Genomic DNA, 57,671 nt, shown 5'->3' on the forward strand with positions numbered 1-57,671 from the left:
CTGCTCGATACCTCGCACATGACCATTGACGAGCAGGTAGACTTTGTTCTGGACAAGGTAACCACCCGTATACTGGACCAGAAGTACGCGATGCAACAAGAGAGCTAAGAGAAAGATGAACGTAACCATAGATAAGAACTCGGGCTATTGCTTTGGCGTGGAATTCGCCATCCAGATGGCCGAGGATGAAATGGAGACATGTGAGGAGCTGTATTGCCTCGGTGATATTGTGCACAACAGCATGGAAGTGAAGCGCCTGTACAGCAAAGGCCTCCGCATCATCGACCGGGAGCAGCTTAAGAACCTTCACGACTGCAAAGTATTGATCCGGGCGCACGGCGAGCCGCCGGAAACCTATAAGATAGCGCTGGAGAATAACATCGAGCTGATCGATGCATCCTGCCCGGTGGTGCTGAAACTGCAGAACCGCGTAAAGCATGCGTTTGATTCCGGTAAGAACCAGAATGCCCAGATTGTTATTTACGGCCAGGTAGGGCACGCCGAGGTAATCGGCATTGCCGGCCAGACCGGTGATGAGGCCATCATCGTGACCACGGAAGAAGACCTGGATAAGATCGACTTCAAGCGCCCGGTTACCCTGTTCAGCCAGACAACCAAAAGCACTAAGGGCTTTTACCATATCAAGGCCCTGATCGAGGAGCGCCTGAAGCAAGCCAGCCAGGACAGCACCGCTCCCGCTTTCGATGCCAACGACAGCATCTGCCGCCAGGTATCGAACCGGGAGCCGCAACTGGCAAAATTTGCTACCGAGCACGATGTGATTGTGTTTGTGAGCGGCAAAAAGAGCTCGAACGGCAAGGCACTTTACAGCGTTTGCAAACAGCATAACCCCAACAGCTACTTTGTAGAGAACGAGGAGGAACTGGAAAGGGAGTGGTTTGACGGTGCTGCCAGCGTAGGCATTTGCGGGGCTACTTCTACACCCATGTGGCTGATGCAGCAAGTAGCTGATGCCATCAACAAACTTTGCCCTGAGGAAGTATAAGTGCTTAATCCTAAAGTATAGCACAATTTTACTACATTTAGGCTTTGCTTCGGCAAAGCCTTTTTTGTGAACCATCAACCATGAGACGCATTTTCCGCTATTTCCTGAACGGGCTCCTGATCATCGCCCCTTTCACCATCACCGTCTGGATTGTGGTGGCTATAATCGATTGGCTGGATACGATGTTCGATCTGGGCATACCGGGCCTGGGCATTCTGCTCATGGTAATACTGCTCACGCTGGTTGGCTTTATCAGTTCGTCGTTTTTTGTTAAGCCGTTCATTATCATTACCGAGCGCATCTTTCATAAAGTGCCGCTCATCGGCATTGTTTATTCCAGTATCAAAGACCTTTTCGATGCCTTTGTAGGGGATAACCAGAAGTTCAACAAGCCGGTAATGGTGAAGATGACGGAAGACTCGGAGAACTATAAATTTGGTTTTGTGACGCAGGAGACGCTTACAAGTATAAATGTGGAAGACCGGGTGGCGGTGTACTTTCCGCACTCCTACAATTTTTCCGGCGAACTGTTTATTGTGCCCCGAAAAAATGTCGTGTACCTGGAAATGCCAAGCAGCGACGTGATGAAATTCATCGTTTCAGGAGGCGTCTCGAAACTGTAGAAAGTTAAAAAGTTAGAAAGTTAAAAAGTTAGAAAAGTTAGAAAAGTGGTTTTATACTTTATACTCTACACTTTTATACTTCATCAGACTTCTTCTAACGCGTATACTCCATAACTCTCTAGCTCCTAAACTCTCTAACCCTTTAACACTCTAACTTTCTAACTCCCAAATCTTTCTTGCCATACATAGTATACCATACCTCCAAGCTGTACTACCGGGTGATCGGTCACGGGAGGAGGCCGCTGCTGGCTTTTCATGGGTATGGGCAGAGCAGTTCCTACTACCTTCCGATGGAGCAGGCGCTGGGCGAGGACTACACTATTTTTGCCTTTGATCTTTTCTTCCATGGCAGAAGCCAACTAAGCAAGAGCCACCTGCCGCTCACCAAGGAGTTGTTGCAGGGAATGATCCGGCACTTCCTGGAAAAGGAAGGTATAGAGCGCTTCTCCCTGATGGGCTTTAGCATGGGAGGGAAGTTTGCCCTGTCGCTGGTAGAAGGGATGCCGGAGCGTATAAACGAACTGTTTCTGATCGCGCCGGATGGCATACGCACCAGCTTCTGGTACAACATTGCCACCTACCCGGGTTGGCTGCAGCAGCTCTTCAAGCGCACTGTGCTCAAGCCGGAACCCTTTTTCAGGTTGCTCAAGGTGCTCGGCAAGTATAACATGGTGCACAAAAGTTTGCTGCGCTTTGCCCATTTCCAGATGGACAGCACAGCCAAGCGCCTGCGCGTGTACCGCAGCTGGGTAGGTTTCCGGCAACTTAACTTCGATATCCGGAACATTGTCCGGCTCCTGAACAAATACCACGTGCCGGTTACCATGTTCCTGGGAGAGTATGACGAGATCATATCCCCCAAAAGGGTAAGCGTATTTGTAAAGGCGCTGGAACGGGGAGAACTGGTCCTGCTCAAGTCAGGGCACTCGTTCCTGTTGCAGCAGGTAGCCGAGTTGCTGCACCGAAAGAAACACAGCAGGTAACACAGAAGGCACAACCGCAGCTGGGTAGTAGCAGTATATTAGCATGGTTTTGTAAGTCCTGTTGCTTACCTGCCTCTGCGGCCAATCCGGTCTGCCGTACCATGCATTTATACTTTAAGCAAACCATGAAAAAAACACTGCACTCTTTTTTAAGCATCTTCGCCGTTGCTGCGCTCTGCATGAGCTGTTCTTCCGAAAACTCCACCAAAGAAGTCACCAAAACCGGCCCTACTGAAACGGAGCAGGCCAAAACAGATGAGACGGAAGACACCACCCAGACGGACGCTAACCTGCAAAAGATAAAACTGCCCGAAGGCTTCAGGATAAATTACTATGCCCAGGGGGTGGACAATGCCCGCTCGATGGCACTAAGCCCGTCGGGAGTGCTGTATGTGGGTACCCGCGAAGAAGACAAAGTATACGCTGTAGTGGACAGCAACAAAGACGGCAAAGCCGATGAGGTCGTGGTGGTCGCAACCGGACTCGAATCACCAAACGGTGTGGCCCTGAAAGACGGCGACCTGTATGTGGCCGAGATCAGCCGCATTATCCGCTTCCGCGATATCGACAATACGTTCCGCAAGCAACCCAAGCCGGAAGTAATAAACGACAAGTTCCCGACCGATAAACACCACGGCTGGAAGTATATTGCCTTTGGTCCGGATGGTAAACTATACGTGCCGGTGGGAGCTCCCTGCAACATCTGTAAAGAAGAGAACCCAATCTATGCCTCCATTACCCGCATGAATGCCGATGGCTCTGGCCTGGAAGTATACGCCGAGGGTGTGCGCAATACCGTAGGCTTTACCTGGCACCCGGATACAAAGGAGCTGTGGTTTACCGACAACGGCCGCGACATGTTGGGCGATAACATGCCGCCCTGCGAACTCAACCGTGCTCCCAAGAAAGGGCAGCACTTTGGTTACCCGTACTGCCACGGCGGCACCATCGCCGATCCGGAATTTGGCAAGCAGCGCAAGTGCAGCGAGTTTACGGCGCCTGCACAAAACCTGGGGCCGCACGTGGCTCCGCTTGGAGTTAAATTCTATACGGGCAATATGTTCCCGGCAAAGTATAAAAACCAGGTATTCATAGCAGAACACGGCTCCTGGAACCGCTCCAAAAAGAACGGCTACAGAGTGATGATGGTAACAGTAGATGGCAACAACGCCACTTCGTACGAGCCATTTGCCGAAGGCTGGCTGCAGGGCGAAGAAGACTGGGGCCGCCCGGTAGATGTGATCGTGATGCCGGATGGTTCTATGCTGGTGTCGGATGATAAGAACGATGCCATTTACCGCATCAGCTACGGCAGTTAATTACGAATTATGAATGAGGCCTTACTTTGGGTAAGTGCAGGGTAGAAGCAAAGTATAAGATAGTTCCCCTCCCCGGAGGGGCTGGGGTGGGTTATTACCCGCACTTGCGAAAGGAACTTCGCTAAAGTATACCTGAGCTTCTTTGCCTGCATCCTAAATTCGTCATTCGTAATTCATAATTCGTAATTGATTTCACTATCTTGCCTCCGATGATAAAGAAAGCCGAAAAGAAGCCAAAAGCCGAGAAAAAGGTGATAGGGCGTCGTGAGATGGTGTCTTTCCCCGAACTGAACATCGAGGAGATCGAGGCCAAGATCGATACGGGGGCCTATACGTCGGCCATTCACTGCTCCGATATTCACGAAGAAACAAAACCGGACGGGTCCAAAGTAATTGCCCTGGACCTGCTGGACCCTTCGCATCCGCAGTACAACCATAAAAAGCTGGAGTTTTCGGAGTATGACCTGCGCGAGATCAAAAACTCGTTTGGCGACGTGCAGGAACGCTATGTCATTAGAACAAAGATTCAGCTCTTCGATGAAATCATTGAGGCCGAGTTCTCGTTATCCGACCGCAGCGACATGAAATACCCGGTGCTCATCGGCCGGAAGCTGCTGCAGCGACGGTTTGTCGTAGACGTTGCCCGCAAAAACGTTTCGCTCAAGTATAAGAACAAGCAAAAAAAGAATAGCTGAATTTATGAAAATAGCCATCCTCTCCCGCAACCCCAAGCTGTACTCTACCCGACGCTTGGTGGAGGCAGCACAACAGCGGGGGCACCAGGCCATCGTACTCGACCACCTGCGCTGTGACCTGATCATAGAGCAGGGGGACCCGCACATCCTATACAAAGGCGAGCGCCTGACCGATATTGATGCCATCATTCCCAGGATCGGGGCTTCGGTAACATTTTACGGTACGGCCGTGGTGCGCCAGTTCGAGATGATGAAAGTAAAAAGCGCTGTCGATTCGCAAGCAATTGTACGCTCCCGCGACAAGCTGCGCAGCCTTCAGATCCTTTCCCGAGCCGGACTGGGCATGCCTAAGACTGCGTTTACCAACTACTCTAAAAACACATCCGAACTGGTGGCAGAGGTAGGCGGCGCCCCTCTGGTGATCAAGCTGCTGGAAGGTACGCAAGGCTTAGGGGTGGTGCTGGCAGAGACGAAGAAAGCAGCTGAATCGGTGATTGAGGCATTCCATAACCTAAAAGCCCGAATCATTGTGCAGGAGTTTATAAAGGAAGCTGGCGGCGCCGACATACGGGCCTTTATCGTGAACGGCGAAGTGGTAGGTGCCATGAAACGACAGGGCAAGGAAGGCGAGTTCAGGTCTAACCTGCACCGTGGCGGCAAGGCAACGCTCATCCGGCTTACGCGCCAGGAAAAAGCGGCCGCGCTGCTGGCTGCAAAATCGATGGGCTTAGGCATAGCAGGTGTGGACATGCTGCAATCTAAACGAGGCCCGCTGATCCTGGAAGTAAATTCCTCGCCTGGTCTTGAAGGGATAGAAAAAGCCACGCAGAAAGATATTGCAGGCAAAATTATAGAGTACGTAGAGACGTTGGCTAAGAAAAAGTCGAAGAAAAAGGGAGTAACCGAGTAGCATGCCTGAAACAATCGTTATCAACGGCAAGTCCATTGACCGTGGTGAAAAAGTACTGACCAAGCTGGTGGTCTCTAAATTACCCAGCGGTACTGTTATCGAAATACCTGTTTATGTTTTCCGCTCTGTGCACGATGGGCCCGTGGTGTTGCTGCTGGCCGGTATGCACGGCGACGAGGTGAACGGCACTGAGATCATCCGGCGTATGATCACGCGCAAGATGCTCTATCCGCTGAAAGGGACCATCATTGCCGTGCCGATCCTGAACATTTATGGCTTTCTGAACTTCTCGCGCCAGGTGCCCGATGGCAAGGATGTGAACCGTAGCTTCCCGGGCAACCGCGATGGCTCCCTTGCCAGCCGTGTGGCGCATCGGTTTATGAAGGAGGTAATGCCCTACATCGATTACGGAGTAGATTTCCATACCGGCGGAGCGAGCCGTACCAACTATCCGCAGATCAGGTGCGTGATGGCAAACAAAAAGAATGAGGAACTTGCCAGAGCTTTTAGTGCTCCTTTTATACTTAACGCCTCTTACCGGCAGGGTTCTTTGCGCAAGGAGGCTTCCAAATCAGGCAAATCCATACTTGTGTTCGAAACCGGCGAGTCGCTGCGCTTTGATGACCGGGGCATTAAGGAAGGTATAGACGGAACCTGCCGCCTGTTGCACCACCTGGGCATGATGGCCAGTGCGCCTGCGCCGCAGGAAGAAACAAAAGTGTGCATGAAAGACATCTGGCTACGGGCCAAGAACGCAGGCCTTTTCCGGAGCACGATCAAGATAGGCGACTACGTAAAAAAGAACCAGAACATCGGAAGTATAACCGACCCCTACGGCGAAATGGAAGTACGCCTGAATGCACCCGCAAACGGTTACGTGGTAGGCCTGAACAACATGCCGGTGGTAAACCAGGGTGATGCCTTGCTGCACATCGCCTTTTAGTGTATTTCTGATTGTCTTTTTAGATAAAGACTGTGCTGGCCTATACTTCAGCGATCATTCTGTTTATCGTTATAGATACGCAGCGATTCAAGAAAACATAAGTATAAAAAAGAAAGGCCCTGCTATACTTTAGCAGGGCCTTTCTCTTTTATACTTGCTGATCAGCAATCAGCCATTCTTTTAGCTACTAGAACACGTAACGTACGTGCAGGGCAGTATCCCAGAAGCCACCACCACGCGGGATGTTCAGGTATGGCTTGATATCAGCACCGATGGTGAACGGGATATCGCCGATGAAGTACTCCAGGCCCAGAACACCGTCGATACCTACGCCTACTACATTGTCATCGTAGTATTCGTCGTAGTGCTTGTGGTGACGCACGTAGTAGTAGCGACCCTCGTAGAAGCCAATGTGGCCACCCAAACCATAGTACCACTGCAAACCTTTAGCATTGAAGGCTGGTGCATGTTTTTCATACAGCACGGTAAGTACTGCGCCTCTGTAACGGAAGCTGGAGCTGAGGATACCCTCGATAGCGGCATCACCTTTGATGAAGTGCTTCACGGTAAGACCTGCTGCAGCGCCACCTCTGGCACCAATACCTGTGGAGTAATTTTGTGCCTGAGTAGTAGAAGCAAGAGCTACCACCAGTGCCAGCGCGAAGAATACGCGAAAAAGTGTTTTCATGTGTTTTGAAACGTTAAACAAAGCATCAACCAAAGCAATCTCCTGCCGTGGCGGCTGCAAATTTAAAACTTCTGGCGAAGTAAAAAACGTTTAAGGTTTCTGTTGCACTAATTTTTATACGATTGCAGGTAAGCCGTTTTCTTGGTGCGACGACCAATCAGTTTAAAAAAAGATATAAAATGTTGTTCATCAATGCTTAAGGCCTTGGCAAAAGGGTCTGGTTCCTTTTCCTGCTCTGCATCCCGAATATACTCCTGCCGGATCAGGTCTGCCTCATCCAGGTAAGTGGCTTCTTGAATTTGTACCAATCCGGTTTTCTCCCAGAGCCTTTTCCACCAGTCAATGGAGTGGATGAAGTACCAGTAGCTTTGATAGTCCTTCTGCAAAAAGTCAGGCACCTGGCTCAGGGTTTCGATCTCTTTTGTGAAGCAAACATCCACAATGGCGATGCAGCCGCCGGGCTTGATGAAGCGGGCAATGTAGGGCAGATACTTTTCGTCGGTACCAAAGTAGGTATAGGAATCCACCACAATCACGACATCAAAATACTCGTCGGCAAAGGGCAGGGAGCGGGCGCTTGCCTCCAGGGGAATTACCTTGTCTTCGCAGCCGGCCTCCTGTATGCGTTCGTAATTTTCGCTGGCAGCAATGGCTTCGTCTACAGCCCATACCGTTACATCAAATTCTTTTGCCAGGAAAATAGAGCTGATAGCTTTGCCGCAGCCCAGGTCGAGCACGCGCATGCCCGGCTTCAGGTGCAGCGATTTGGTGAGGCTCTCGAGGTTGAAGAGCACATTTTCGCCCATGGAGTGCTTGCGCACCCAATCCGGGTCGTATTGCGAGGCTTTCGGGAAAACGTGTTTCAGGCTGCTTGGGCGCATACGTATAGATGACGGTGCGTAGCAGCTTACGCAGGACAGGTGCTATAGTTGGTGACCTAGCGCTTCTATTTCGTCGGAAGGGTAGATGTGTACGCCTTTCTGGTCCTGGGATGCTGCGTACAACATGGCTTTGGCTACTGTTTCGGCCTGGATGGGTCTGTACTTGCGCAGGGGGCCTATCATCAGGCCACTGAGCGGGCGCATGATCTTGCTGGCCAGTTCTTCGCCGGTACGGTGCTCTTCGCGTTCGCCCAGCAGCAGCGAGGGCCGGAAAATATGCACTGCTTCAAACCCCTGTTTTTGCACATCCGCTTCCATTTCGCCCTTCACCCGGTTGTAAAAGATCATCGACTTGGCATCAGCCCCCATCGCGGACACTACCAGGAACTGAGATGCCTGCCTGGCTGCCGTTACCTGTGCCAGTGTGGTAACATAGGTATGATCTACTTTGTAGAAGGCTTCCTCTGAGCCGGCCTTTTTAATGGTAGTGCCCAGGCAGCAGTATACATCATCGGCGGCCAGCTCCGACGCATACTTTTTCAGGTTGTCAAAATCCACGATCTTCTGGTCCAGCTTGGGGTGTATCAGGGGCACCTCGCGGCGGCCGATCGATATTACCTGGCTGTACCGATTGCTTTGCAAGAGCAGTTGCAGGCAGTGGCTGCCTACCAATCCGCTTGCGCCGGCTATCAGTGCATTTCTGGTTTTTTGCATGTGCGATGGTTTACGCTGAAAGTACGCGTTTAATCGCTATATAGTCTATGAAATATAATAATTTAACTGAAAAATTGTTGTTTTGTGGCGTCTGTATCGTTCTAGAGAAGTTGTCGAAGTAGCTTGGCCGTATCTCGTTGGTTTTGTCCTGCAACGCATTTTTCCATACTACCCGCAACTCGCTGCCCGGTGCAAAACGCCACGCGTACACTAAGTCGATGTTAAAGGTGTTGTAGTTGATGTCCAGGTTCGCTAATGTTTCATCCCGCTGGCTTACCAATGTTTCCAGGCTGCCATCCTGCAGCAGGTTGTACAGCTTGTCGTAGGCTGCCCTTGACCAGTAGTGGCGCATGTTCAGGGTGATGCCGGCATTCTCGCTGAAGATGTAAGACCCGGATAGTGTCGTGGTAAGAGTCGTTACAAGCCTGTCCCCGAAATAGGTTTTGTCAGGGCTAACCGGGTAGTAGCGATCAGGCCTCACATAGCCAATATTATTTTCCTCTATCTTAAAGTCATTGCTGTTGATAAGCATCAGCTTGTCGTTTACGCGCAGGCGCGGGCTGAAGCCCCACCACATACTCGTCTGGTTATACTTGCTAGAGCGCCAGAGGCCGGTGGACGCATCCAGGGCAAGGCGCTTGCGGTAGTCGGAAGAAATATTCAGGTTGCCATCAAAAGCTGGCGGCCGCAGATATACCTTCGGAAATGAACGGGCCTCAAAGTAGTCGTGGGAGTCTTCCGGACGTACGGCCCAGTTCATCCAGACACTTGTGAAATTGCGGAGGCGCACACTGGAGCTACCACCGAAAGTATAGCTGATGAATTTACGGGGCGCGTACAGCATGCTGTGGTTTACGCTCAGGCGGTTGCTCCAGCTCAGGAACTTCCAGACAGGCTGGTAGAAGTTATAGTTTACCTGCGCCGAAGATGTCATCTCGTTGTTGTTCTGCAGGTAGCCCAGGTCGTTGATATCGTAGGTATCGGACTCGGTGTTGTGGCTGAGGCTGTAGAGCAAATTGCCGCTGACCTTGGCCAGTGTAACTTTGTACTGATGCCCTAGGGTAAGCTGTTCCGGTTTCCCGTCCCGGTTGGTGTCTTTGCCGTACAGCTGGCTCAGGTTGCCGCCTCCGCTCAGGGCAAAGGTGTTGCTCCTGTCGGCAAAGCGTACTTGCAGGCCCGACACGTTGGCATCGTAAAAGTTTTTGCTGCGCGATACATTCGTGTTGGTAAACGTGATGAAGGAATTGTGCGGCAGCGTCTGGTCCAGCACAAACACGTTGTAATTGGTAGCAGGGTCTGTCAGGATTTTGCGTGTAGCGCCTGTAGAGTCTTCGGCTACTGCAAACATGTTGCGTGTAACCGCATTAAAGATGCCGATCCCGAGTCCTTTCAGCGTCCTGCCCGATACCTTGGCTGCATTCACCAACGCACTGGTGGCAGGGTTTTCCAGCAGCTTTTCGTTGTTGCTATTGGCTGAGGCGACTGCACTTAAGTACAGGAGCGGTGTGCTGCCAATGCGGCGTGAGTAGAAAAGACCTGCTTTGTTGAATAGCTCGGTGCCTTCGGTAAAGAACTGGCGGTTCTCATCGAATTTTACTTCGAAGGGCGACAGGTTCAGTACCTGGTTATCAGATTGTGTCTGGCCAAAGTCAGGAACAAGGGTCATGTCCAGGGTGAAGGCATCGTTGATGCCATACTTCACATCCATGCCACCGTTAAAAGCGTGGCTGTAATTGCTCCGGCCCTCGAGGTTATGCGGGTAGTGGTTGATGTAGCCCGACACATACGGCATAAACTGCAGCCGCACCGGCGATTCGATTCCCTTGAAGCCTGCCAGCTGCCCGGCCTGGTTCATAAAACCTTCCACGGCATTGTCTACGTGGTTCCAGTACGACTTTTCCCGCGTACGGCGTATGACACGCATAAAGTTAACGCCCCAGGCCTGTACGTCACTCTTCGGAAAACGCACAGCCGCATACGGGATGCGCATTTCCACGGTCCAGCCCTGCTCGTGGCGCTTCACCTTGCTGGACCAAACGGCATCCCAGTTCTTGTCTTCCCTCCCCTGCGATAATTTGATGTCGGTCTGTACGCCGGCTGCCGAAACCAGGAAAGCGAAGGCATTCTGTTTGTCGTTGTAGGTATCCAGGTATACGCCGAACAGATCTGCGTTTGTCTCGCCGGAGTCGCGCTGGCCCAGTTGCGTCAGTACAGAATCGGGAGCCGTGTCGTGGAGCTGGGCTCCAATGTAGATAGCCTGGTTATCGTAAAGCACATATACCTCGGTTTGCTGCGCAGAGGGTTTGCCGTTGTGTGGGTCGAAGCGAACAAAATTGGTGGCGGCTGGCGCACGGCTCCATACTTCCGGCTCCAGGTGGCCATCGAGCACAGGTACTGCCTGCGTGCGGACGGCCTCGGTTACTTTAGCTGGATTGGGTTTTGCAAAAGCTGTGGTGAAGTATAAACTACAGAATAGAGGTAACGCTAAATATTTGAAAAACATGCCACTGGCCGGTCTGGTTAGAGCCCGGTATTTAGAGGTGAGTAAAAGTGTTTCGTTAGGTTATCAGGTGTAAAGTATGATCAAAGGAAGTATAGCTTAACTGGCTATACTTCGTCTTCCGGTGTGTTGAGCAGAATATGATCTTCTGCGATCTGGATCTTGCCGGCCTTGTACAGGGTACCGATCGCACGCTTGAAGTTCTTTTTGCTCATGCCCATTACGCGGTAGATCTCGTCAGGGCTGCTGCTGTCGGAAAGGGGCAGGTAACCTTTTGCCTGCTCAAGCACGCGTAGTACTTTGTCGGCCGCTTCGCCCATTTCATTCACGCCGCCTCCGGACCGGTGCAGGGTTACGTCTATTTTGTTGTCCGGCCTGATCATTTTGATAAATCCTTTCAACTTATCGCCGAGGCGTACTTCCCGGAACACCTCGTTCTTGTAGAGGATGCCCATGTAACGGTTGTCGATGATGACCTTGATGCCAATCTCGGTAAAGCCGGCTACCATCAAATCTACTTCCTGGCCTTCGGTCAGTTCGATGTTTTCGTTGTGCAGGTACTTGCCCAACTTAGACGTCGCGACAATGCGGTCGGTGGTTTCGTCGAGGTAGATGTAAACGCAGTAGATATGGCCGGGGCGCATTTTGTCTTTCTGGTTGTGCAGCGGCACAAACAGGTCCTTTTCCAGCCCCCAATCCAGGAAGGCACCAAACGGGGCGCTGTCTGTGCAGGTGAGGCATGCAAATTCCCGTACCGTTGCATAAGGCTTAAGGTTGGTGGCAATTACGCGGTCTTCGGAATCGCGGTACACGAACACGCGTACAAAATCACCTACGCGGGCACCTTCGGGTACATACTTTGCCGGCAGCAGAATGTCGCCGTCTTCAGAGGTAAGGTATACGCCAAAATCTACTTCCCGCGCTATTTCCAGTTCGTTGTAATTGCCAAGATCTACCATGCTGTTCTTTCTGATTATGCTGCTTTACAAATCTATGAAAATAAAAGCCGAAGTGCAGAACAAACTACGCTAATCTGTATTTTAGGATAGTTTCTTACAACAAACAAAAGGCAGACCCGCTTGGGTCTGCCTTCTATTATTAAAGTATAGTATAACGACTCCTACTTCTTCGCTTTAGCCTTCGGCTTGCTGGCTGCCTTAGCTTTAGACTGGCCATTCGAAGCTGCATCTTCTGATTCCATGATGTCGTCCGGCGTGGCGATCAGGCCGATCGAAAGACCGTCTTCTCCCAGGAAGTGTTCGATGTGGTGGCAACGGTCTTCGGTCTTGATCAGGATGCCTTCCAGCAAAGCTTTGGTGGCAAAATCTTCGTGCTGGAACGCCAGCTTGATCGACTTGCGCAATTCCACGGCTATCGTTTTTTCATCTTCCTGATCTTTTTGCAGCATCTCCCGGATACGGAATACACCTTCTTCTTCGTGCTCGATGTACGACAACTGCAACTGTTTGGCCGGGTGGCAGGTAGGGCAGTAACCCATCACGGTCAGGCGCTCGGCAATGGCATCGTACTGTTCGTGTACCTGGGTGTAGTGCTCTTCAAAGAACAGGTGCAGGTCGCGGAACTGCGGGCCTTCCACCATCCAGTGGTGCTTGTGGTACTGGTTGAACAGCACGATAAAAGACGACAGGTGGCGGTCCAGTTCGCGGGCCATTGTAGTTGCTGTATCTTTAGACAAACCGACCGGGTTGCCTTCATATTCTGATTTTTCTCTTAGCTTTTCCATAGTATATGTTTGGGTGAAACCAGTACACTATAACTGATAACTACAGAAAAGGATACAGGAAATTTAGCGGAACTCGGCTACGCCCGGGCGTGTGAAGCGGAAGTCGGGGAAGTCGTAGTAAGGCCTGGAAGATTCGTAGAACCTGAAGTCGTTGATATTACCATTGGCCGGTACTTTAGGGTAGTAGCTAAATAAAATCTGTATCGTGCTGAAGTATAAATATTCATTACGGAAGCGGAAGCCGATGCCATAAGCCCGGAAAGGCGTTTCTTTGAAAGGAGAGCTCTGGTTGCCGGTTGAAAGCCAGGCCACATCAGCAAACAGTACGGTAGCCAGTCGGAAACCTAATAGCGAGAGCGGCGTGTAGAGGTTTGCTTCGTAGTTGAAAACTATGCGCCGGGTGCCCCGTGCAAAGTCGGATCGAAAGCCGCGCAGACCCAGTTCGTTGTTGATCGAGAGGAGCTCTTCCGGGTTACGGTTGATGCCGAAAGTGCCGCGCCCCTGCAGGAAGTGGCGCAGCTTCCAGTTGCCGCGCTCAAATAACTTGCTAAAGTATAACGACTCCACCGTAAGCACGCCCTGCTCCCAGACATCGTCGCGGAGGAAGGAGCCATAGGCCACCCGGTTGTAGAGGTAACCAAAGGTGGGCGTATGCCGGGCAAACGAAACCTCGCCCCCGATATACTTCCTGTCAACAACATCACCTTTCTCGTAGCCTCCTGTAAAAGATACAAAAGTACCTGCAGGCACGTCCTCGGTACGTCCGAAACCAAAGAGGTAGCGGTCTTTGTAGTAGCGGCGCACACTATAGCCTACACTTCCCAGCATCAGCAGGTTGTTCTGAAAGTTATCGGTAGGCGTAACGGTGTAGTCGGTATTGATAAAACGAAGGCCAAGTATTACGCGGCCTCTGGGTTCGTAGCCCAGGTTATAGCTTTTGAATTTTAAGGAGCGCCCCAGCCAGGCATCCTGGCGGGTGTAGCGCAGGTTGCCATAGGTTAGAACGGTATCGTTTGGCTGGTTAGGCAACAGGATGCGCTCCTGTATCTGGCTCAAGCCTGCAGCCCCGGCATACTTGGTGTTGGTGGCGAAGAAATCTCGCTGCAGGTAAAAGCTCTTCTCTTTGTAAAAATTCTGATCAAAGTAATTAGCCCGGGCAGAGATATAGGAGTTGCTGATATTCTCGATGGCATAGTAGCCATAGGTTTCCCAGGAACGGGGACGGTTGAGGCCAAAGCGGTAGCTGCCCCGCACCTGGTGGCCTAATCCGCCAAAATTCAATTCTCCTAACGAGATGCGGCCGGAGCCGGACGAGGGAGTATAAGAGCCGGAGCCTCCAAGGCTGAAGACGTCTTTGGTAAGAATGAATATATCCACGCTGTCTTCGGTGGTGGTGCGCTCGTCCACAAAGATGCGGGCATCCAATATATAACTGGTTTGGCGCAGCAAACGCTCCGATTCTACCAGGGCCAGCGGCTCCAGCGGCCTGTTTGTCCGGAAGAGCAGCTTGTTCCGGATCACGCTGCGTTTGGTTTTAGCATGCAAGGTGTTGCCAGCTCGCTCCAGAAAAGTGCGGGGCACCCGGGAGGTATCGTTGATGGAGTATCCGAAGGCATCAAGCGTCCGAATCTCGATACTACGCACTATTTTATAGTTGTGCCGCTCGTATTCACGCTGGATCAGTTCGGCATCGAGTCCCTTCACTTCCTCATCCACACGATCAAACACCACCACCGATTTTACCACCTTCCCTAAAATGGTTTTGCGCTCCGACAGCTGGCGCAGGCTTTTCAGTACCCGCTCATTAAAGTCCAGGGTGGTGTCGATGGGAGCTACTACTTTAGTCGTATCCTGCTTGGGTATTTCCTGTGCATGGCAAACACCAGCCAGCAGCATGCTGAACAGCAAGATCAGCAGGAGGCGGTAGTACGTGGCGTGCAGGGAAAACATGTCTGTTCGTCGGTAATAAGGGAGGCAGCAGTATGAACTTATAAATATAACGGTTTAAGGACTCAGATGTAACACGGGCCTGTTACAAAAACCAACCAAAGGCTGCAGGAGCCCTTACGGCATGTTTGTTGAGAAGTTTTTGCTAATTATGTTAGTATGTGATGAGTTGTTGATAACGTTGTGTAAAAGTTTTGCTAAAAATACTGGCTTTATTATGTTGCAGTGAGTAATTTTAAATCGCAAATCAATCTTGGAAGTAAGTAATGGACAGCAGAATAACGGAAAAACTAAGCATATTAGCAGATGCTGCAAAGTATGATGTATCCTGCTCTTCCAGTGGAGGCAAACGGAAGAACGAGAACAAGGGGTTAGGAAATGCCGAAGGAATGGGGATTTGCCACAGCTATACCGAAGACGGGCGATGCGTATCCCTGCTCAAGATATTGCTTACCAATTTCTGTATTTACGATTGCGCTTATTGTGTTACCCGCAAAAGTAACGACATCAAGCGCACTGCCTTTACGGTGCAGGAAGTAGTGGATCTGACGATTAATTTTTACCGCCGCAATTACATCGAAGGTTTGTTTCTGAGCTCGGGCATTTTCAAGAACTCCGACTATACCATGGAGCGCCTGGTGCGGATCGCAAAGAAGCTGCGCCAGGAACATAAGTTTAACGGGTACATCCACCTGAAAACCATACCCGGTGCCAGTGAGGAGCTTATACAGGAAGCCGGCCTGTATGCCGATCGACTGAGTGTGAACATTGAGCTGCCATCGGAGCAGAGCCTGCAGCAACTGGCCCCGGAAAAGAACTATACCGAGATCCTGCAGCCAATGGGCGCCATTAGCAATCAGCTTATACTTGCCAAAGAGGAGCAGAAGCTGTTTAAATCGGCTCCTGCGTTTGCACCGGCCGGACAAAGTACGCAGCTGATCGTGGGAGCATCTGCCGAAAAAGATTACCAGATTCTGCAGCTTTCGAACCAGCTCTACAAAGGCTACAGCCTGAAGCGCGTGTACTACTCCGGCTACGTACCAGTGAGTGCTGACAACAGGCTGCCGATTATAACAGAGCCGCCCATTATCCGGGAAAACCGCATTTACCAGGCCGACTGGCTGATGCGCTTCTATGGTTTTAAGTATAACGAGATAGCAGACGAGCAGCATCCGGACCTGGACCTGGAGATTGACCCGAAACTTTCGTGGGCGCTGCGCAACAGGCACTTTTTCCCGGTAGAGATCAATACAGCCGATTATGAAATGATCCTGCGGGTGCCGGGCATTGGGGTAAAGTCAGCGAAGAAAATCGTGTCGGCAAGAAAGTTTGCACCGCTCCAGTTCGACCATTTGCGCCAGATGGGCGTGGTGCTGAAACGGGCAAAGTATTTTATCACGTGCCAGACCAAAAGCCTGCAGCGGCAGGACTATGATTCTGAGTTGCTGCGCCGCAAAATTCTCTTCGGGGAAGGCTCGGTTCGGAGTGCACTGCTGACGCAGCAGTTAGACCTGTTCCGGCAGGCAGGTTAAAGTATAGCCAAAGTATAGTTTAGTGTTTTTGTCATGGCCACGGCTAAGAAAGAAATATCCAGAACAAGAAAAGATAACAGCGATAACCCAACCCAACCAGTAAGTAAAAAGATGAGAAAGAACACAAAAGTTGCCCGCGTTTCCTGCTACTGCAAGCTCAACATGCTGGTGCCGCACCTGCAGAACCTTTCTTCCAGAATGCAGCCGGAGCACAAGCACGAGAAGGCAAGAACCGGCTTCAGCGCCAAATCTTAACACAGGGCAACGGCATGTACCTGTATACGTACGACGGGTCTTTTGAGGGACTGCTGACAGTCGTGTTCGAAGCGTTTGAGCGCAAAGCCTGGCCCACTGCCATAGAGCAGGAGCACCAGGCACAGCCCCTGCTGATCGGCGAAACGATTGCCGTAACAACAGATGAGCAGAAGGCCGGCAGGGTATGGCGGGGCTTGCAACAGCGACTTTCGGAAGAGGCTACACAATCTTTGTTTCATACTTACCTGTGGGAACACACTGGGTTTGAAATGCTCTTTTTTGAGTACGTGCGCCTGGTGTTTGTAAGTGCAGGTAATGTAGAAGGCAACTATACAGCCAGTTGTGTATTGCAGGTGCAGCAGATCAGCAAGCAGGTGCATCGCGAAAAGCACAGGATGGAAGCCTTTGTTCGCTTCCAGAAAACAGCAGACGGGTTGTTTTATGCCACCGTGTCGCCGGATTTCAACGTGCTGCCGCTTATTATCCGTCACTTCGAAAAACGCTACGCCGACCAGCGCTGGGCCATCTACGACACAAAACGCCACTACGGCGCTTTGTATGACCTGAATGCTACTTCGTTGGTTAGCCTGGAAGCCAGTGCTCTTCCTCCTAAGCAACAGGGTATACTTGCACCGGATACGTTGGACGAAGAAGAAAAACGCTATCAGCAGCTTTGGCAGGTATACTTTGATCACGTAAATATTCCGGAGCGTAAGAACCCGAAACTGCACCTGCGTCACATCCCAAAACGTTACTGGAAATACCTTTCCGAGAAGCAACCACGCTTTCTTTCGAATTAAAAGACTCAAAAATTTAAGAAATTAATAGCCTCATTCTCAATGGTAACATAGCCTGAAGTGCTTCAGGTTTGCTCCAAATTTGCACCTGCAGATAACCAGTAACAGAATGTATACGTATACTACGATATATATTTTTTAATTTAAAAGTGCAGCAGGCGCTGCTAATGCTGTTATAAAAGCAGGCTACTTGCTGCAGCAAACATGCAAATCGTACTATGAACAGTCGAGTCCGAAAAAAACTTATTCAAGTCGCTCGGGGAAGAGCGCACCTGATGACCCTCCAAAATCTTATAGTTGAAGCCGAACTGGGATTGAACCTGGATAATGCCTACGAAAAGACAAGGCTCAATGATGTGATCAACGAAATTTCAGAAGAAGAGCATGCTGCCGGAAGACCCTTATTGAGTGCTCTGGTACGCGTAAAAGGCATAAAGAACCAGGGCGATAGCTTTTTCAGACTATGCGAACGCCTCGGTTACGGCGAATGGAAAAACCTGAAAAGAGACCCGGAATTCCTGGAAAGACAGCGCGAAGCCTGCCGCGAATTCTGGCAAGAAGATAATAATTTTTCATCCTACCTGTAAACAACGGACGGAGAGGCGGCTTACCTGCACTCCCTGAGCCTGCTTCTCCGTCATCACTTTGTCTGCTCGCAGCCTGTGTCAAAAGTGCATACTTATAACTCTAAGAATGGTTGAGAGCAGTCCTTGTTTCAGGCTATCTCGGCTAGGCCATCTCATTCAAAGAATATTTCCCTGCAAAAAGTGTTGTAGCTTCCTCCCGCCTGTAACTGCTTCTTATTCTTAGTATGTATTCTACATCAGCCTCCTTGTCCGCAGCAGGCATTTTATTTTTAACCACTGCATCCTTTCGTTTTTCCTTTACTCAGGCTTTCTAATGATCTCCCTGCTACAACAGAGATAAGAATACTTGTGCTATCCGGATACAGCTGCAATTCAGAATATCATAACACCGGAAGTAGGTAGTTTAAACTCTGAGACACACCTGTAGGAAAATTGCATAAAATCCGAGCGCTTTCACAGCTATGCTTCAGAAGGAGTAAACTCATAATTTGTGCTTAAACGAGAAAATAGCAGCATCTGCCAGCAATGTAAGTAAAAATTTTAGCAAAAAAATTAAGCCAATTTCTAATCTGCTATTGCTTATATAGTTATATACTGTTTAATTTATATTCCTGTTCGGGTCTTTTCTGCATCAATCTCATTTGTGTCGATTTTTCATCAGGCAGGCACTTAAGTCGCTTCCATTTTATACTATACTAATTTTTAGCCTATGAGATTGCGAACTTCTACTCAATTTCTTCTAATTTTATTCTTCTTTTGCTGTAGTGCCGGTCTTGCCTCTGCCCAGAATCTTCCTGCCAAGTTTGGTAAGGTGGAGGAGTCGGAACTGACCATGCATGCCTACGATAAAGATACCAGCGCTGCCGCTGTTGTGCTGTCTGATTACGGCTACTCCTATTTTACCTACCATGATGGATTTAAAGTAAATTTCGAGCGCCATACCCGCATCAAGATCCTGAAAAAGTCCGGTTATGACTGGGCAAACGTTACGATCCCATTTTACCAGAAAAACGGAGACAAAGAGCGCATCAGCAACATCAAGGGCTTTACCTACAACCTGGAAGGCGGTAAAATGGTAAAGCATAAACTCGAAAGCAGCAGCCAGCACGACGAACAGCGCTCGGAAAACTGGTACTCAAAAAAGTTTACCATGCCCAACGTAAAGGAGGGGTCGGTGATAGAGTACTCTTATACTATATCATCAGACTTTTTATACAACCTGCGGGAGTGGGAATTCCAGACAACTATACCGGTGGTTTGGAGCGAGTATAAAGCCTACATACCAGAATACTTTGAATATAAGCAGCAACAGCAGGGGTACCTTCCTTTCGATGTAGCTACAGTAGAGAAAGGGAAAGAGCGGTATCTGGTAACATGGTCGTCAGAAATAACGCCTGGTATAAACGGAGGCCGCACTTCCGGTGGATCAAGTCAGATTGAAGCAAACAGCGAAACATTCCGCTGGGTTGTTAAGGAGGCGCCAGCCCTTCGCCCGGAAGTATACATCACGACCCTGAGCGATTACCAGTCAAAAATCGAGTTTGAGTTGCAGCGGGTGCGCTACCCAAATAAGCTGCCGCAGGTAATGACAGGTAACTGGGACGACATCAACAGAGACCTGTTGCAGGCGGAGCGTTTTGGTGCACAGCTAAACCGAAAGGGTTTCTTTAAGAATGAAGTAGCGGCAATAAAAGCCAAGCATACCAGTCCCGAGCAACAAATGGCGGCTCTGCACGAGCTGGTGAAAAACACGGTAAAATGGAATGGGAAGTATGACATTTACACCAACGGTTCACTGTCCAAAGCATTTGAATCGCGCACCGGCAGTGCTGCCGAGGTCAACCTGCTGCTAACCTCTATGCTGCAGGAGGCAGGTTTAACGGCTGCGCCGGTGCTGGTAAGTACCCGCGAGCATGGCCGCCCGCCGTTGTGGTCGCCTATGCTGCAGAAGTTCAACTATGTGCTGGCCCATGTTACCGTAGGTGATAAGGAGTACCTGCTGGATGCCACCGATCCGCTGCTGCCGGCTGGTATGTTGCCGGTACGCTGCCTGAACGGGCAAGGCCGCCTGATTGCAAAGGAAAACCACCGTTGGGTAGATCTGAAGCCAAGTGCCATGTATACAAAGCTGTTTAGCGGCGAGCTGAACATCAATGAAAAAGGGGAAATGACCGGCAGAGCCTTTGAGTCCAATGGAGGTTATATTGGCCTGCAGCTGCGCAATGCAATTAAGGAAGACGGCTTGCAAAAGTATGCCGAAAAGATCAGCAAAGAGATCGGTAACCTGAAGTATACCAAGCCGGAATTTGTTAATGTGGACAACCTGGCAAAACCGGTCGATATCAAGTATACCCTTACCTCCGATGGCAACGGGCAGGCAAATGATGTTATCTATCTGAACCCGATGATGGGACAGGGAAAGAAAGAGAACCCTTTTAAACTCGAGAAGCGTGCTTACCCGGTAGATCTGGGAGCACCGATCGATGAGACCTTTGTCTGCCGCCTTACCATACCTGCCGGCTACGAGATGGAAGAAGCGCCTAAGAGTGCTATCATTGCTTTGCCGGATAACGGCGGTCGTTTTACCTATATGGTCGAAAAGGAAGGCAATACCATCCAGATTATGAGCAAGGTAAATGTTTCAAAGCCGGTTTTCTACGCTCCCGAGTACGAGAGCCTGAAAGAGTTTTACAACCAGATTGTGGCAAAACATGCCGAACAGATCGTGTTAAAGAAGGTAGCCAACTAAGGTGTTGCCCAATAATTTCCTTTAGATTTTACTAGCAGCAAGTAGCCGGACCGAAGCCCGGTTACTTGCTGCTTTAAATGCCTGGAATTTTATACCGCACGGCCGCCTACGCCAGGGCTGTGCTCCAGTTAAATCATCTTTTATACTTTAATATGTTAAAGCCTTCTCTATGAAAGCTAATTTTTACTTTTCTATTTTAGCCACCCTCCTCATCACGGCCTGGTATAGCCAACCTGCTGCCGGGCAATCCATACCTGTTAAATTTGGTAAGGTAGAGGAGTCGGAGCTGGCAATGCGCACGTACGAAAAAGATACCAGCGCTGCCGCTGTTGTTCTGCTCGATTTCGGGTATTCCCAATTTATATTCGGGCATGAAGTAAAGTTGGAAACCCTGCGCCGGACGCGTATCAAAATTTTAAAGAAGTCTGGCTACGACTGGGCGAATGTGGTCATTCCGTTTTACAACAACACAACTGAAAAAGAGAGAGTCAGTGGGATAAAGGGCTATACTTACAACCTGGTAGATGGTAAAATAATCAAAGACAAACTGGAGCCTGCAGCTGTGTTTGAAGAAAGGCAGACAGAGCAAAAGTCTGTGAAGAAGTTTACCCTGCCAAATGTAAAGGAAGGCTCTGTTATCGAGTTTGAGTACACGGTAAGCTCGGACTTTATTTATACTCTGCGCGATTGGGAGTTTCAGACAACCATACCAACGGTGTGGAGCGAGTTCCGGGCAAAAATACCGCAGTACTTCGACTACAAGTTCCTGCAGCATGGTTACCACCCGCTACACACACCTCAGGACAAGTACGACCCTACCTTATCCGGCTATCGCTGGATCATGAAAGATCTCCCGGCTCTGCGCGAGGAAAAGTACATCACTACCCTAACAGACTATCAGTCCAGGCTTGAGTTTGAGCTCGAAAACCTGCATGTACCGGGAGAGACTTCCAAAAAAATGACAGGTGAGTGGGATGACGTGATCTATGATTTGCTGCAATCAGAGCGATTTGGTAGCCAGCTTAACCGCAAAGGTTTCTTTAAGAATGAGGTTGCTGCAATCGTAGCGCAGCATAAAGCACCCGAACAGCAGATGCAAACCATATACGATCTGGTTAAAAAGAGCATGAAGTGGAACGGGAAGTATGGCATTTATACCACAGGTTCTTTAAGAAAGGCATTTGAGAACCGAACAGGTAATGTAGCGGAGGTAAACCTGCTGCTAACGGCCATGTTGCAGGAGGCTGGGCTGGATGCAGCACCTGTGCTCGTAAGTACCCGCGACTATGGCAAAGTTTTCAAAGGAACGCCGCTGCTGAGCAAGTTCAACTACATCATTGCATACCTCAAAATCGGTAATAAAGAGTACCTGCTGGATGCCACCGATCCGCTTTTGCCAGCCGGCATGCTGCCGGTTCGTAGTCTGAATGGCGAAGGCCGCGTGGTAAAGCAGAAAGATGATCGTTGGGTGGCCCTGAAGCCGGAAGGAACGTACCTGAAATTCTATAACGGAGACGTAACTATAAACGCGCAGGGCGAGATCAAAGGGAAAGCTACCGAATCAAGGAGTGGCTACAGTGCCCTTTTGATGCGCAAAACCATTCAGGAGGAAGGCGAGGATAAGTATACGGAACAAATGAACCGTGAGAACGGAGATTTCAAGATCAGCAAGCCTGCTATCGTTAACCTGCATGACCCTACCAAAAAACTGGACCTGAGCTACGAATTAACGGCCAATGGAAACGGACAGGCCAACAGTATCATCTACCTTAATCCCATGATGGGACAGGGTGAAAAAGAAAATCCATTCAAGTTAAACGAGCGCGCTTACCCGGTTGATTTTGCCGTGCCGATCGATGAAACCTACATCTGTCGTTTTACCATACCTGCCGATTACGAACTGGAAGAGTCGCCGAAGAGTACGCGGATTGCACTCCCTAACAACGGAGGTACTTTTACCTACATGGTAGAAAAACAAGGCAATACCATCCAGGTGCTTAGCAAGATCATCATTGCAAAACCAATCTACTACGCTCAGGAATACCCGCATCTGAAAGAGTTTTACGCGCAGGTAGTGGCCAAGCATGCCGAGCAATTGGTTCTTAAGAAAAAGCAGGCAAATTAACACTGAAGTGGTAGCCAACATCACCCAAGCTTATACTTTAAGTACACGCATTTTAAATATGAAACGCAAATTATATACGTTGCTCCTGCTAACCTTTGGCCTGCTGGCTGTTCAGGCAGAAGCGCAGCATAAGATAGACCTGGTAAAAGGAGCCAATGCCATTGTCAAGTTAGAGGAAACTGTTTTTACTGTTAATTCTGCTGGCAGCGGCACCACCCGTATCAAGACTATTATCACCATCCTGAATGAGAGCGGAAAAGAACATGCCAGGCTGCAGGTGGCTCACGACAGGCTCAACAAGGTAGACTATATCAAAGGTACCAGTTACGACCTGGCCGGGAAGAAGATCAAAAGTCTCAAAAGCAGCGAGATCAAGGATGTTAGTGCCGGAGCAGGCGATAATGAAATTCTTGACACCCGCGTAAAGTATGCCGATATGGCTCATACGGTATATCCTTACACAGTAGAGTACGAATACCAGACCACCTCCAGCAACATGATGTTCTACCCGGTTTGGGTGCCGCTGGCCAGTAGCAAGCTGTCCGTTGAAAAAGCTACTTTCCAGGTACTGATGCCAAAAGGAATGAAGCTGCGATATCGTGAAACCAACCTGCAGGAGAAAGTAAAGCAGAGTGCTACGGCTACGCACGATGTGTATAGCTGGGAGGTGCAGAACCTGACGCCACTGGACACAGAACCTTACGGCCCGTTTATGGCTGAGGTAATCCCGATGGTGCGCACCGCGCCTGCTGATTTTGAGGTGGAAGGCTATAGGGGAAGTATGGAAAGCTGGCAAAAGTATGGCCACTTTATCAACCAGCTGAACGCTGGCCGCGATGTGCTTCCGGAGGCTACAAAACAAAAGCTACAGGCTTTAACAGCCGATACTAAAGACCCGCTGGCAAAAATCGACAAGGTGTATAATTACCTGCAGTCCAATACACGCTATGTTTCGATACAACTGGGGCTTGGTGGATGGCAGCCTCTGGAGGCAGGCTTTGTTGCCTCAAAGGGCTACGGCGATTGTAAAGCACTGACCAACTATACACAGGCCATGCTGAAAGAAGTTGGTGTCCCGTCGTTCCAAGCTTTGATCCGGGGAGGTGAGAACGAGCCGGCTATCATGACCGATTTTCCGAGCAGCCAGTTTAACCACGTAGTGCTGTGCGTACCACTGCAACAGGATACGCTGTGGCTGGAGTGCACGAGCCAGAATGAATCGGCAGGCTTCTCGGGCAGCTTTACCGGTAGCCGCAAAGCACTGCTCATCACCCCGGAAGGAGGGAAGCTGGTGAATACACCATCCTACACAGCCGCAGACAATACCGAGCACCGTACTGTAAAAGTGAAGCTTGATGAAAACGGCAACGGTACAGCCAACGTCATCTCGCGCTATACCGGCGAAGAGCACGAGACCTACCGCGATCTGATACACCATTACGCTGCCGAAGAACAGCGCAAGTGGCTTTACTCGAATATCAAAGTACCTGCATTTGAAGTAAAGAAATTCGCTTTTGATCTGAAAAAAGGTCGCCAGCCTGAGGTGACCGAGAAGTTGGAGCTTAGCCTGCGCCAGTGCGCGACGCTAAGTGGCAAACGCATGTTCCTGACACCAAACCTGATGAACAAGTGGACCACCGTACCCAACACCGTAGAGAAGCGCAAGTGGGAGGTGGTACGTAACTCTGCCTACACCAACGTGGATACGGTCGTTTACGAAATGCCTGTCGGCTATACTCTTGAATTTAAACCAAACGATACAGAGTATAAAACAGCATTTGGTACCTATAAAGCGACTACTAAAGTAGACGGGCAGCAGGTTACCTACATCCGTTCGCTGCAAATGAACAAAGGTCGCTTTAGCCCCGATACTTACGCTAAAATGATAGAGTTTATGAACAATATGCTCAAGGCAGATGCCCAGCAGGTCGTGTTTGTAAAGAACATACCATAGGAGTCTGGAGCGATGCTTTTAACTGCAGCCCACTACGAGATTTAAAAAAATTTTCGGTGGGCTGCGTCTTTTTCAGAGGCTCCCCGTCATCAGGGTATCATCAACAGAAAAACACCTAAAAAAGACATAGCCATGAAACGATTTCACGTAAACGTAAGAGTAAAGAACCTGCAGGAGTCGGTAAATTTTTACACGGCGCTTTTCGCCGCGGAGCCAACTGTACTGAAACCGGATTATGCCAAATGGATGCTGGAAGATCCGCGCATAAACTTTGCGATATCGCTGCACCCGGAAAATGCGGGCATCGAGCACTTAGGCATACAGGTAGAGAGCGAAGAAGAGCTGGGTGAAGTATACAAGCGCCTGCAAAATGCCAAAGGGGCGATCAGGGAAGAAGGCAAATGCACCTGCTGCTATGCCAAATCCGAAAAGTCCTGGATCACAGACCCGCAGGGTGTTGATTGGGAAACCTTCTATACGTATGGTGAGGCAACCGTGTACGGAGAAGGAAAGAATGCCCGCCAACCAGAAAAAGAAACAGTAGCAGCCCATTAGTACAAAATAAAACGAAGTCTGCACCAGCCACGAACATTTTTTGTCTGTGGCTGGTGCAGGCTATTTATAATTTTTACCTTTCTTTTGGATATGCAAACCGCTACGGATATAACAACAGAATTAGCTCCAATGCTGCCTGAACATTATAGTCAGGTGAAAGAAATCTATCAATTAGGCATTGCTACCGGTAACGCTACCCTGGAGACCAAAGCACCGGAATGGGACGAATGGGACGCCAAGCACCTGCAGAGTTGCCGCCTTGTTGCCCTTGTGGATGGCCGTGTAGCCGGATGGGCAGCACTTACGCCGGTGTCGGGCAGGTGCGTATACAGCGGTGTAGCAGAAGACAGTGTCTACGTACACCCGGACTATAAAGCCAGAGGCATTGGCAAGCTGTTGTTGAGCAAACTGGTGGCGCTGTCTGAAGAGCAGGGTATCTGGACGATACAGGCGGGCATACTTGCAGAGAACCAGGCAAGTATAAACCTGCATACGCAATGTGGTTTTAAAGTAGTAGGCGTACGCGAGCGGCTGGGGCAACTGCATGGGCAATGGCGCAACGTATGCCTGATGGAACGCCGAAGTACAGTTGTAGGAGTATAAGCACACCGGAACATGGAAGCAGCAAAAATCAGTAAGGATCAGAATGAAAATACCTGCAACTCCTGCAGCCCTTGCGAGAGCGTGGGCCCGGTATTTCTTGAGTACGAGGACCGGTTGAAAGCCTTTATCGGGAAACGGGTAAAGGATCAAATGCAAATGGAGGAAATATCGCAGCAGATCTTCCTGAAGATTTACAAAAGCTGTGAGCAGCTGCCTAAAGTGCGTAACCTTAATGCCTGGCTATACGAGATCACGCGCAATGCCGTGTATGATTTTTTTCGCGAAAACAGCCGGCTCGTGGAGCTCTCCGGTAAGGAAGAAGGCACGTACGAAATGACACAGGATTTTGCAGATGACCTGGAAGCACTTGTGCGGCCCATGATCAAAATGCTGCCTCCTGAATATGCCGAGCCTTTGCTCATGAGTGAGTTGGAAGGAATCAGCCAGAAAGAGGTGGCAGAGAAACTGGGCATTTCTTACTCCGGGGCCAAATCCAGGATACAGCGCGGGCGCGAGAAGCTGAAACAACTGTTTATGGAATGCTGCCACCTGGAACTGGACCGCAACGGACAGGTGCTGAGCGCCAGGGTAAGATCAGATTGCAAACCGCTGCAAAACTTACAGGCAGAACAGCAGGGAATCTGATAATCAAAATCAGTTGCTTATCTGAGATGTTAGTAATAAATGGCTGGCTTAACTCCGGAGTACTTCTCTTCCTAAAATCTTTTATAGCTTGATGGGAAATCTATATTTATAGCTGAAGCTTATACAAGCAGCCAGCAAGCCTTTGCTTCGTAGCTCCTGCTGTTCCTCAGTCTTACTTACCTATACTTTCATTGTCTGCTTTGGTGCGCTCACGGCCGCGGGGCCTCGCCTTTGCGCATCGCGCTGTCTATTGAAGCTGCTCCTCGCTTACGCTGCGGGCTGCCCTTACGGGCACCGCAACAATAGAAGGCGCTCAACGCAAAGGCTGGAAACAACACTGCTTTGTGAGCTGCTATGCCACTGGAACCGAGTCGCCCTTTGAAGGGGAGATGACCAACAGCAGCTATGAAACTGATACTTGCAGCGTAAGTAAGTTCAAGCTCCCCTCCTTAGACAAGAAGGGGCTAGGGGTGGTTGGAGAACAGCAACTATGAAAGTATAATCTCAACTTTACCATAGCCCAAATCCCCTCTTGAGAGGGGCAGGGGTGTGTTCATACTTTTCCCACACCAATTCCCCGCTGTTCAAGCTGCCAGGAGAAGCAGTAAACTTAAATTCCCTCCCCTAAAAACAGAGGAGGGAATTTATACCTGGATAATCAACATGTCTGTTTCAGCTCTTTCTGCCCTACAGGATATCCATGGGTTGGTCCTGCGGATTTTTCAGGCGGGCCCAGCGTGGAATCAGTTGTTTGAATTCCTGTATTATTGTCTGGCTGCGGTCTTTGGCGTACCAGCCGTGCAGTTGCTCCACGAATTGCTGGTAAGGCACCTGCTGTGCTTTCAAATCCATAAAAAGTCTTTGTGCTGGTTCCGGGCGCGGGCCCCAGGTTCCTAACTCTTTCAGCGTAACAGCATCCAGTGCAATCAGTTTCGGGATAGAGCGCCCGCCATTGGTCAGGTAGGCATCCATCACTTCCGGGTTTTCGTCACGCAGCAACAGTTTAACATCAACCAGCGGTGAGGCTTCCGCAATTTTTACCAGCGCCGGCACGCATTGGGCGGCATCACCACACCAGGCTTCCGTCAGGATCACCCAAATCATCTTGTTCTGAACGCTGAGCATAAGCTGCACCAGTTCGTCATCCAGTACAGTGGTTTTTTCTACACGGCGCATGCGTTGCGCATTCATGCGGGTGTAGGCTACCATATCGTCGGAGTGGTTGGTGCCGGTGGTCTTGTGTTCGGCAAGCAACACATCGATCAGCTCCCGGTACTGCGTATAAGTTAATGCTTTGGCCAGGTGCTGGTGTGTTATAACGGTATCTGTCATAAATGTAAAGTTGTTAGAGCCCATCAGGCATCGAAAGTATAGAGGAGGCAGGTTCTTTCAAAATCTTCCTGCTCAATCTTTGTTATACAAACTCAATGGGCTGGTTGTTTAAAAACTGCAGCAATCTCTGTTGCTTTGCGCAATTGGGTAAATGGTTTGCAGGTTTTGTCAACCGGTAAAGTACACTTGCCCCGATCTTTGCAGCATACTTAATCTGAAACAACATGACAATACAACAGGCTAATTACCTTGTACTTGGTGCAACCGGCAGCATTGGCTATGCTTTTGCCATGGAGCTGCTGAAAAGAGGGGAACGCGTAACCGTACTGGTGCGCGACGGCAGCAAGGCAGCTAAACTTTTCGGCCAGGCGCCTAACCTGCTGGTGGCCGAAGGCGATGCACAGGACCTGGAATTGATGAAGCGCCTGGGCAGGCAGGCAACGCATATTTTTCACGGGATCAACTACCCTTACAATAAATGGGAAGGCAACATGGAGCGTGTTACGCAGAACGTGATTGTGGCAGCCTCGCAAAATCATGCTACCATACTTTTCCCGGGCAACGTGTACAACTACGGTAACATTAAAACGGAGATAACCGAAGACACGCCGATGGAGCCGGGCACAAAAAAAGGAGCCATACGGGTAATGCTGGAGCAGATGCTGCAACAAGCTGCTGCGGAAGGCAAATGCCGCGTGCTTGTACTGCGTTTGCCCGATTTCTGGGGACCCAATGTGCTGAACGAAGGGATTGCTCCCATCTTTAGGGCAGCCCTTAAAGGAGAGGCCATGCCCTGGCTTGTCCGCAACGATATCCCGCACCAGCTGGTGTATACGCCTGATGCCGCCCGTGTATTTTACGAACTGGTACAGCTACAGCCGCAAGAGCCTTATGCCCTGTACAACTATGGAGGGGAGGTGATGCCAAGTATAAAAGCATGGCAGGCGCAACTGGCAAGTATAGCTGGCAACAAACCGAGGCACAGGCTCTACAGCAAAACCTTCATTAGTATTATGGGCCTGTTTATACCCGTGCTGCGCGAACTGAAAGAAATGCTCTACCTCTTCGAAAATACCATCCTGCTCAACGACGACAAACTGCATCGTGTGCTTCCGCAGTTCACCGAAACCCCAATGCAGCAGGCCATGCAAGAAACACTTGCCTGGTTCAGGAAAAATTAATTGTTGATTGCTAATCGTTTTTCACCAACAACCTATACTTCAGCAGCCTTTCCGCTTGCCGGTGAAAACACGCAGCAAGGGCGGAATAAGTTAGAAGGTTAAAAAGTTAGAGAGTTGAAGGTAACGCCCTACAGGTAGCGACCTTTCCAGATCGTGGATAAAATAGCACCCAGCACTCAGCAATCAACAATTTAGCTATCCAACAATTCAACAATCAATGTCCAACCTCATAGGCTTTTTCGCCGGCCGGAACAGGTATGGAGAGGAAGTTCTGGCGGGGCGGGAGCGGGCAGGTGGCATAGGTGACAAAGGCGCAAGGCGGGTTGTAGGCCTTGTTGAAGTCAAGTATAACTTTGCCGTCTGCACCAGGTTTGTCGGCGTAGAGGTAGCGGCCGGCACCGTAAGTGTCGATGCCGTTAGTTTTATCAGCGAAGATGATGAACAGCTTGTCGCCTTCTTCCAGGGCATCTAAGCGGTGCTGCTTGCCCTCTACGGTAAATACCAATGTGCCCGGCGAGTTCTCCTGCGAGGTTTGCCCGACAATGTTGGTGATAGAGATCTGCTTTGGCGTAGGGTGCGGCTCCAGGGTTGCCTCCACTTTCCAGTCCAGCGTTGCCTGGTAGCGGTCTATACCTTTGAAGTGGGTGAGTGCTTCGTTCTGTGAATCGCGGAGGCGGATGCCATACTTGTCGCCGCGCCTGATGGCAAACCAGGTAAGCGTGCCATGGGTCAGTTGAGGTACGGTGTCCTGATCTGAAGTATAGAGTGTGGCCTGCTGCACCGGTTGATCGTTCAGTTTCACTTCCACGCCATCTGCTATAGTGGTGCTCACGATGCCGTTCTTCAGAGTGATGATGCCTGCCTGTGCCGGTATCTTACCTTCCGGAAAAACGATATCGTTCTCTTTGCTGCTACCAAAGGTGTTTTCGCCTTCCTCCAGCCAGAAGAGTCCGGCCAGCGTCAGCCAGCCATCCGCTGCTTTCAGGCTCGCTTCACGCTCCTGCTGCCACTGATCTATTTCAGCTACATAAGTCGCTTCATTGGCTGCAGCAGTCTCCGGTTTGCGTTCCGGTTCAGAGCAGGCAGTTGCTAGAAGCACGGCGGCTGCCATAAAAGTATAAATGGTTTTTATTCCGGACCGGATGAGCGATTTTGTGCCTGGTATGATCATGGGGTTAAGTTACAATAAATAAGCAATTCTCACTCAGCCCTGGGGACTGCCTGTTGAAGTATAGGTTATTCTTGGCCTGTCACTTTAATCAGGCAATTGCTATACTTTGCCTGTAGTGCTGCGGCGGCAGGCCTGTCCATTTCTTAAAGGAGCGGGAGAAAGCGCTTGGCTCCGAGAAGCCCAGCAGGTAGGCCACATCCGATACGGTATGCCGGCCGCTTTGCAGGTGGCGCAATGCCAGTTCTTTCCGCACCTCATCCAGCAACGCCTGGTAGCTGGTGTTTTCTTCGTGCAGCCGCGCCTGCAACGACCGCACACTTACCGCCAGGCTCCGGGCGACCGTGGTTATACTTGGCTCTTCGCCTTTCAGCAGCCTGGCCAGTTCGCGCTGCACTTTCTCGGCCATGCTTTTAGGCTCGCGCAGGCGCTGCAGGTACTCGTTGGCGTACTGCTCAAACAACAGGTTCAGCTCCGGGTTTGGGCTTACCACTGGCAGTTGCAGGTATTCTGTATCAAACACAAAACCACTCACAGCTGCTCCAAATACCAGTTCTGCACCCGCAAAAATACGCTGATGCTCGGTTATACTTTCTGGCTGCGTGTAAGCAAACAAAGCTTGCCGGAAAGGCAGCTTTTGCCCGACCAGCGCCTCAAAGGCATTTTTGTAGATCACCATTTCGGAGTCGATGGCGTGGCGCGGATCGGTAAGGGCAGGGCTAACGACCTGCAGCACCACATGCGCCTCCTGCTGCTGCACCTGCAGGCTGGTGCGGATGCCTTCGCACACAATGTCCTGGTACTTGCACAGCTTCCGCAGCGATTCGTGCAGGGTAAGGGCGTTCATCATCACATAAGCGATCAGGCCTGCTGAAGTCGGGTTAACCGCTTCGCTAACGTGCAGGGCCACGTCCGGGTCTCCGGTAACTTGCACGGCCGTTTGCCACAAAGCCACCATCTGCGCGATGGTGATGCGGGCATTCACATCCTGCAGTTGCTCCGGTTTTATACCTGCCGCCCGGGCTATACTTTCGGCATCATGCCCCTTCAGTCGCAGCACATGCAGCACCAGGTTTACAGAAGAGGCGCTGAGGGTATGTTCTTCGTGGTTCACAGCTAGTATACTTACAACTGCTAAGGTAGGCATTAGCCGGCAGAGGTGCAGCGAAGGTAGACGGAAAATAAATTTGCGACTTTATACTTGTATTTTTTGTGAATATTTAGATATTTGTCTAAATACCTAAGCAAGTCCGTGAACAAGGTTTTCAGAGCACTAAACGACCAGACGAGGAGGGAGATACTAAAGCTGCTGAAGGAGAAAGATTTGTCGGCAGGGGAGATCGCGGAGGCGTTCCAGATCTCGAAGCCCAGCATCTCGCACCACCTCGACATCCTTAGCCAAGCCGACCTGGTGACGTCGGAGAAGAAGGGGCAGTTCGTGATCTACTCGCTCAACACCACCGTGCTCGACGATATTCTGGAATGGATCATCACACTTAAAACATAAAACCATGAAAACGACCAGCCTTACCCGCGAAATCATACTTTGGTTCATCATCCTGGTGCCGCTCGCCTACCTCGCCCTTTCCTGGAACGAGCTGCCCGAGCGGGTGCCGGTGCACTTTAATGTGCAAGGCGAAGCCGACGGTTGGGCAGGCAAAACCTCACTCATCGGCATTGTTTTCCTGACGACAGTGGTCATGAACCTGCTGCTGCTGCTCATCCCGAAGATTGACCCGAAGCGAAAGCTGGCGTACATGGGCAGCAAGTATGACCAGTTGCGGTTTATCCTGGTGGGTTTTATGGCGGCCCTGGCGATGTTCGTCATCTACAACGCCGTGCACGAAGATACTTTCCAGATCAACATCCTGTTTCTGCTGCTGGGGGCAATGTTTGTAGGGCTGGGTAATTATTTCCAGGCGATCAAACCCAATTACTTTATCGGCATCCGCACCCCCTGGACGCTGGAGAGCGAGCACGTGTGGCGCAAGACGCACCGCCTGGGCGGCAGGTTGTGGATGATTGGCGGTTTGCTGATGATGGTGCTGGCCTTGCTTCCTTTTGATCAGTTCCGGCAAGTGCTGTTCCTGGTAATTGTAGGCGTGCTAGTGTTGATACCTGTTATTTACTCTTTCCTGGAGTCGCGGAAGGAGCAGCGGATGGAAGGGCAGGTATAGCCTGGAAGTGGCTACAGTGAACTGTGGACTTTGACAGAAAAGTGTACGTTTATTACTGTTAGCCGGTAGTTATATTTAAGTTTAAGTATGAAAAATGGTAATATAAGTCAATTAACCTTAAATAGTTTAATAGCTGTTGTAGTAGCTTTTTTATTGTTTATGCTGGCAAAGGAAGTTAAATGGCTACCTTTCTATGAACATAGACCTGATAAATGGCATTTATTTGTCCTACTCGTAGCTACTTTAGCCTTATTACTCATATTATCAGTAATTAACTTAATTATAACCTACAGGAATAAACAGCTTCTTGACTTGTTACTTCCCTTTGCCTGTGCAGGCATACCTCTATTTCTACTGTTGGGCAATATAAATGATGAAACGATTATAGGGGCAACAATCTTACTTTTTAGCTTTTTTGTAATGGAGGGTTGTTTGATTTTTAAAAGGTTAGGGATTAGAAAACATAAAGTATAACCACACCTATACGGTAGCAACGCCACAGCAAAGCCTAGACTACTAACACAAAGAAACCATCAAGCCTATGAGAAGTCTTATCCTGAAGAATCTGCAAGGGAAAAAGATTCTGCTGCTTTTTGTGGTGACGATGTCTGTTTACCTGGTCATGATCTTTATCACGATCCCCTGGTTAGTTACTTATTCGAAAGGGCTGAGCACCCTAGATATGCTCCCAACCGGGTATGATCACAAGTATGCTTTGTCACTTTTTCAGGCTTTAGGTGAGGAGGGAAGAGATTATTACCTGAGTCGGCAGCTTCCGCTTGACTTCTTCTACCCCGGCCTTTTTGCCGTTACGTACGCTTTGCTGTTTGCCTACCTGTTAAGAAAGCTGGACAAGCAAGATTCGAAATGGTTCGTTATCGCCTACTTACCCATTTTGTCTGGCGTTGCGGATTATCTGGAAAACATCGGGATCATCAACATGCTTCTGACTTTCCCCGATATCAGTGCTACTGTTATAGAACTGACGAATTATTGCTCGATAGTGAAAAGTTTTAGTACCTCGATCTACTTTGTTGCCCTTCTGGTATTGCTGGGAATCTTTGGCTATTCTAAACTGACGCGGAGAGCTACGCAAAACCCAAGAGTGCCTGGAACGGAACCAAAGTTGAGAGTATAAGCAGCACCTACGGGGCGACACATAAAGTGTCCTTCTCTTAGGTAAGTACCTGGCTGTGCAAAGTATAAAATCCAAGCTCAGCTTGTTAAATTTCTGGTATCGTCTGCATCTTTGTGCACGAACACCGCATATACTCTCAGCAATGGAAACCATACTTAGAACAGACTCTACCCACCCGGGTTTTCGAGCACTCGTAACGTTGCTCGACAAAGACCTGCAGATCAGAGACGGCGAGGACCATTCCTTCTACGCCCAGTTCAACAAGATCGACAAGATCAAGCATGTTGTAGTTGCCTACAAAGACGATGTGCCGGTGGGCTGTGGTGCCATCCGGGAGTATCAAACAGGTGTTACTGAAGTAAAGCGTATGTTTGTAAAGCCTGAGTTCCGGGGGCAGGGCATTGCCAGGCAGGTGTTAACAGAGCTCGAGAAGTGGGCACGCGAACTCAACTACACCGCCTGTATACTGGAGACAGGCAAGAAACAACCTGAAGCCATCCGCCTCTATCAGAAAGCCGGTTACACCATCATCCCTAACTATGGCCAGTACAAGCACGTGGATAACAGCGTGTGCATGCAGAAAGACCTTAATTAAGAAGACCTCGAGCAAAAAATCTAAAATTAACTTTCAGCTTCTTCCCAACACCTCTATACTCTCTGACAGTACAGACAACACGATAAGGGCTCAGGTACGAAGTCCTCGTTGAGTTATACTATTTGATGAAGTATCAGCCTAATCACAGCTGCACTTTAATTGCCTCATCCTGGCGATTGCCATACTATTGGATAAATCGTAGTATAAATAGGTCTTGTGGTTGTATTTCGTTCTAAATCAAAGTATAAATAGCTATGAAGTATCCGGTCATAATAAGTGCTGTGGTGTTGGCAGCTTCCCTTTCGGTACAGGCACAACATCAAAAAGACAGTACGCACAGGCAAACAGAGAAGCATGCGAGTCAAACAACTGCTGCTAATTTCAAGGTGCCCGTTTCTATGAAAAAAGAGCATGAAGAGCTGCATCGTAACCTGGAGAAGTATACTAAGTTGCCCGGCAAAACTGGTGCTGCTGCCAAAGCCGTTGCAAAAGTGCTGCACCCACACTTTGTTAAAGAAGAGAAGTATGCGCTGCCACCACTCGGGTTACTTCCGGACCTGGCAAAAGGCAAAACCACTACGCAGATGAAAGAGGCCATTGCCATGTCAGACAAACTGAAAAAGGAACTTCAGCAAATGCTTAAAGAGCATCAGCAGATCGTGGCATCGTTGGAAGCATTGAACAAAGCTGCCAAAGAAGAAAAACACCCGGAAGTTGTCCGATTCACAGAAGCCTTAAAGCTGCATGCACAGACAGAAGAAGAAGTGTTCTACCCAACAGCTATTTTGATTGGTGAATACCTGAAAATGAAGTTGTAGTTGGGTTATGTTTAAGGGTTGGTTTAGCAATGCCTTTAATTTTGATTCAGCAGGAATTTGAATTTGGCAAATGATATCGCTACTGAGTAGTATAAAATATTATGGAGCAATTGAAAATCAACTATTCGTACTTGATAAAGCTATTATGTGTTAGGGGCCAACTCAGAAAAGGTTTATGTTTTCTGATAGGGATATTAGTAGTTTCCTGCCAACCGGTAAAGCAAGTAAATGACAATGTTATTACGTCAACACCCGAGACTCTTCCAACAGGTCCACGAAAAGAGCAAGGTAATCCGGTGCATTTAACACCGGTTCCTCTGAATGCGACACCTACCGAAATTCAAGCGTTGCTGGATCGCAATCATAATGTATACTTTAAGTCTGGGACCTACAATATTGGGACATTACGTATCAACGAATGGCAACACGGCCTGATTTGGGGGGCAGGACGATTGACAACGACCTTAAAGGGCAACATAATCATCAGCGGCAGCCGCAATATTACTGTTGGTAACTTCAATGTCATCAATGACAAAACAGCAAAAGGTGACGCTGTTATTGATGTGATTGGTGAGACCAATGGGAAGTTAACACTTCTGAATACTTTGGTTTCCGCTAACAAAGATGGTATTGCTATCCGCCTGAAGGCCCCTGGGCAGTATATAATTCAAGGGTGTAATCCTAAAGCAAGTGATATTGGGATTAGCATTGAGAATCCTAAAGCAATTGTAAATGTATTTGGAGGCAACCTCCAGTACAACCGAATCCACATACAGCAAGTATCGGGGCACCTTGATGCAAGAGCCTTCGGAATGCAGGTATGTAAAGGTGAGGCAGACATTATTCTGCATTCTCCATCACCTTCTGGTTATCATTTGATCGAAGGCGTGCGCAGTGAAGGCAGCAACGGTACAAACGTTAATGAGGTATTGCTGAAGGTTCCGTTAACAACAGCTGCTGTAAATGTTGTGTTGCGGGCAAATGCGCTAGGGAGTATGCTTCATTTTGCGGACTATAATGCCAGCGGGACCCTAATATTGTTGGAGAATGTAAACTATCCTGGTGAGGAGGATAAAAGTTCTGTTGGTGTAAGAACTGGTAGCAGAGGGTCTGCACGGGTGTTGAGTTTTGGGAATAAGTATGGTTTATGCTATGATGAAGCTCCCGGACCATTTGTGATAAGTTCTACAACGAAAGTCCAGTCTATGGGAGATCTGTGGATGTTACCCAACACAAAGGACTATAAGAAACCGTTTAACGAACCTATAACTAAAGAGGCTATGTTGAAAGCGGGTAAAGTTGTGCCGCCTAAGCTCTCTTTTTTAACAACAGCTGATTCTGTAGCTGTACAGATACCTAGTCTCCCTTTATATAAAGTGGCTACCGGTCCTCGTATTGCCAATTTGTCCGAACTAATGCTAAACGTGAAGGATTTTGGTGCTATACCAAACGATGGCAGAGATGATTATGCAGCCATTCAAAAAGCTTTCAAGACAGTGGTGATAGATGGAAGATTCTGGGAACCTATCTATTTCCCAGCCGGCAAGTATGAATTAAGCAAACCCTTATTTTTAGACCATCTGGCAGGTGGTGGCTTTTGGGGTGATGGCGCTGATAAGACAGTTCTGATCAGTACCACAGGCAATGGTGTCATAAAATCTGATGGCGCAGGTTACTCCACTTTCGTGGACATGGGTTTTGAAAATAAGGCTGGCGCAGAAACTAAAACTGCTGATTTTGATTGGATCAACGTTGTATCCACGGATAAGGCGCGGAAAAAAAGCGGTGCTGCTTTGCAGGCAAATATGTTCTACCGCTGTCGGTTTGAGAATGGGGGCTTTGGTATGTCCGTCGGTACACACAGAATGGGTGACGGTTTTATGATTATTGATTGTATTTTCAGAAACAATAGAACGCTTAATGGAGAGGGTGCTGCTTATTGCTCTGAAAACTTCAATGTACACACTAATCCCTTAGTACATTGTACTTTTGAGAATGTGGATCACGCTGTTTTAGCAAGAAAAGGTAGCTTTAACTTTTATGGTAACCGTTTAACTAACATCCAGACAGCTGCACTAAGATTTAACACCATTGTAGGAAACGGTTTTGCCATTGTCAATAATGAAATGGATGCGTCGCCTGCTCCCTTCGTAGCAACGGGCCACAGTTCAGCAAAAGCTCATCTTCTTATCGACCGGGTTAATGTGAAACCGGCAGCCACAACGCGCAGTGCTTCTAAATACAGGCTTGGCGGTTCTGTTATGTTCCTAAATTCCTCCTTCCCTAATCGTACTATAGCGAACGGTGGTGGTATTGGTGATAATTCATTAATAATATACAAAACCATTGCTGCTGATGCTTCGACAAACGGAAGAGCACACGGTTATTTTATAAGCGTGAAGAGGAAAAATAATAAAGAATAATTTAACTACTGGGTTCGCTTTTGTCTAGGCACCATGCATGTATTATCCTATAATATGTACAGATAATATCTGCCCTTAACAAAGTGTAATATCTTATTGACCTGTTAAGTTTCTTGTATTGGCTGCATATTTGTGCACTATCAGTGCATGTACTTAGAATTAGGGAGACCATATTTAGGACTGATTCAACTATAAAAAAACGAGCGCTGTTAGACAGGGACCTTCAGATCAGAGATGGCAAAGGTCACTCCTGCTATGCCCAGTACAACAAGATCGACAAGATGAACAAGATTAACCACGTTGTAGTTGATTACAAAGGATGGCGTTCCGGTTGGTTGTGGCGCCAGTAGAGAGTATATTGCAGGCGTAACCGAAATCAAACGCATGCATGTGAAGGCCGCATTCCGAGTGCAGGACATTGCCAGGCAGGGATTGGCTGAGCTCGGAAAATGGGCGCGAACTCAACTAAACCGCCTGTATACTGGAAACAGGCAAGAAGCAACCCAAAGCTATTCGGCCTTGCCAAAAAATGACTACACCACTATTCCTAACAATAGCAAATATGAGCACGTGGATAACAGCGTGTGCATAAAAGACATCCGGTAACAAAATTCGGACGCAAACAAGCCCAATATCAAAACATGACAATCGAAGACATTCAAACGATTTGCCTGGAACTGAAAGGCGTAACAGAAGACATCAAGTGGGAGGACCATTTGTGCTTTAACATCGGCGGCAAAATGTTTCTGGTCACCTCTCCGGACAACGTGCCGGTATCTGTCTCTTTCAAAGTGCCGGACGAGGAGTTTGAAGAGCTTATCGCAACAGATATTTTTACCCCGGCTCAATACCTGGCCCGGTACAAGTGGGTGTATGTGGATGACATCCGCAAAGTAAGCAAAGCAGAGTGGGAGCGTTTTGCCAGGCAGTCGTATGCGTTGGTTGCTGCTAAGTTGCCGGCAAAGCTCAGAAGGGAATTGGCGCTGTAAGGGAGCTAACTAAAGTATAAACTTATCCTTGCCTTCGTCGCGGAAGTGGAGTTCTACTGAAGTGGAGTCTTTCTATAGCAAGGTTTATACTTTCATAGTTCCCGTTTTCCAACCACCCCTTACCCCTCAGAGCTACGCTCGCTAGCTTCGAACTCGTGTTCTCGCTAGTCTAAGGAGGGGAACTCTGGCACTGCTATACTTGGAAGTATAAGTTCCATGGCAGATGAATATACACACCCCTACCCTCTCAAGAGGGGAATCTTTGCTTTTGCTATAGTTAAAGTATATGTTTCATTGCTGCTGGTATAACACGGACAGGTCGCGACCTGTCCCTACACATGGTTCCTGTTGCATAGCAGCTTACGAAGCAGTGTCGTTTCCAGTCCTTGGGTTGAGCGCCTATGCGAGTTTTTCCAGTGCCTGCAAGGCATTGTGACGCAGGAGCAAAGGAAAAGCTCCCAGCGCTCAAACCGAGGACGAGGCTCCGTGGCCGTGAGCGCACCAAAAGTAGCTATGAAATAAAGGGTAAGTAAGACTGAGGAATACGAGTGGCTACGAAGCAAAGGCTTGCCTGCGCAAAGTATAACACAATTATGAAATCAATCCCTCTCCTATGGCACCGGATCATACCCACTGCCGCCCCAGGGGTGGCAGCGGGCAATGCGCTTTAATCCCATCCAACCTCCTTTAAACGGGCCATACTTTTTCACAGCTTCCACGGCATAGGCCGAGCACGTAGGCGTGTAGCGGCAGGTGGCCGGCGTTAGTGGCGATATCAGGTGCTGGTATACCCAGATTAGGGCCAGTACTATTTTCTGTATTATCCAGGTCATGGTTTGATTTTTGACTCCCTTAAAGAGCCGAACATCTGTTAGGTGCGGCATATTTTGCTAAATTTGTCACAGTTTAACTATCTAAACAAAATTTCATGTTTAAAAGAATCCTTTCACTCTTACTTTTAGTCTCGCTGTGTGCGCCTTTTGCGTCTAAGGCAGACGAAGGTATGTGGCTGCCGATGCTTGTCAAGCGCCTGAACCACGCTGACATGCAGAAAAAAGGCTTGCAGCTGACTGCCGAAGAAATCTACAACGTGAACAACTCCAGCCTCAAAGATGCCATCGTTCAATTCGGCGGTTTCTGTACAGGTGAGTTTATCTCTAAAGAAGGTTTGCTTCTAACAAACCACCACTGCGGTTATGGTGCCATCCAGTCGCACTCTACAACCGAGCACGATTACCTGACCAACGGTTTCTGGGCTGCTGACCGCAAGCAGGAGCTTCCGAACGAAGGCCTGTTCGTAGACATCCTGGTACGCATGGACGATGTCACCGGCAAAGTGCTGGAAGGCATCGATAACAACACACCGGAGCAGGAGCGCGCGCAGAAAGTATCGGAGCGTATGCAGGCTATCGCAAAAGAAGCCGGCAACAACGGCCAGTACGTGTCTTATGTACGCGATTTCTTTAACGGCAACGAGTACTACCTGTTCGTGTACGAGCGCTTCAACGATGTTCGCCTGGTAGGTACGCCTCCATCATCAGTTGGTAAGTTTGGTGGCGACACCGACAACTGGATGTGGCCACGCCACACCGGCGACTTCTCTATGTTCCGTGTGTACATGAGCCCGGACGGCAAGCCTGCCGATTACTCTCCAAACAACGTTCCTTACAAGCCAAAGCACCACCTGCCAGTTAACATTGCCGGTGTGGAGCAGGACGACTTCTCCATGGTATTCGGTTTCCCTGGCCGTACGAAGCGTTTCATGACTTCCGAAGGTCTGAAACTGGATGTAGATCAGCTGAACAAGTCGCGCATTAAGCTGCGTGAGAAAAGGCTGGCCCTGTGGAAAGAAGACATGGACAAAGCTGATGCTACCCGCATTCAGTATGCGTCTAAATATGCGTCTACTTCCAACTACTACAAATACTCGATCGGTCAGAACGATGGTATCAAGCGTATGAAAACCGTCGAAGGCAAGCAGGCAGAGGAGCGCAAGTTCCAGGCCTGGGCCGATGCCGATGCGCAGCGCAAAGCCCTTTACGGCGACGTGCTGAAGCAGATGAACGAAGCGTATGCTGTTATCGAGAAGTATAACCTGGGCAGCGTATACCTGAACGAGGCTGTACTGGGCACTGAAGCGCTGCTGTTTGCTTACCGCATGAACGCGCTGAACAGCGCGCTGAAAGCTGGTAACGCCGAAGCTGCCAAAAAAGCGGCTGAAGACCTGAAGCCAAGAGCAGAGGCTTTCTTTAAAGACTACAACATGGCTACCGATAAGAAAGTATTTGCGGCCAAAATGAAGTTCTATTCTGAAGACATCGCGAAAGATCAGCAGCCGGAAGCATTTAAAAAGCTGGTTACCAAGTATAAAGGCGACTTCAACAAACTGGCAGACTACATCTACAGCAACACCTTTGTTGTAAATAAGCAGAAGGTGAACCAGTTCTTGGCTAACCCATCGCAGAAGCAGTTGGAGAACGATCCGGCTTTCCAACTGGTAAGCTCCATTATGGAGAACTATGCAACTAATATCGCTCCGAAACTGGCTGAAGCCAACGCAAAGCTGGCTAAGGCAAACCGCCTGTACGTAGCCGGCCTGCGCGAGATGAACCCGAACAAAGTATACTACCCGGATGCAAACTCCACGCTGCGCCTGAGCTACGGTTCTGTGAAGAATTACAAGCCTTACGATGGTGTAACCTATGAGTTTACCACCACGCTGGAAGGTATCATGCAGAAGGAAGACCCGACAAACGAAGAGTTTGTGGTGCCTGCCAAACTGAAACAACTGTACGAAGCAAAAGACTACGGCCGCTATGCCAACAAGGATGGTCAGCTGGTAGTTAACTTCATCACCGACAACGACATCACAGGCGGTAACTCCGGCTCCCCGGTAATCAACGGACGTGGCGAACTGATCGGTCTGGCCTTCGACGGTAACTGGGAAGCCATGACCGGTGACCTGGTGTACGATCCGGAATACAAGCGTTGCATCAACATGAGCGCCAACTACCTGCTGTTCATGATCGACAAGTATGCCGGTGCTACCAACCTGATCAACGAAATGACGATTGTGGATACCAACAGCCCGGGACCTGCAGATGCTGCTACTGCAAATGTTAAAGCAGGTGATGCAGTAGCTCCACAGGCCGAACTGCTGAACGAAACAGTAAAAGAAGCAAACGAAAAACTTCGCGCTGGTAAAACAGAGTTCAAGATTGAGAAAAAGAAAGGCGACGCACGCGTTAAGCTTCAGGTAAAAGACTAAGTATAGTTCTGAACCAAACTAGTGAAAAGCGCTGAGGGATCTCCTCAGCGCTTTTTTTATTTTAGCCGTTGTTGGTGTCCTCACTAACAACTTACACTTCATAGGCGCAGTGCTTGCTGGTGAAAACACGCAGCAAGGGCTAAGGGTATAGCGTCAAAAAAAGCCGAAACAGATCTGTCGATTGCTTTCGCAAGTATAACTCTGCTAAAAATTGTACGGCTTTTCAATATTCTTCTTTTAAAATGTAAATATTTTTAACTCCCTATCGTACAAGTCTACTTTAAAAAGTACAAAACCTGAAAGAATGGGATAAAGCTACTTTTACCTCACCATTTATACTTCTGGCTGCTTTTTCTACCTTGCCTGGCACAGGCACAGGCCGATGCGCCTGTGGGTGCCCGCGCTGCCGCTTTGGGCAATACTTCGGTTACGCTCCCCGACCTGTGGGCGCTGCACAACAACGTAGCAGGTATGGCGCATCTGGAGCAGGCAAGGGCTGGAGCTTATGTCGAGAACGGCTTTGGCATTCGCGCCTTTACTACAGTGGCTTTGCTGAGTGTTTTGCCTACCGCAAAGTATGGCACTTATGGCCTTAGCTTAAGCCGTTTTGGTGATGAGCTTTACAGCCAGCAGCATGTTGGCTTGGGTGTGTCGCACAAACTGGGGCAGTTTAGTTTGGGAGCGAAAGCCGAAGTATGGCAGGTGTCAGTAGAAGGGTATGGCAGCCGAAAGGCGGTCACTTTATCGGTAGGTGGGCAGGCTGAGGTGATACCGGATATATACTTTGGCGCCTATGCCTATAACCTGAACCAGGCAAAACTGGCTGCTTTTGAAGACGAACGCCTGCCTACGGTGATGAAAGCCGGGCTTTCGTATCGCCCTTACCAAAAGCTGCTGCTTGCAATCGAAACGGAAAAGCACATCGACTTCCCTGCCGATTTTAAAGCTGGCCTGGAGTACCAGTTGCTGCAGGAAAAACTTGCACTACGTACCGGTTTCAGTACGCAAACCCATAAACTGACCTTCGGTGTAGGTTTGCAGGCCAGGCAACTGCAGGTAGATTATGCCTTCGGCTCTACCACGCAATTAGGCATCAGCAACCATCTTTCGCTGGCTTATACTTTCAGGAAAGGAGGCAGCTGATGCGAAGTACTGTGCTGGCTTTAGTTATACTTTGCGTTTGGCTTCCGCTACAGGCTCAGGACTACCCGCGCCAGACCTTCGACTTTGACTTGTTCGTACAGGAGTTGTTCGCCCAACAAGAGGATGAGAACATACCTTACGAAGACTTTTACGAAACCCTCTTCCAGTATTACCAGCACCCCGTCGACCTAAACAATACCACCCCCGAAGAGCTGGCTTCCCTATTTATACTCTCGCGCCCGCAGATCGCCTCCTTCTTTAAGTATACCAGCGAGAATGGCAAACTGCTTAGCATCTATGAACTGCAGGCCATCCCGGACTTCGACCTGCTCACCATTTATAAGCTCGTATACTTTGTGCGGGTAGCGGATGCAGGCCTGAATGCTGACCAGCGGCCGTTGCTCCAACGCATCGTGGGCGAAGACAACAATGCCTTGTTGCTCCGCTACGAACGCACGTTGCAGCAACGGCAGGGCCATGCGCCCCTCGACAGTAGCAGTCGTTCTGCCAGCCGCTATCTTGGTTCTCCGGATAAACTTTACCTGCGCTACCGCGTGAGCCACACCCGCGATTACAGCTTTGGTGTTACTGCTGAGAAAGACGCCGGCGAAGCATTCGCATTCGATAAAGCCACCCGCCGCTATGGTTTTGATTTTTACTCAGCACACCTGCAGCTCTATAACAAAGGCAGGTTCAGGTCCATTGCACTTGGCGATTACCAGTTGCAGATCGGGCAGGGGCTGTTGCTCTCGTCGGGCTACAGCGTAGGCAAAGGCAGCGAAACCATCACCACCGTGAGCCGCGCCAACCTTGGCATCAGGCCCTACAGCTCCGTTTTGGAGTATGCGTTTTTCAGGGGAGGAGCGGCTACCTACAGGTTGAGCAACCGTGTAGACGTGACAGGCTTTTACTCACTTAAAAGAGTGGATGCCAACCTGCAACTGCAGCAGGATACGCTGGATAGTTTCAGCGATTATTTCTCCGGCATACAGACATCAGGATTTCACCGCACACAAAGTGAACTGGCTAACAAAGGACAGGTGCGGGAACAGATCTATGGGGGCAACCTGAACTATCAAAGTTCCAACCGGGCCTTCACCGCCGGACTTACCGCTTTGGGCACTGCCTACAGTTCGCCAATTCAGAAAGCAGGTGCGCCGTACCAGCGCTTTGAGTTCAGCGGCACCACCAACTATAACCTGGGTGCCCACTACAGCTACACCTGGCAGAATGTATATCTGTTCGGGGAAACGGCTGTCTCCAAAAGTGGTGGTTTCGGGAGCGTAAACGGCGTGATGGCAAACCTGTCGAACAAAGTGGAAATGGCAATGCTGTACCGTCACTTTGCCCGTGACTTTCACACGTTTTACGGCGGAGCTTTCAGCGAAGGTAGCCGAAACATCAACGAGCGTGGCCTGTACACCGGTATCAAACTGAAACCCTTCCCCAAGTGGGAGCTGACCGCCTACTACGACCGCTTCCGGTTTCCGTGGCTGCGTTACCGCGTGGATGCTCCATCCCATGGCGATGAGTACCTGATAAGGGTATACTTTAAACCTACCCGGCAGACCTCCCTCTATGCCCAGTTCAGGGCCGAAAGCAAAGGACGCCACGTCGCAGATAACAGCTCCAGCCTGGATTATGTGGCGGAGGCTAACCGCAGAAACTACCTTTTATACTATGAGTTCACGCCGACACCGGTTGTAAACCTGCGCTCGCGCGTGCAGTTCAGTAGTTTTGAGCTGGAGTCGCCGCAAACATCAGGCTACTTGATTGCACAGGATATTAACTTCAACTTCAGCAAAGTGCGCATCAGCACCCGCTACGCCATTTTCGATACCGACGATTATGAAACACGGCAATATGCATTTGAGCGGGATGTATTGTACGCTTTTTCCATTCCGGCCTTCAGCGGCAAAGGCACCCGGCTTTATGCCTTGTTGCAGTTCCGGCCGTTGCGCCAGCTGGATGTATGGCTCAAGTACAGCTTCACGCATTACCGCAACCAGGACACTATCGGCTCCGGTCTGGATACGATTGAAGGCCCGCGAAGATCGGATGTGAAAGCGCAGGTAAGGTATAGGTTCTAAGAGAAAGATTTGCTCCACTTACTACACTCGCCCTTGCTGCGTGTTTTCACCAGCAAGCACAATGCGCTATAGTTGGAACGATTTTGCTCAAGTATAACTTGTCTGTGAAAACGCCAACAACGGCTGGAACGATGTATAGAGAAGCTTGCCCTCGCTCGCCTCTGGCGAGTTTACGCTATCTCACAGCCTCTGGTCGTTTAAGTTTATACTTCAGCATATACTTTATACTTGGGGGTGCAACGTGGCGGGACGACTTGAAATAACTCACACTCGCAGAGGCGAGCGAGGGCATAGAGCCCTCTTCTGAAAGCAAAAGGCCATACTTTGCCAGCGTGCTGCTAACAAAGTATGGCCTTAAGATCAAACTCGTTTATACTTACTTGAGCTCCACCGACACAATTTTATCGCCTACTTTCAGCTGGTGCACCACGTTCATGCCTTCGACTACTTTTGCGAAGATGGAGTAACGGCCATCAAGGTGCGGCGTAGGAGAGTGGGTGATGAACCACTGGTTGCTCTCAGTGTCTTTGCCGGCAGAGGCCATGCCTACAAAACCTTCGCGGTAGTGCAGCGGTGCAAACTCCGAGCGGATAGAGTACTCAGAGCTGCCCCAGCCATCGCCGCGCTTGTCGCCGCCCTGCGCTACGAAGTTAGGTACTACCCTGTGGAAGTATAACCCGTCGAAGAACTTCTGCTTGGTCAGTTCTACAAAGTTTGCCACCGAGCCCGGTGCATCTTCTACGAACAGTTGCAGCTGAATATCGCCTTTCTCTGTACGTATCAGCACGCGCTGGTCGGTAGGTATGGTTTGTACCAATGCCCAATTGATGGGGTGCGTGAACGGGTTTTGGGGTGTTACGGTCTCTTTGTTACCGCTCAGGTAATCGATGGTTTTCTGCAGCTCGATGTTGGTTTCCATGTCGCGGGGCAATACCAGTTGCTTCTGTGCCTGCTTCAGGAAAGTATAATCTTTATATACTTCCTTGAAGTTGAGCTTGGGATCGCGAATCACACCGGCAGCTAGGCCCACAACTGCCACATCGCCGGAGGCAATGCCTTTCCTGAATATAGCGGCAAAGTCCTGCTCCAGCGCTTTCGGGAAATCCGGCTGCTGGCGCATGGCTGCCAGCGCTTCCATGCCGTAAGTGGCAATTACCGGTTGGGGCGCGGCAAAGGTCTGCTCGGCAATAAAGTTATAGTTGTTGAAATCAGCAGAGAGCGCCTTCAGCAGGTGTGCTTTGTCGTAAGGATTTTGAGTTTGCTGGTACTGCTGTTTGTACTGCGAGCTCAGTTTATCCTTTTGTTCGCTCTTGCGCAGGATCACCCAGATCAGGCCCGCCCGTACGCGCCCATCCTGCACCTGGGGCAGTGCCTGCTGCAGTACTTTCGCATCTGTATCAGCATAATTCGCCTGCAGAAACTCGGCCGTAGCTACTGCAGTATTGATGTTCTTGTCTTTCAGTCCGGCAAGTATGGCTTCTTTTATCTCGTCGAACTCCAACCCCGCCATAGAGCGGATGGCGCTGAGGCGTACGCGGTAATCTGGGTCGCTCTGCGCGATGCCAGAAAGTATGGTGGCCTTATCATCGGCTTTCACTTTGCCCAGTGCCTGCGCAACTGCCATGCGTACCTCCGGTGCTTTGTCTGAAGTGGCCGAGGTGACCAACTCTTTTCTGTAAGCGGTCAGGTCGAGCTTTGGGGTGCAGGCAAGAAAATGCGCTGCAGCAAGACGAGCTTCGTACGGGGTTTCAGCCGATAAAAAGCTTACCGCTTTTACAACTCCCTGCGTTGTATGCTGCTGTCGTTGGCCCGCACGGTACAAGCCCCAGGCCTGCCCGGCCTGCGCGGCAGGGTTAGGAGCGTTGTAAGATGCCAGGTAAGTGACGCCTGCTTTTTCCGATACTTTGCCCAGCGCTTCCAGCAGCTCGGCCTGTACTGCCGGGCGTTGCTCCTGTTGTATGAGGCGCACCATACTTGCCTGTGCTTTTTTATGGCCGATCTGGCCAAGAGCATAAGCGGCGGCCAGGCGCACGGCCTCCGTGGTATCCGACAACATGCCCAGCAGTTGGGGAATAGCCAGTGTATCCTGCACCGAAGCAAAGGCTAAAGCGGCCTCCTGGCGGTATTGCGGTTTGGCATGGCTCAGGTAAGGCAACAGATCGGTGGTTTTACGCTCGTCCTGCAGGGTGTATAGCTTTTGCAGCGTCTGGTCGGCGAACTTGTTTGCGCTGACGGTACTGCTGCTTACAGGCTTACTTTGCTGGGGCTGCTGGCGGCAGGCTACCAGGCTAAGAGCTATAAAAAAGAGGGCGTAGCTTTTTCTCATGTATACTATTGTTGCTGGTGTAGGTAAAAATAAAACATTGAGGCAGCGTGCTTTAGAACCGTATAAGCAGGTGCCCTGTGTATTTATATTTTGCAAAGTATTAAAAAATTGTTATTTTCAGTTCTAAGTTGAGTTAAAAGATAGATGCAGGAAGGTAATATCAGACTTTTTGAAGAGGCCTACGCGCATAAACCAAAAGTGGAGCGGTGGATACTGACTGCTGCTTTGGGCTCAATAGCATTGCACTTTGTCTTTATGGTGTACCTGCTGCTGAAAGGTGGTTTCAGCACGCTCTTTATCGTTGCGTACCTGCTGAGTGCAGTGGTATTGGTGGTGGTAATGGTAAGTTACTGGCTCGAAAAAAGACCGCACAACCGGAAGCATCTGACCTTAACCGGGCAGGGTGTCCGCTACCGATCCAACTTCCTGGAAAAGGAGCAGGAGTTCGACTGGAACGAGGTTGATACGGTGCAGTTGGGGAGCTCAAATGTTACGTTCATCCTGAAGAATGACGAGCGCCATAACGTGAGCATGGAAGTGATCCGGGACGAAGAAGCCCTGCAGCATGCAATAGATCAGATCAGGAGCCAGGCCAGGCATAATGGCATAGAAGTAATTTAAAGTATAGCCTATGTATATAAACCTTTACCCAACAAAAGAACTACAGCGTACAAAACAATCTTTACTTGGCTTCGGCATTTTCCTGGCGGGTGGTGGCGTTTATGCTTTGGTCCGGGAAGTTCTGCAGCGCGAGCAACTGCAGCTGTCGTGGCTGCTTAGTGCCTGTATCATCATGGCTGTAGGTCTGGTGCTTGTCTCGTTGGGGGCCGGCTGGATACAATTAAAAGAAGCCTTCTTCTCAATGAACCCGGAGCGCATCAGTTACCGGCTGACGCTCTACGGTCAGCAGCGCATGGTAAACTGGAATGCCGTTGAGAGCGTCCGCATCATACCGAATACAGTAATATTCGAATTTAAAAGTGGCAAGCGGCTGGTGCTGCGCCTTGGACTAGTCCAGGACGAGAAAGTAGCCCGTCACATCGAAGCAAGTATCCGCCTAGCAGCGCTTCAGCAGAACATCAGCATCAACGGGGTGCAGGTGCACAAGCAGAAAGCCGGGTACATCGCATAAGCCATACTTCCCGTTGCTTAAGGCAGACGTATCAGAACCAGCTAAAAAGATGGTTCTGGCTGCCGGATTATGCAGTAATGTATAACCACCCAGTCTAACCGGGTGCATACTTCTGGTTTGATCGTTCTGTCTGTGCAAATCAGGTTTGCTGCAGTGTTTCCGTTTTTAGTTTTTCTTCGGGTATTCCAGATGTGCGCATCTGCTTAAAACCAGGCTACTTGCTTCTGCTATTTATCTCCGCCTCATTAATGTGATCAGCTTTTTCTCACGTCTGAAACGCATAATTATATCGTACTTTAACTGCCTTTTGTTATGTTGTTTAATTTGTGTTTTTGTAAGAATATGTTAGTTTAAAGTAGCTGTGTTTGCAATAGTATTGTATAATTCCTTTGTTGCATATGATGTTGCTTCAGTTTGTTAAGTTGTGCTGCAGAGATAAAGTATATTTTATATTAAATAAATTTTATATATCACTTGTGAGATGTTTTTATTTAACTTAGTTTTGTGACGTAAAAATCATAAAACATGAAAATAAAATTCTACTCTCTATTTATCACTGGCCTTTGCCTTGTTGCTTCATCTTCTTACGCTGCATCTGTTTCGGACGAGGCAGGTGATCTATCAGGAAAAAAGACTACGGTAATGGAAAGCCGAATTTCATTTACTAACAACAACAGCAAAAAGGTTAGCAAGAAGTATGGCAACCATTTGTACAAGAAAAGAAGCCTGAAGCAGAGCCTTTTCTTCGGAAAAGACAAGTTCAGAAAGTGCAAAGCGTTTGCTGAGTAGGAAAATACACCTGGCTTATACTTATAATCCACACATACCCCAATAGAAAGCAGCCTCCTGAAGAGGCTGCTTTTATTTTACAGCAGGCACACCCGTTACTTACCTTATAGAGCACAATGCTCCGGAGTGCCTTTTCGGTTGTACTGTGCAATAATCATTTGTTTTTTGTGGGATGGCAGCGGATGTTTTTCCAACTTTGCGCCTTTTAATGCAAGTATGGCTGAACAGACGACGCGAGTGTATGGGCTGCAGTTCGGGTTACTCTGCCTGAGTTCTTTCCTTTTCTTTGCCAGTTTCAACATGATCATTCCGGAACTGCCCAATTACCTGAGTAGTTTGGGCGGCGAGGAGTACAAAGGGCTGATCATTTCTTTATTTACGCTTACGGCTGGCCTTTCGCGCCCCTTCAGCGGGCAGCTGGCCGATAAGATCGGCCGGATACCGGTGATGGTGATCGGTGGGGCCGTTTGTATACTTTGCGGCTTTATGTACCCGCTTACCGGCACAGTGGCCGCTTTTCTGCTGTTACGTTTTGTGCACGGTTTTTCCACGGGCTTTACCCCAACGGGCACGGCAGCCTACGTTGCCGACATCATCCCGATGGAGCGGAGAGGGGAAGCAACCGGGCTGCTGGGGCTTTCGGGTAGCTTGGGCATGGCGGCAGGCCCTGCGCTGGGCGGTGCCATTGCCAGCATGTACTCGCTCGATACCGTGTTTTATGCCTCGTCTGCAGCAGCTTTTTTGTCGGTGGCCGTTGTAGCGCGCATGCAGGAGACGGTTGATAACCCGCATCGTTTCCGGATGGGCCTGCTCAAGATCTCCCGCAGCGAGATTATTGAGCCTCGCGTTCTGCAGCCTTCGGTGGTCATGCTGCTTTCTTATTTCTCCTACGGCATTATACTTACCATCATCCCCGACTTTAGCGAATACCTTGGCATCCGAAACAAAGGCCTTTTCTTTACCAGCTTTACGCTCTCTTCGCTGGCAATCCGGTTTCTGGCAGGCCGTGTGTCCGATAGGTATGGGCGTGTGCGGGTATTGCGCGTGAGTACGGCTGTGCTGGTGCTGGCAATGCTGGGCGTGGGGCTGGCAAGCTCAACGGCAGAGTTGCTGCTGGCAGGCGTTTTGTTTGGCGTTGCCACCGGCATGAACTCGCCTACCATTTTTGCCTGGACCATCGACCTGAGCCACGAGGCGCACCGGGGCAGGGCCATGGCCACTATGTACATCGCCCTGGAAGCCGGCATTGGTTTGGGTGCCCTGTCGTCCGGCTGGCTCTACAACAACAATCCTGCAAATTTCCAACTGGTATTCTGGACGGGCGCAGCCTTCGCCCTGATCTCTTTCCTGTATGTCATGTTCCTGGTCAGAGGCAAACAATAATTTTTTATAAATTTTTATTTATCCCGTTTGTACTGTTGTTGGTTGATAATCAAGCTTTTAGTGTATGCCTGATGTTGTATACTGCATGTATGCTATGTTATATATAACAGTTTTTTTCTCCGTGAGCTCATCCAAAATATAACTATTCCGTAAACATCGCCTAAAGTTGTTCTTTTCTTTCTTTACCCTTGCACTTCTAATTGCTTTCCGCCATTTCCGGTAGAATTGCCTCATTGTTAAGCTTTTCAGAGTTTGCCTTTGGCTGTGCAGGTAACTAAAGAACGGGCAACAGTAATGTTCAACAAGTTCAAAGGTGAAATATGCAATTCTTTACAATTAAAACAGTGGTGCTGGGCGTGATGGGATTATTCCTGATGGGATGTGACAAGGAAGAGAAGGAGGTAACAGAGCCTTTCGCCTACGAGCAAGCAAAAAATTATGGTACTGACCCTACCAGCCAGGAGATCATAGAGTTTAACGATTCGGAGATCGGCACAGAAGTTATAAACACGATCTATAGCTTCGGTACCCCAATCGGGATTAAAGCCGAGCAACGTTTACCAAACGGAAAATACAAGCCGGTGAATGTGGCAAAACTGTTCAACACCAGCAGCCCTACCGGAGATTACACCAAATTCAGAACTCCTAATCCTAAGGCTTTCCGCCCGATGGGCAAGATCCTGATCATAAACGACGCCGTTGATACCGAGCCTAATCTGTATGCCGGTGGTGGCCGCATCGAAGTAGATTTTTCTGCTATTGGTACGGTACTGCTGAAGGGCATTCATGTGCTGGATATCGAGGAAAATGAAGCCGGCTCTACACTGGAGTTGCTGGATAAAGCAGGAAATGTGATCAAGACCATGCCGCTGCCTGTTACGGGTGCCTTGGGTGCTACCCGCCTGAGAGTGGACACACCGGGTGTAGCCAAGCTTAGAGTTACGTTCAAATCAACCGAAAAGCGTGGCGGCACAGGAGCGATCGACGTGCTGGAGTTTAACCGTGAATAAACCAACTTATTTGATGAGTTAATACAAAGCTGTACTATACTAACCAAAGGCCTGTACTTCGTTCGGAAGTACAGGCCTTTTTTGTATCTGCCCATTATGAGCTGTATCCGTTTCAGCCTATTCTTTTCCACCTTCGCACGTGGTCTGAGTAAATCTAGTCAATTGTACTTTATTGTAACCTGTTGATTTACAGGAGAATATAGTTAAGGGTAAAAAAAATTGTACTTTTTGGTATACTTAATTCAGGTTGCACAGTATATAATAGCACTTTTTCAGCTGCTGAAAAGTATAAAATTTAAACCAGATATGCTCAGGGTGTTCTTTTTGTGCATGTTGTGTTAGTGCTATACTTATGCTGTATTGCACAGGAACGCTGCAAGCGGATCTGGTGTTTTTTGTAATTAATATAACTATTTTTATTTACACTCTAGATCTGATTAACTCTATGAAAACAAATTTATGGAAAGTACTGGCATTTGGCCTGAGTACCCTGACCCTACTGAGCTGTGATAAGGAAGATGAGCTGTCTACGATGGGAGACAACCTGACCAAGGATGCAACAGCAGAAACATGCGACGTGATCGATTTTAACCAATACGAAACAGGCTTTATTACGCAGGTAACCAGCATGAATGGCATTGGCCCTGTTGCTGTTTACAACAAAGCCAGGAATGCAGAAGGCAACTTGCTTGAAGAAAACAAAGCTATGATTTTTGATACGCATGCCCCGACAGGAGATGACGACGATTTATATACAGGAGAGGGATCTGACAATGGAGCATTATTACAGAAAGCACTTATTATAAACGAGCCAGCGCTTACGATACCCGATGATAACGCAAAGGGTGGAACGATGACCCTGGATTTTTCGGCAATTGGCACTGTTACGCTGCAGTCGATGAAGGTGGTGGATATCGACGAGTATGAAAATGACTCTTACGTACGCCTTTACAATGCCGCAGGTACAGAGCTTTACGCTGTTAAACTGAAAAACCTGGGCAATAACACGGTGCAGGATGTTAACCTGGGCAATACTGCCGGTGTTACAAAAATGATCGTGACATTAGCTGGTACCGAAGGCTATGTAGGATCAGGTGCGATAGATGATATCAGGTTCTGCAAAAACGAAACTACCACGACCCCGACCACACCTCCAACTGAAGAAGAAGTTTATGGCTGCACCCGCACGCAGGGTTACTGGAAAAACCATGCCAGCGGCAAGAAGTATGACAGCACCTGGGGCGGTATGCAGAATGAGATGTTCTACGGCAGTGGCATGACTTACCTAAAGCTGATGGAGACAGCACCCAAAGGAGGTAATGCGTACGTTATGCTGGCACACCAGTACATTGCAGCTAAACTGAACATGAAAGTGGCTTCCAGCCCGGCTGAGGTAGACGAAGCATACGAAAAGGCTACGGCTTACTTCGCGGCGATGAAAGACGGCAAGTACCTGAACACCCTGCAAACCCCTTACGTGACGGTAAGCAGAGATCAGCTGGTTAAGTGGGCAGAACTGCTGGACAAGTACAACAACGGCCTGCTAGGCCCGGCACACTGCAACTAATCTGTAAGTATAACAGGCAAGTATAAAAAGGCGGAGGTTAAACCGGTTGGGTTTGCCTCCGCCTTTTTTTGTTCTGTATGCGCATGGCATTGTCATGGCAAAACAAATCGTCCCTTACCAAGTTAAACAGTCATAATAGCGCTGCATAAGAACACCAGCACACAATAGCCGTAGCTACACTATGGACCAGGCTTTTCTTAATAATCTTTTTCTCGACCATCAGCAGGCACAGCATCAGGTGCCGGGCTCTGCTACCTGCCGTTTCGTAGAAGGGGTGATGCAACTGCTTTTCCCGCCGCTTTCCGAGCAGCGCTTCGAAACGGTGGATGCCGTAAAAGTATATGCGGAATCCCTGCGGATCGAGTTCATCAGCATACTTACTTCCATGGAGAAGCTGCTCCCTGCTTCACCGATCGACATCGCAGAGAACCTCATAGAGCGCTTGCCCAACCTGCACCGCCTGCTGCTGCAGGATGCCGAAGCCATGCTGCAGGGCGATCCGGCCGCACAAAGTATAGAGGAGGTGATCCGTACGTATCCGGGTTTTAAAGCGGTGGCTGTTTACCGGATGGCTAATGCGCTGTACCGTTTGCGGGTGCCTTTGCTGCCGCGCATCTTATCAGAGTATGCGCATGCCAGAACCGGTATTGACATCCATCCGGGTGCTACCATCGGCACGCAGTTCTGCATAGACCATGGCACAGGCATCGTAATCGGTGAAACCACACACATCGGCAACTGCGTGAAAGTATACCAGGGCGTAACGCTAGGTGCCATCAGCGTGGATAAAGCCATGGCTAACATCAAGCGCCACCCTACCATCGAGGACCACGTGGTGATCTATGCCGGGGCAACCATACTTGGCGGGAACACGGTTGTGGGAGCTTACAGCATTATTGGGGGTAATGTGTGGCTTACGGAGAGCGTGCCGCGTTACTCCAGGGTATACCACCGCCCTCAGATAAAAGTGAGCCGCACAGAAGACCCGGCCGATGTGCTTAATTTTTCAATCTAAATTTAATCAATAAGCTAAGCGATACATGAAAGCTACTACAATACTGGACACCATTGGCAACACGCCTACTGTGCGAATCAACAAGCTTTTTGGCGATGATGCAGAAGTATGGATGAAGTTGGAGCGCGCCAACCCGGGCGGAAGTATAAAAGACCGGATCGCCCTGTCGATGATAGAAGATGCGGAGCGCAAAGGTATTCTGCACAAAGACAGTGTGATCATTGAACCTACCTCAGGCAATACGGGCGTGGGCCTAGCGATGGTAGCCGCCGTAAAAGGCTACCACCTGATCCTGGTAATGCCGGAGTCGATGTCGATCGAGCGGCGCCGCCTGATGGCAGTGTATGGAGCAAAACTGGAGCTGACTCCCCGTGAGAAAGGAATGAAAGGAGCCATTGAGCGGGCACGCGAGTTGCTGGAAGATTACGACAAATCCTGGATGCCCATGCAGTTCGACAACGAAGCCAATACCCAGATCCACATCGAAACAACGGCGCGGGAGATACTCGAGGATTTTCCCGAAGGCTTCGATTACATGATTACCGGTGTGGGTACAGGAGGCCATATTACCGGTGTGGCCAAAGTGCTGAAGCAGCGCTTCCCGAACCTGAAGGTATTCGCCGTGGAGCCGGAGGCTTCGCCGGTGCTGAGCGGCGGACAACCCGGGCCGCATCCGATTCAAGGTATAGGAGCTGGTTTTATACCATCTATCATGGACACCACATTACTGGACGGGGTTCTGCAGGTGAAAGCCGATGATGCCTTTAACTTTGCCCGACGAGCTGCGCTGGAAGAAGGTATATTTGTGGGTGTCTCTTCCGGTAGTTCGCTGGCGGCTGTAGCCCAGAAGATACAGGAGGTGGAGAAAGGAGCCCGTATCCTTACCTTCTGCTACGATACCGGGGAGCGCTACCTGTCAGTAGAAGGACTGTTTGTGTAAGTATAACTTGCAGCAAGTATAAATCAAAAGCTCCTGCAACGCTTGTTGCAGGAGCTTTTGATTTATACTTTGATAGTTGATGGGTACGGCTTAGTCAAGCATTAAGTAATTCCTGTATTTCCTGGTGCATGGCTTGTTTTACCTGCTGTAGCTGCCCGTCAGACATGTGGCGCTGCAATACATTGAACACAGCTCTGAAGGAGGCTGTGATTTCATCATCTTGCTGAAAATCGTTGTTAGCGGCAAAAGCATTTTTATTACGGATATAGTTTATCCACTCCTGGGCATCCCTGATCGTTACCGGTACTTTGTCCGGGTCGTACTGGTCGAAGTAAATGCCTTTCCAGATAATGGGTAGTTGAGCGGCAAAGTGGATAGCTTCGTTGACAGGCAGCCTGTCGCGGATTGCCTGCAGCACGGCCCTGAAAATGCGGCCTGCTTTGTTCATATCATCCGTGTCTAATTCCTGCGCCACTGCCTGCAGCAACACGATAGCGTCCTTCTTGTTGTCCTCAAAGTTAAATGCCATGTTACCTCCTCTTTAAATGATAGTACAATCAGTATCCTAGAAGTACGGCAGGGGGGTGGGGTAGTTTGGATAAAAAGTGGATATCAGGTGAGCGGTGGTTTTAACTTAGGGGAAGCAAAGGCCTGTAAAACGCTGCAGAAGTATAAACAGCAGCATTTAAAGGATTAAATAAGTCCTTGGTTAAAGTCCAATCCCAAGCCGCTTTAACTGTTTCTCCCATGCTGGTGAGAGCTTATTTACCTGTAACTCCGAAAAGAGCCCTTCCGACAGCACCTTATCCTGTTGCACAATCCTGTACTGCAGTGGGAATACGATATTACCGGCCACCTTCTCATAGGCATATTCATCTCCAAACCGCTCGTACTTACCGGATGTTGGGTTTACTGAGGAAGAGGTTACAACTTCTCCCTTTTTATTGACGAACAGGTCAAGGGTCCATTGGGCATTCTGACTGCTCGTGACCCTGACGATGTCTACGGGGCTGTTCCTGTAGGTGGATTGACTTAAGTAGGTAAATTCTGCCTCAGGAGTTGTCAGCAGGTATAGGAAGTTAAAGAACCTTGCTCTGAGGAGCGCTTCGTAAGCTGCTTTTGCTTCATTAGTTGTGTCTTTTCCTTCTTTGTAGGTTGTAGTAGCGACGGCAGTAGTGTCAGTACCGGTTATATCTAACCTGACAACCAGCGGCTGCTGCAGGTGCATGTACCACAGCTGTTTGGTAGAAACCGTATCGCCCTCTTTATAGGTCTTCCTGGAAAGGGTATAGGTAATGGACTCTATTTTGCTTAAGTCTTTCTTTCCTCCAAATGCTCTCAGCATCCTAGTTTTCACAATCTTAGCTTTGTCGCCCGTAGCAGACGCAGGTAGCTTTGCCCCTACCTGCAAAGGCGCCGCCATGATTAGCAGGTAAACGAACAGGTTGGTTAGCAAAGGCACTAGCATGGCTTTGTAAGTTTTAAGGATGGCTCAGGTTTATACTTTTGAGGGAGTAACACAGTCTTGAACTAAGCTGTGTGCAGATCGTGTGCAACAAAAAAGCACTTACCAGTTTTACCTTGTAAGTGCTTGATTGTCAGTTGGGAATATCGGGTTCGAACCGATAACCTTCCCGAAAGCCTTCGGGACGCACTAACCTGCTGAGCTAATCAACCACTCAATATACTTTCTGCTTTTCTTCCTCTTTATCTCAGTTTCTCTTGTTATGGCTTTTGAATTTGTATCATATTCTTCAATGTGCTTCAGCTGCCAAGGGGCGCCGGCTTTGGTAGATTTGCTATATCCAGCATTATGTCTACCAAGTCTGTCTGTTATATCCTGGCAACTGCCAACATAGTAGCGGTCCACTTTCTCTGAGTAGAGGATATAAATATAGTGTGGCATGTGCCTGAAACGAAAAAGGCAACCATTGTGGTTGCCTTTAGTGGAGAATATCGGAGTCGAACCGATGACCTCTTGCATGCCATGCAAGCGCTCTAGCCAGCTGAGCTAATCCCCCGTTTGAGTGACACAAAAATAGACTAATTTTCTAAAAAGCAAAAACAGGAGAGCAGAATTTTATACTTCCTCTGAAATAAAAAAGGGCAGCTATTGCTGCCCTTGAAGTATAAACTAAGGTGTGCTTAGTTGAAGATGTAACGTACACCTAGCTGAGCTTTCCAGCGAGATATGTCGCTTGTGTTGTCACGGAAAGACTTAGTTAAAACTTCTTGCTTAGAAGAGTTCAGGTAAGGGAAAGAAATTGTAGGCTGACCTTGTGCATTGTAGCCAACAAAGTTTAGCAATGCAGCACGGTTGGTAGTTTCTACAATACCCCAGTCCTTATTCAGCAGGTTACCGAAGTTGAAGATATCTAAGCTTAACTGAAGTGTATTTTTCTTGCTACCAATATTAGTGAACAAGTCCTGCA

General features: G+C 49.2%; 55 protein-coding genes and 2 tRNA genes (2 of these 57 only partly in view). 39 read left to right on the forward strand and 18 right to left on the reverse strand.

Going from position 1 to position 57,671, the window contains the following annotated elements; translation table 11 throughout:
* From cmk to MJ611_RS17575, 8 genes are all read left to right on the forward strand, one after another.
* On the forward strand, window positions 1–108 hold the 3' portion of the coding sequence (gene cmk / locus MJ611_RS17540; RefSeq protein WP_250431732.1) for a (d)CMP kinase. It extends 600 nt beyond the left edge of the window; the window shows 108 of its 708 coding nt (coding positions 601–708); the start codon falls outside the window, past its left edge; its stop codon occupies window positions 106–108.
* 7 nt (window positions 109–115) lie between these two features.
* On the forward strand, window positions 116–1,006 hold the full coding sequence (locus MJ611_RS17545) for a 4-hydroxy-3-methylbut-2-enyl diphosphate reductase (RefSeq protein WP_250431734.1): 891 nt from the start codon (window positions 116–118) through the stop codon (window positions 1,004–1,006).
* A gap of 80 nt (window positions 1,007–1,086) precedes the next feature.
* On the forward strand, window positions 1,087–1,629 hold the full coding sequence (locus MJ611_RS17550) for a DUF502 domain-containing protein (RefSeq protein ID WP_250431736.1): 543 nt from the start codon (window positions 1,087–1,089) through the stop codon (window positions 1,627–1,629).
* A gap of 176 nt (window positions 1,630–1,805) precedes the next feature.
* Window positions 1,806–2,612, forward strand: coding sequence for an alpha/beta fold hydrolase (locus MJ611_RS17555; RefSeq protein WP_250431738.1), 807 nt, complete (start codon window positions 1,806–1,808; stop codon window positions 2,610–2,612).
* A gap of 125 nt (window positions 2,613–2,737) precedes the next feature.
* Window positions 2,738–3,931, forward strand: a complete 1,194-nt coding sequence (locus MJ611_RS17560) for a PQQ-dependent sugar dehydrogenase (protein ID WP_250431740.1) — start codon at window positions 2,738–2,740, stop codon at window positions 3,929–3,931.
* 209 nt (window positions 3,932–4,140) lie between these two features.
* Window positions 4,141–4,626: an ATP-dependent zinc protease family protein gene (locus MJ611_RS17565; RefSeq protein ID WP_250431742.1), complete on the forward strand. Its 486-nt coding sequence runs from the start codon at window positions 4,141–4,143 to the stop codon at window positions 4,624–4,626.
* Window positions 4,627–4,630: 4 nt separating this feature from the next.
* Complete coding sequence (gene rimK, locus MJ611_RS17570; RefSeq protein WP_250431744.1) at window positions 4,631–5,536, forward strand: 30S ribosomal protein S6--L-glutamate ligase; 906 nt, start codon at window positions 4,631–4,633, stop codon at window positions 5,534–5,536.
* A gap of 1 nt (window position 5,537) precedes the next feature.
* Entirely contained in the window at window positions 5,538–6,479 is a 942-nt protein-coding gene (locus MJ611_RS17575; RefSeq protein ID WP_250431745.1) for a succinylglutamate desuccinylase/aspartoacylase family protein, read from the forward strand.
* Between the two features lie 187 nt (window positions 6,480–6,666).
* On the opposite strand, the gene MJ611_RS17580 is transcribed toward MJ611_RS17575, so the two are convergent.
* From MJ611_RS17580 to MJ611_RS17610, 7 genes are all read right to left on the reverse strand, one after another.
* Window positions 6,667–7,167 carry a hypothetical protein gene (locus MJ611_RS17580; protein ID WP_250431747.1) on the reverse strand — a complete coding sequence of 167 codons (501 nt, stop codon included), beginning with the start codon at window positions 7,165–7,167 and terminating at the stop codon, window positions 6,667–6,669.
* Window positions 7,168–7,274: 107 nt separating this feature from the next.
* A complete protein-coding gene (locus MJ611_RS17585; RefSeq protein WP_250431749.1) occupies window positions 7,275–8,048 on the reverse strand; it encodes an SAM-dependent methyltransferase in 774 nt (257 codons plus the stop codon).
* Window positions 8,049–8,090: 42 nt separating this feature from the next.
* On the reverse strand, window positions 8,091–8,762 hold the full coding sequence (locus tag MJ611_RS17590) for an oxidoreductase (RefSeq protein WP_250431751.1): 672 nt from the start codon (window positions 8,760–8,762) through the stop codon (window positions 8,091–8,093).
* 10 nt (window positions 8,763–8,772) lie between these two features.
* The gene (locus MJ611_RS17595) at window positions 8,773–11,265 is read right to left on the reverse strand and encodes a DUF5916 domain-containing protein (RefSeq protein ID WP_250431753.1); all 2,493 of its coding nucleotides are present in this window, start codon (window positions 11,263–11,265) and stop codon (window positions 8,773–8,775) included.
* Window positions 11,266–11,369: 104 nt separating this feature from the next.
* A complete protein-coding gene (locus MJ611_RS17600; protein WP_250431754.1) occupies window positions 11,370–12,221 on the reverse strand; it encodes a CvfB family protein in 852 nt (283 codons plus the stop codon).
* 161 nt (window positions 12,222–12,382) lie between these two features.
* The gene (locus MJ611_RS17605) at window positions 12,383–13,006 is read right to left on the reverse strand and encodes a Dps family protein (RefSeq protein WP_250431756.1); all 624 of its coding nucleotides are present in this window, start codon (window positions 13,004–13,006) and stop codon (window positions 12,383–12,385) included.
* A 63-nt stretch (window positions 13,007–13,069) separates the two neighbouring features.
* Window positions 13,070–14,956: a BamA/TamA family outer membrane protein gene (locus tag MJ611_RS17610; RefSeq protein ID WP_250431758.1), complete on the reverse strand. Its 1,887-nt coding sequence runs from the start codon at window positions 14,954–14,956 to the stop codon at window positions 13,070–13,072.
* A 263-nt stretch (window positions 14,957–15,219) separates the two neighbouring features.
* Between MJ611_RS17610 and MJ611_RS17615 the strand changes: the two genes are divergently transcribed.
* From MJ611_RS17615 to sigZ, 10 genes are all read left to right on the forward strand, one after another.
* A complete protein-coding gene (locus MJ611_RS17615) occupies window positions 15,220–16,485 on the forward strand; it encodes a putative DNA modification/repair radical SAM protein (RefSeq protein ID WP_250431759.1) in 1,266 nt (421 codons plus the stop codon).
* A 111-nt stretch (window positions 16,486–16,596) separates the two neighbouring features.
* The gene (locus MJ611_RS17620; protein WP_250431760.1) at window positions 16,597–16,740 is read left to right on the forward strand and encodes a hypothetical protein; all 144 of its coding nucleotides are present in this window, start codon (window positions 16,597–16,599) and stop codon (window positions 16,738–16,740) included.
* Between the two features lie 14 nt (window positions 16,741–16,754).
* Window positions 16,755–17,540, forward strand: coding sequence for a TIGR03915 family putative DNA repair protein (locus MJ611_RS17625; protein ID WP_250431761.1), 786 nt, complete (start codon window positions 16,755–16,757; stop codon window positions 17,538–17,540).
* A gap of 272 nt (window positions 17,541–17,812) precedes the next feature.
* Window positions 17,813–18,124: a hypothetical protein gene (locus MJ611_RS17630; protein WP_250431762.1), complete on the forward strand. Its 312-nt coding sequence runs from the start codon at window positions 17,813–17,815 to the stop codon at window positions 18,122–18,124.
* Window positions 18,125–18,833: 709 nt separating this feature from the next.
* Window positions 18,834–20,873, forward strand: a complete 2,040-nt coding sequence (locus MJ611_RS17635) for a DUF3857 domain-containing protein (RefSeq protein WP_250431763.1) — start codon at window positions 18,834–18,836, stop codon at window positions 20,871–20,873.
* Between the two features lie 169 nt (window positions 20,874–21,042).
* Window positions 21,043–22,998, forward strand: a complete 1,956-nt coding sequence (locus tag MJ611_RS17640) for a DUF3857 domain-containing protein (protein WP_250431764.1) — start codon at window positions 21,043–21,045, stop codon at window positions 22,996–22,998.
* Between the two features lie 58 nt (window positions 22,999–23,056).
* Window positions 23,057–24,952, forward strand: a complete 1,896-nt coding sequence (locus tag MJ611_RS17645; RefSeq protein WP_250431765.1) for a DUF3857 domain-containing protein — start codon at window positions 23,057–23,059, stop codon at window positions 24,950–24,952.
* 132 nt (window positions 24,953–25,084) lie between these two features.
* A complete protein-coding gene (locus tag MJ611_RS17650) occupies window positions 25,085–25,507 on the forward strand; it encodes an ArsI/CadI family heavy metal resistance metalloenzyme (protein WP_250431766.1) in 423 nt (140 codons plus the stop codon).
* Between the two features lie 153 nt (window positions 25,508–25,660).
* The gene (locus tag MJ611_RS17655; RefSeq protein ID WP_250431767.1) at window positions 25,661–26,110 is read left to right on the forward strand and encodes a GNAT family N-acetyltransferase; all 450 of its coding nucleotides are present in this window, start codon (window positions 25,661–25,663) and stop codon (window positions 26,108–26,110) included.
* A gap of 12 nt (window positions 26,111–26,122) precedes the next feature.
* On the forward strand, window positions 26,123–26,755 hold the full coding sequence (sigZ, locus tag MJ611_RS17660; RefSeq protein WP_250431768.1) for an RNA polymerase sigma factor SigZ: 633 nt from the start codon (window positions 26,123–26,125) through the stop codon (window positions 26,753–26,755).
* Between the two features lie 687 nt (window positions 26,756–27,442).
* Here the strand turns inward: sigZ and MJ611_RS17665 are convergent.
* Entirely contained in the window at window positions 27,443–28,087 is a 645-nt protein-coding gene (locus MJ611_RS17665) for a thioredoxin family protein (protein WP_250431769.1), read from the reverse strand.
* 224 nt (window positions 28,088–28,311) lie between these two features.
* Here MJ611_RS17665 and MJ611_RS17670 point away from each other — a divergent pair, with 224 nt between their 5' ends.
* Window positions 28,312–29,268, forward strand: coding sequence for an NAD-dependent epimerase/dehydratase family protein (locus tag MJ611_RS17670; RefSeq protein ID WP_250431770.1), 957 nt, complete (start codon window positions 28,312–28,314; stop codon window positions 29,266–29,268).
* A gap of 214 nt (window positions 29,269–29,482) precedes the next feature.
* Here MJ611_RS17670 and MJ611_RS17675 read toward each other — a convergent pair whose 3' ends face one another.
* Complete coding sequence (locus MJ611_RS17675) at window positions 29,483–30,439, reverse strand: DUF1684 domain-containing protein (protein ID WP_250431771.1); 957 nt, start codon at window positions 30,437–30,439, stop codon at window positions 29,483–29,485.
* Between the two features lie 88 nt (window positions 30,440–30,527).
* Complete coding sequence (locus MJ611_RS17680) at window positions 30,528–31,550, reverse strand: AraC family transcriptional regulator (protein WP_250431772.1); 1,023 nt, start codon at window positions 31,548–31,550, stop codon at window positions 30,528–30,530.
* Window positions 31,551–31,688: 138 nt separating this feature from the next.
* On the opposite strand from MJ611_RS17680, the gene MJ611_RS17685 reads away from it, so the two are divergent.
* From MJ611_RS17685 to MJ611_RS17725, 9 genes are all read left to right on the forward strand, one after another.
* Complete coding sequence (locus tag MJ611_RS17685) at window positions 31,689–31,943, forward strand: autorepressor SdpR family transcription factor (RefSeq protein WP_250431773.1); 255 nt, start codon at window positions 31,689–31,691, stop codon at window positions 31,941–31,943.
* 4 nt (window positions 31,944–31,947) lie between these two features.
* Complete coding sequence (locus tag MJ611_RS17690) at window positions 31,948–32,613, forward strand: SdpI family protein (RefSeq protein ID WP_250431774.1); 666 nt, start codon at window positions 31,948–31,950, stop codon at window positions 32,611–32,613.
* 87 nt (window positions 32,614–32,700) lie between these two features.
* A complete protein-coding gene (locus MJ611_RS17695) occupies window positions 32,701–33,087 on the forward strand; it encodes a hypothetical protein (RefSeq protein WP_250431775.1) in 387 nt (128 codons plus the stop codon).
* Between the two features lie 67 nt (window positions 33,088–33,154).
* Entirely contained in the window at window positions 33,155–33,751 is a 597-nt protein-coding gene (locus MJ611_RS17700; protein ID WP_250431776.1) for a hypothetical protein, read from the forward strand.
* A gap of 142 nt (window positions 33,752–33,893) precedes the next feature.
* Window positions 33,894–34,346, forward strand: coding sequence for a GNAT family N-acetyltransferase (locus tag MJ611_RS17705; RefSeq protein ID WP_250431777.1), 453 nt, complete (start codon window positions 33,894–33,896; stop codon window positions 34,344–34,346).
* A 254-nt stretch (window positions 34,347–34,600) separates the two neighbouring features.
* Window positions 34,601–35,164, forward strand: coding sequence for a hemerythrin domain-containing protein (locus MJ611_RS17710; protein ID WP_250431778.1), 564 nt, complete (start codon window positions 34,601–34,603; stop codon window positions 35,162–35,164).
* A 101-nt stretch (window positions 35,165–35,265) separates the two neighbouring features.
* On the forward strand, window positions 35,266–37,587 hold the full coding sequence (locus MJ611_RS17715; RefSeq protein WP_250431779.1) for a glycoside hydrolase family 55 protein: 2,322 nt from the start codon (window positions 35,266–35,268) through the stop codon (window positions 37,585–37,587).
* A gap of 306 nt (window positions 37,588–37,893) precedes the next feature.
* Entirely contained in the window at window positions 37,894–38,193 is a 300-nt protein-coding gene (locus MJ611_RS17720) for a GNAT family N-acetyltransferase (RefSeq protein WP_250431780.1), read from the forward strand.
* A gap of 35 nt (window positions 38,194–38,228) precedes the next feature.
* Window positions 38,229–38,576 carry an MmcQ/YjbR family DNA-binding protein gene (locus tag MJ611_RS17725; protein WP_250431781.1) on the forward strand — a complete coding sequence of 116 codons (348 nt, stop codon included), beginning with the start codon at window positions 38,229–38,231 and terminating at the stop codon, window positions 38,574–38,576.
* Between the two features lie 611 nt (window positions 38,577–39,187).
* On the opposite strand, the gene yidD is transcribed toward MJ611_RS17725, so the two are convergent.
* Window positions 39,188–39,409 carry a membrane protein insertion efficiency factor YidD gene (yidD, locus tag MJ611_RS17730; RefSeq protein WP_250431782.1) on the reverse strand — a complete coding sequence of 74 codons (222 nt, stop codon included), beginning with the start codon at window positions 39,407–39,409 and terminating at the stop codon, window positions 39,188–39,190.
* A gap of 95 nt (window positions 39,410–39,504) precedes the next feature.
* Between yidD and MJ611_RS17735 the strand changes: the two genes are divergently transcribed.
* The 3 genes from MJ611_RS17735 (at window position 39,505) to MJ611_RS17745 (ending at window position 45,077) form a co-directional block, all read left to right on the forward strand.
* Window positions 39,505–41,844, forward strand: a complete 2,340-nt coding sequence (locus MJ611_RS17735) for a S46 family peptidase (RefSeq protein WP_250431783.1) — start codon at window positions 39,505–39,507, stop codon at window positions 41,842–41,844.
* A gap of 390 nt (window positions 41,845–42,234) precedes the next feature.
* The gene (locus MJ611_RS17740; RefSeq protein WP_250431784.1) at window positions 42,235–42,987 is read left to right on the forward strand and encodes a PorV/PorQ family protein; all 753 of its coding nucleotides are present in this window, start codon (window positions 42,235–42,237) and stop codon (window positions 42,985–42,987) included.
* A complete protein-coding gene (locus MJ611_RS17745; protein WP_250431785.1) occupies window positions 42,987–45,077 on the forward strand; it encodes a helix-hairpin-helix domain-containing protein in 2,091 nt (696 codons plus the stop codon). Before MJ611_RS17740 ends, MJ611_RS17745 begins: the two co-directional genes overlap by 1 nt.
* Window positions 45,078–45,453: 376 nt before the next feature.
* On the opposite strand, the gene MJ611_RS17750 is transcribed toward MJ611_RS17745, so the two are convergent.
* Window positions 45,454–47,403 carry a peptidylprolyl isomerase gene (locus MJ611_RS17750; RefSeq protein WP_250431786.1) on the reverse strand — a complete coding sequence of 650 codons (1,950 nt, stop codon included), beginning with the start codon at window positions 47,401–47,403 and terminating at the stop codon, window positions 45,454–45,456.
* Window positions 47,404–47,547: 144 nt separating this feature from the next.
* On the opposite strand from MJ611_RS17750, the gene MJ611_RS17755 reads away from it, so the two are divergent.
* The 8 genes from MJ611_RS17755 (at window position 47,548) to cysK (ending at window position 55,239) form a co-directional block, all read left to right on the forward strand.
* On the forward strand, window positions 47,548–48,024 hold the full coding sequence (locus tag MJ611_RS17755; protein WP_250431787.1) for a hypothetical protein: 477 nt from the start codon (window positions 47,548–47,550) through the stop codon (window positions 48,022–48,024).
* A 10-nt stretch (window positions 48,025–48,034) separates the two neighbouring features.
* A complete protein-coding gene (locus MJ611_RS17760) occupies window positions 48,035–48,535 on the forward strand; it encodes a hypothetical protein (RefSeq protein WP_250431788.1) in 501 nt (166 codons plus the stop codon).
* A 525-nt stretch (window positions 48,536–49,060) separates the two neighbouring features.
* Complete coding sequence (locus tag MJ611_RS17765) at window positions 49,061–49,324, forward strand: hypothetical protein (RefSeq protein WP_250431789.1); 264 nt, start codon at window positions 49,061–49,063, stop codon at window positions 49,322–49,324.
* A gap of 216 nt (window positions 49,325–49,540) precedes the next feature.
* Window positions 49,541–50,707, forward strand: a complete 1,167-nt coding sequence (locus tag MJ611_RS17770; RefSeq protein ID WP_250431790.1) for an MFS transporter — start codon at window positions 49,541–49,543, stop codon at window positions 50,705–50,707.
* A gap of 320 nt (window positions 50,708–51,027) precedes the next feature.
* Window positions 51,028–51,717, forward strand: coding sequence for a hypothetical protein (locus MJ611_RS17775; RefSeq protein WP_250431791.1), 690 nt, complete (start codon window positions 51,028–51,030; stop codon window positions 51,715–51,717).
* 445 nt (window positions 51,718–52,162) lie between these two features.
* On the forward strand, window positions 52,163–53,284 hold the full coding sequence (locus MJ611_RS17780; protein WP_250431792.1) for a hypothetical protein: 1,122 nt from the start codon (window positions 52,163–52,165) through the stop codon (window positions 53,282–53,284).
* Window positions 53,285–53,465: 181 nt separating this feature from the next.
* Window positions 53,466–54,299, forward strand: a complete 834-nt coding sequence (gene epsC / locus MJ611_RS17785) for a serine O-acetyltransferase EpsC (protein WP_250431793.1) — start codon at window positions 53,466–53,468, stop codon at window positions 54,297–54,299.
* A gap of 25 nt (window positions 54,300–54,324) precedes the next feature.
* The gene (gene cysK, locus MJ611_RS17790) at window positions 54,325–55,239 is read left to right on the forward strand and encodes a cysteine synthase A (RefSeq protein ID WP_250431794.1); all 915 of its coding nucleotides are present in this window, start codon (window positions 54,325–54,327) and stop codon (window positions 55,237–55,239) included.
* Window positions 55,240–55,333: 94 nt separating this feature from the next.
* Here cysK and MJ611_RS17795 read toward each other — a convergent pair whose 3' ends face one another.
* The 6 genes from MJ611_RS17795 to MJ611_RS17820 all read right to left on the reverse strand — a co-directional run.
* On the reverse strand, window positions 55,334–55,768 hold the full coding sequence (locus MJ611_RS17795) for a DUF2267 domain-containing protein (RefSeq protein ID WP_250431795.1): 435 nt from the start codon (window positions 55,766–55,768) through the stop codon (window positions 55,334–55,336).
* A gap of 180 nt (window positions 55,769–55,948) precedes the next feature.
* Window positions 55,949–56,707: a hypothetical protein gene (locus MJ611_RS17800; RefSeq protein ID WP_250431796.1), complete on the reverse strand. Its 759-nt coding sequence runs from the start codon at window positions 56,705–56,707 to the stop codon at window positions 55,949–55,951.
* Window positions 56,708–56,841: 134 nt separating this feature from the next.
* Window positions 56,842–56,917, reverse strand: a tRNA-Pro gene (locus tag MJ611_RS17805).
* Window positions 56,894–57,223 carry a GIY-YIG nuclease family protein gene (locus MJ611_RS17810; RefSeq protein WP_317233156.1) on the reverse strand — a complete coding sequence of 110 codons (330 nt, stop codon included), beginning with the start codon at window positions 57,221–57,223 and terminating at the stop codon, window positions 56,894–56,896. Before MJ611_RS17810 ends, MJ611_RS17805 begins: the two co-directional genes overlap by 24 nt.
* Window positions 57,187–57,260, reverse strand: a tRNA-Ala gene (locus MJ611_RS17815). The genes MJ611_RS17810 and MJ611_RS17815 overlap by 37 nt, the downstream gene beginning before the upstream one ends.
* Before the next feature lie 124 nt (window positions 57,261–57,384).
* Window positions 57,385–57,671, reverse strand: the final stretch of a protein-coding gene (locus MJ611_RS17820; protein ID WP_250431798.1) for a TonB-dependent receptor. Its footprint extends 2,965 nt past the window's final position; the window shows 287 of its 3,252 coding nt (coding positions 2,966–3,252); its start codon lies off the right edge, out of view; it ends in the stop codon at window positions 57,385–57,387.

The sequence above is a fragment of the Pontibacter ruber genome, assembly GCF_023630205.1.
Lineage (GTDB): Bacteria > Bacteroidota > Bacteroidia > Cytophagales > Hymenobacteraceae > Pontibacter > Pontibacter ruber.

Coding starts and splice junctions, on each gene's coding strand:
- MJ611_RS17545 (WP_250431734.1), top strand. CDS start 116: ATGAACGTAACCATAGATAAGAACTCGGGCTATTGCTTTGGCGTGGAA.
- MJ611_RS17550 (WP_250431736.1), top strand. CDS start 1,087: ATGAGACGCATTTTCCGCTATTTCCTGAACGGGCTCCTGATCATCGCC.
- MJ611_RS17560 (WP_250431740.1), top strand. CDS start 2,738: ATGAAAAAAACACTGCACTCTTTTTTAAGCATCTTCGCCGTTGCTGCG.
- MJ611_RS17565 (WP_250431742.1), top strand. CDS start 4,141: ATGATAAAGAAAGCCGAAAAGAAGCCAAAAGCCGAGAAAAAGGTGATA.
- rimK (WP_250431744.1), top strand. CDS start 4,631: ATGAAAATAGCCATCCTCTCCCGCAACCCCAAGCTGTACTCTACCCGA.
- MJ611_RS17575 (WP_250431745.1), top strand. CDS start 5,538: ATGCCTGAAACAATCGTTATCAACGGCAAGTCCATTGACCGTGGTGAA.
- MJ611_RS17580 (WP_250431747.1), bottom strand. CDS start 7,167: ATGAAAACACTTTTTCGCGTATTCTTCGCGCTGGCACTGGTGGTAGCT.
- MJ611_RS17585 (WP_250431749.1), bottom strand. CDS start 8,048: ATGCGCCCAAGCAGCCTGAAACACGTTTTCCCGAAAGCCTCGCAATAC.
- MJ611_RS17590 (WP_250431751.1), bottom strand. CDS start 8,762: ATGCAAAAAACCAGAAATGCACTGATAGCCGGCGCAAGCGGATTGGTA.
- MJ611_RS17595 (WP_250431753.1), bottom strand. CDS start 11,265: ATGTTTTTCAAATATTTAGCGTTACCTCTATTCTGTAGTTTATACTTC.
- MJ611_RS17600 (WP_250431754.1), bottom strand. CDS start 12,221: ATGGTAGATCTTGGCAATTACAACGAACTGGAAATAGCGCGGGAAGTA.
- MJ611_RS17605 (WP_250431756.1), bottom strand. CDS start 13,006: ATGGAAAAGCTAAGAGAAAAATCAGAATATGAAGGCAACCCGGTCGGT.
- MJ611_RS17610 (WP_250431758.1), bottom strand. CDS start 14,956: ATGTTTTCCCTGCACGCCACGTACTACCGCCTCCTGCTGATCTTGCTG.
- MJ611_RS17615 (WP_250431759.1), top strand. CDS start 15,220: ATGGACAGCAGAATAACGGAAAAACTAAGCATATTAGCAGATGCTGCA.
- MJ611_RS17620 (WP_250431760.1), top strand. CDS start 16,597: ATGAGAAAGAACACAAAAGTTGCCCGCGTTTCCTGCTACTGCAAGCTC.
- MJ611_RS17625 (WP_250431761.1), top strand. CDS start 16,755: ATGTACCTGTATACGTACGACGGGTCTTTTGAGGGACTGCTGACAGTC.
- MJ611_RS17630 (WP_250431762.1), top strand. CDS start 17,813: ATGACCCTCCAAAATCTTATAGTTGAAGCCGAACTGGGATTGAACCTG.
- MJ611_RS17635 (WP_250431763.1), top strand. CDS start 18,834: ATGAGATTGCGAACTTCTACTCAATTTCTTCTAATTTTATTCTTCTTT.
- MJ611_RS17640 (WP_250431764.1), top strand. CDS start 21,043: ATGAAAGCTAATTTTTACTTTTCTATTTTAGCCACCCTCCTCATCACG.
- MJ611_RS17645 (WP_250431765.1), top strand. CDS start 23,057: ATGAAACGCAAATTATATACGTTGCTCCTGCTAACCTTTGGCCTGCTG.
- MJ611_RS17650 (WP_250431766.1), top strand. CDS start 25,085: ATGAAACGATTTCACGTAAACGTAAGAGTAAAGAACCTGCAGGAGTCG.
- sigZ (WP_250431768.1), top strand. CDS start 26,123: ATGGAAGCAGCAAAAATCAGTAAGGATCAGAATGAAAATACCTGCAAC.
- MJ611_RS17665 (WP_250431769.1), bottom strand. CDS start 28,087: ATGACAGATACCGTTATAACACACCAGCACCTGGCCAAAGCATTAACT.
- MJ611_RS17670 (WP_250431770.1), top strand. CDS start 28,312: ATGACAATACAACAGGCTAATTACCTTGTACTTGGTGCAACCGGCAGC.
- MJ611_RS17675 (WP_250431771.1), bottom strand. CDS start 30,439: ATGATCATACCAGGCACAAAATCGCTCATCCGGTCCGGAATAAAAACC.
- MJ611_RS17690 (WP_250431774.1), top strand. CDS start 31,948: ATGAAAACGACCAGCCTTACCCGCGAAATCATACTTTGGTTCATCATC.
- MJ611_RS17695 (WP_250431775.1), top strand. CDS start 32,701: ATGAAAAATGGTAATATAAGTCAATTAACCTTAAATAGTTTAATAGCT.
- MJ611_RS17700 (WP_250431776.1), top strand. CDS start 33,155: ATGAGAAGTCTTATCCTGAAGAATCTGCAAGGGAAAAAGATTCTGCTG.
- MJ611_RS17705 (WP_250431777.1), top strand. CDS start 33,894: ATGGAAACCATACTTAGAACAGACTCTACCCACCCGGGTTTTCGAGCA.
- MJ611_RS17710 (WP_250431778.1), top strand. CDS start 34,601: ATGAAGTATCCGGTCATAATAAGTGCTGTGGTGTTGGCAGCTTCCCTT.
- MJ611_RS17715 (WP_250431779.1), top strand. CDS start 35,266: ATGGAGCAATTGAAAATCAACTATTCGTACTTGATAAAGCTATTATGT.
- MJ611_RS17725 (WP_250431781.1), top strand. CDS start 38,229: ATGACAATCGAAGACATTCAAACGATTTGCCTGGAACTGAAAGGCGTA.
- yidD (WP_250431782.1), bottom strand. CDS start 39,409: ATGACCTGGATAATACAGAAAATAGTACTGGCCCTAATCTGGGTATAC.
- MJ611_RS17735 (WP_250431783.1), top strand. CDS start 39,505: ATGTTTAAAAGAATCCTTTCACTCTTACTTTTAGTCTCGCTGTGTGCG.
- MJ611_RS17745 (WP_250431785.1), top strand. CDS start 42,987: ATGCGAAGTACTGTGCTGGCTTTAGTTATACTTTGCGTTTGGCTTCCG.
- MJ611_RS17750 (WP_250431786.1), bottom strand. CDS start 47,403: ATGAGAAAAAGCTACGCCCTCTTTTTTATAGCTCTTAGCCTGGTAGCC.
- MJ611_RS17755 (WP_250431787.1), top strand. CDS start 47,548: ATGCAGGAAGGTAATATCAGACTTTTTGAAGAGGCCTACGCGCATAAA.
- MJ611_RS17760 (WP_250431788.1), top strand. CDS start 48,035: ATGTATATAAACCTTTACCCAACAAAAGAACTACAGCGTACAAAACAA.
- MJ611_RS17765 (WP_250431789.1), top strand. CDS start 49,061: ATGAAAATAAAATTCTACTCTCTATTTATCACTGGCCTTTGCCTTGTT.
- MJ611_RS17770 (WP_250431790.1), top strand. CDS start 49,541: ATGGCTGAACAGACGACGCGAGTGTATGGGCTGCAGTTCGGGTTACTC.
- MJ611_RS17775 (WP_250431791.1), top strand. CDS start 51,028: ATGCAATTCTTTACAATTAAAACAGTGGTGCTGGGCGTGATGGGATTA.
- MJ611_RS17780 (WP_250431792.1), top strand. CDS start 52,163: ATGAAAACAAATTTATGGAAAGTACTGGCATTTGGCCTGAGTACCCTG.
- epsC (WP_250431793.1), top strand. CDS start 53,466: ATGGACCAGGCTTTTCTTAATAATCTTTTTCTCGACCATCAGCAGGCA.
- cysK (WP_250431794.1), top strand. CDS start 54,325: ATGAAAGCTACTACAATACTGGACACCATTGGCAACACGCCTACTGTG.
- MJ611_RS17795 (WP_250431795.1), bottom strand. CDS start 55,768: ATGGCATTTAACTTTGAGGACAACAAGAAGGACGCTATCGTGTTGCTG.
- MJ611_RS17800 (WP_250431796.1), bottom strand. CDS start 56,707: ATGCTAGTGCCTTTGCTAACCAACCTGTTCGTTTACCTGCTAATCATG.
- MJ611_RS17810 (WP_317233156.1), bottom strand. CDS start 57,223: ATGCAAGAGGTCATCGGTTCGACTCCGATATTCTCCACTAAAGGCAAC.